Source organism: Dactylosporangium sp. CA-233914 (genome assembly GCF_050942935.1).
Lineage (GTDB): Bacteria > Actinomycetota > Actinomycetes > Mycobacteriales > Micromonosporaceae > Dactylosporangium.
In genome coordinates this window covers 7,911,302-7,968,423 of the sequence record NZ_CP192030.1, presented here as the reverse complement: position 1 = coordinate 7,968,423, position 57,122 = coordinate 7,911,302, and the positions used below count along the sequence as shown (strand labels likewise).

The window sequence follows — 57,122 nt, the reverse complement described above, 5'->3', positions numbered from 1 at the left end:
GTCCGACCGCGGTCTGCTGCGCACGGGCCAGGTCGCCGACATCGTGGTCTTCGACCTCGGGCTCAGCGCCGCACCGGCGAGCTTCGAGCGGCCGCGCGAGTTCGCTCACGGTGTCGAGCACGTGTTCGTGTATGGCCAGCCGGTGCTCCGCGACGGCATGATGACCGGACGCACCCCGGGGCGCGCGCTCCGCGGACCTGCGTACGGCCGCAACCCGTCATCGGCCTTCATCGCGCCGTTGCCGTCACCAGCCACCGCATAGTTGCCGAGCGTGAGTGCGTCGACGCCCCGCACGCTGGTGCGACTCGTCGATGTCGCGCGAGCCTGCCGGCGGTGACCCCGCGCCGGAGGCGGCCCGGCGCTGAGGGTCGTGCCTTGGCCAAAGTTGCCCCAACGGGCTCCATCCGATGTGCCGAACATCTTCTTCATGCGCGGGACATTGACCCCGTCCGGCTTCGCGCAATAGAGTCGAACTAATGACCTAGGTCCTGTATTACTCCAACAAGTCTTGAGGTGGCCGTAGTGGCTGATGTGGGTCGACGCGGCCTTCTGGCCGCACGCGCTGCTGACCGTGGCGATCCGGCAGCCGCAAGCTTCACGTCGTCGGCCGCTTCGTGCCGCGGTGGGTCGGTTCACGAGCGTTCGTCATCAGGCGACGTCCCCGAGTCGCTGTTCCGGGCGAGGCCGAATGGGTGCGTCAGGCGGCTTGGCACGTGACGATCAGCGTCTTTGACATGTTCTCCGTCGGAGTAGGGCCGTCGTCGTCGCACACGGTCGGGCCGATGCATGCTGCCCGGAAATTCGTTCAGGGTCTGGCCGATGACGAGTTACTGAGCGAGGTTACGCGGGTACGCGCCGAGCTGTTCGGATCACTCGGCGCGACTGGCCGCGGTCATGGAAGTGACCGCGCGGTGGTGCTGGGTCTCCTCGGCGAGCGCCCGGAGACGGTCGAAACTTCGACGGCCGCTGAGCGGGTGGCTGCGACGCTGGCCGCTGGCAAGGTCGAGCTGCTTGGTCGTCGATGGGTGTCCCTCGCTGAGGACGACATCGTCCTGCACCGACGCCGGGCGCTGGCCTTCCATCCGAACGGCCTGAAGTTCTTCGCCTTTGCCGGCGACGCGGTGCTGCGTGAGCGTACCTACTACTCGGTGGGCGGCGGCTTTGTCGTAGATGAGTCGGCGGCCGGAGCTGACCGCGTCAAGCCTGACGAAACTGCCCTGCCTTTGCCGTTCACGACCGCGGCGGAGTTGCTCAAGCGTTGTCAGCAAGCGGATTTGCCGATCAGCGGCGTCATGTTCACGAACGAGCAGACATGGCGTTGCGCAGACGACGTGCGGGCGCAGTTGTTGCGCATCTGGTCGGTGATGCAAGAGTGCGTACGCAGTGCCTTGACCACTGATGGCACGCTGCCGGGCGGGTTGCAGGTGCGTCGGCGGGCGCCGGAGTTGTATCGGCGGCTGTGTGCCGAGCCCTACGCGACCGATCCGCTGCGGGTAATGGATTGGGTCAACCTGTTCGCGCTGGCCGTGAACGAGGAGAACGCTGCCGGCGGCCGAGTGGTCACCGCGCCGACCAACGGAGCGGCCGGCGTGCTCCCCGCAGTGCTGCATTACTACACGCGGTTCTGCCCGGGCGCGGACGACGAGGGAGTTGTCCGCTTTCTCCTGACGGCTGGAGCGATTGGCGTCCTGTTCAAGGAGAACGCATCCATCTCTGGTGCCGAGGTTGGATGCCAGGGAGAGGTCGGTTCGGCGTGTTCGATGGCGGCTGGAGCGCTCTGCGAGGTATTGGGCGGGACACCCGAGCAGGTCGAGAACGCTGCGGAGATCGGGATGGAGCACAACCTTGGGCTGACCTGTGACCCGGTGGGTGGCTTGGTGCAGGTTCCTTGTATCGAACGCAACGCGATGGCCGCGGTGAAGGCAATCAATGCGGCACGTCTCGCGCTCCGCGGCGACGGCCAGCACATCGTCAGCTTGGACAAGGTAATCAAGACCATGCGGGAGACCGGCGCCGACATGAAGACCAAGTACAAGGAGACGGCGCGTGGCGGGCTCGCGGTGAACGTTGTCGAATGCTGAAGGGAAGTGGCAATGAGCGCAGCAATCGATAGCGGTGCGGCGGCGCAGGACGAGGTCGTCGATCTGCTCACGGAGCTGATCCGGATCAACACGTCGAACCCGACGCATGTGGAGCGGCCGGCGGCCGAGTGGGTGGCGGCCAAGCTGGACGAGGTAGGAATCGAGTCGCGAATCGTCGAGGCGGCGCCCGGCCGCGCCTCGACGATCGCCCGTATCGCGGGACACGACTCCAGTCGGCCGCCTCTTCTCGTGCACGGTCACTTGGACGTGGTCCCGGCGGAGGCAGGGGAGTGGTCCGTCGATCCGTTCGCTGGCGAGGTTCAGGACGGTTACGTGTGGGGCCGCGGTGCGGTGGACATGAAGAACATGGACGCGATGACACTGGCTGTGGTGCGGGAGTGGGCACGGACGGGCCGCCGACCGGCCCGCGACATCGTGCTGGCGTTCGTGTCCGACGAGGAGGGCGGGGGCGCCCTGGGCGCCCGCTACCTGGTGAACCAGCATGCGGATCTCTTCGCGGACTGCAGCGAGGCGATTGGCGAGGTGGGTGGCTTCAGCGTGACCCTCGACCAGGGCGCGCGCATCTACTTGATTCAGACCGCCGAGAAGGGCATCAACTGGCTTCGCCTCACCGCGTCCGGCAGCCCCGGCCACGGCTCGATGGTGCACGACGACAACGCGGTAACCCAGTTGGCCGCGGCCGTCTCCCGGATCGGCGCGCATGAGTTCCCGATCGTGCTGAACGACACGGTGCGTGCCTTGGTGGACTCGATCGCCGAGCGAACCGGCCTCGAGCTCGACCCCGGCCAACCGGAGAAGTGGCTGCACCAACTCGGTACGCTCAGCCGGATGATCGGCGCGACCATCCGCAACACCGCGAACCCGACCATGCTGCGGGCGGGGTACAAAACCAACGTCATCCCAGGCCGTGCCGAGGCCACCATCGACGCGCGGTACCTCCCAGGCCAGGAGCACGCGCTGCTTGCAGAGATCGATGAGCTGATCGGCGAGGGCATCGAGCGGGACTTTCTCGTGCGCGATATCGCGGTGGAGACCTCCTTCGAAGGCGCATTGGTCGACCAGATGGCGGCCGCCCTGCGGGCCGAAGACGAGGGAGCTCACGTGGCGCCCTACCTGTTGAGCGGCGGGACGGACGCCAAGTCGTTCTCCACGTTGGGCATCCGTTGCTTCGGATTCACTCCGCTGTTGCTGCCCGCGGAACTGGACTTCGCGGCGTTGTTCCATGGCATCGACGAACGCGTGCCGGTCTCATCGCTGCAATTCGGCGTCCGCGTCCTGGACAGGTTCCTGGCGAATTGCTGAGCGCTTGAGTGAGTTGACCGCTGTCTCGGTCCTGGCGTCGCACCAGGGGCGTTTCGGACGATGTCTCAGTCCGATGGGGGAGCTCTTCGATGCAAGGCAGGACTCACGATCTCGTCGTCACCTAGGGCGCAAGAGAAGGGCGTAACCGATGTTCTTTGAGAAGGTACTCGTCGCGAATCGGGGTGAGATCGCGATCCGGGCCTTCCGGGCTTCGGTGGAGTTGGGCGCGAGCACGGTCGCGGTATTTCCGTACGAGGATCGGCGATCCGAGCACAGGATGAAGGCAGACGAGGCCTATGAGATCGGTGAGCGTGGGCATCCCGTACGCGCCTACCTGGACCCCCGTGCAATCGTCGAGATCGCAGTTCGCGCCGGTGCTGATGCGGTGTATCCCGGATATGGGTTCCTGTCGGAGAACCCGGCATTGGCGGAGGCTTGCTCCGAAGCGGGTGTGACGTTCGTGGGACCGCCGGCAGAGGTCTTGAGGTTGACGGGGGACAAGTCGAGGGCCGTAGCAGTGGCTCGTGATGCGGGCGTTCCAACGCTTGTATCGGTCGCCCCGTCCACCGACGTCGACGCGCTCCTGGTGGCTGGCTCGCGACTGCCCTTCCCAGTATTCGTGAAGGCTGTGGCCGGCGGCGGCGGTCGTGGCATGCGCCGCGTGGACGCGCCAGCGGGTTTGCGTGAGGCGATCAACGTCTGCATGCGCGAGGCGGAGGGGGCCTTCGGCAACCCGAGCGTCTTCATCGAACAGGCGGTGATCAATCCCAGGCACATCGAGGTGCAGATCCTCGCCGACGCTACCGGCGAGATGGTGCACCTGTTCGAGCGTGATTGCTCAGTCCAGCGGCGACATCAGAAGGTGGTCGAGATCGCCCCTGCGCCGGACCTGGACCCTCGATTGCGGGAGCGGATCTGCGCGGACGCGGTGCGCTTCGCGCGCGCTGTCGGGTACGTCAACGCCGGCACCGTGGAGTTCCTCGTCGACGCCAAGGGCGACCATGTCTTCATCGAGATGAACCCCCGCATCCAGGTCGAACACACCGTGACCGAGGAGGTCACCGACGTGGATCTGGTACAAGCCCAGCTGCGGATTGCGGCTGGACATACGCTTGCCGATCTCGGGTTGGCGCAAGATGCGATCAGGATTCGCGGTACTGCCCTGCAGTGCCGGATCACCACCGAAGATCCGGCGAACGGCTTCCGGCCCGATACCGGGACGATCATTGCCTACCGCGCACCGGGTGGTGCGGGAGTCCGCCTGGACGGAGGAAACACGTTCGTCGGAGCCGAGGTGTCGCCGTACTTCGATTCGATGTTGACGAAGCTGACGTGCCGAGGACCCGACCTTGCGGCCGCGGTCGGCCGGACGCGCCGGGCGTTGGCCGAGTTCCGTGTTCGCGGCGTCGCCACGAACATCCCGTTTCTCCAGGCGCTGGTGAGCGAGTCGGACTTCGTCGAGGGACGGCTCACGACGAACTTCATCGACGACCACCCCCAGCTGCTCTCGGCGCGTTGGAGCGCGGACCGTGGCACGAAGCTGCTGAGCTATCTCGCCGAAGCCACGGTGAATCGCCCCTATGGCCAAGCACCTGCCCTCATCGACCCGGTCGCCAAGCTCCCCGACGTCAACCTTCTTCAAGCACCACCGCCAGGCAGCCGGCAGTTGCTCGAGCGGCTGGGCCCCGATGCGTTCGTGCGCCGGCTGCGCGACCAGACCGCGGTTGCGGTGACCGACACGACCTTCCGCGACGCGCACCAGTCACTGCTGGCGACCCGCGTACGTACTCGTGATCTTCTTGGCGTGGCAGGACATGTCGCACGCCTGACGCCGGAACTCCTTTCACTGGAGGTCTGGGGTGGCGCGACCTACGATGTCGCACTGCGTTTTCTGGCCGAGGACCCGTGGGAACGCCTCGCCGCGTTGCGTGCGGCGGTGCCCAACATCTGCCTGCAGATGCTGTTGCGGGGTCGGAACACGGTCGGCTACACCCCGTATCCCGCCAGTGTGACCGCGGCATTCGTCCGCGAGGCCGCGGTGACCGGCATCGACATCTTCCGCATCTTCGACGCGCTGAACAATGTCGAGCAGATGCGGCCGGCAATTGACGCCGTTCGCGAGACTGGTTCGGCCGTCGCGGAAGTCGCACTGTGCTATACAAGTAACCTCTCGGATCCCGCCGAGAAGTTCTACACCCTCGATTACTACCTCCGTCTCGCCGAGCGCATCGTCGACGCAGGCGCTCATGTGCTGGCAATCAAGGACATGGCCGGGCTGCTGCGCGCACCTGCGGCCCGCACCCTGGTCTCGGCCTTACGAGAACGATTCGACGTTCCGATACATCTGCACACTCACGACACTCCAGGCGGCCAGCTCGCGACCCTGCTGGCCGCCGTCGATGCCGGAGTCGACGCTGTCGACGCCGCATGCGCCGCCATGGCTGGCACGACCAGCCAGCCGGCCCTGTCCGCCCTCGTGGCGGCGACCGATCACACACCACGGGCCACAGGATTGGCACTGTCGGCCGTGTGCGACCTCGAACCGTACTGGGACGCCACCCGGCGTCTCTATGCGCCGTTCGAGTCGGGCGTGCCGGCACCAACAGGGCGTGTCTATCACCACGAGATCCCGGGTGGTCAATTGTCGAACCTCCGGCAGCAGGCCATCGCACTCGGCCTTGGTGAGAAGTTCGAGCAGATCGAGAACATGTACGCCGCTGCGAACCGCATTCTGGGCAATATCGTGAAGGTAACTCCTTCGTCCAAGGTAGTCGGAGATCTCGCGATGCACCTGGTGGCGGTCGGTGCCACGCCCGCCGACTTCGCCGCGGACCCAGCACGGTTCGACATTCCGGCATCGGTCACGAGCTTCCTCTCCGGCGAATTGGGCGATCCACCGGCAGGGTGGCCCGAGCCCTTCCGGACCAAGGCCTTGGCGGGACGAAGCTCGAACGCGCATGGGGTCGAGCTCACCCCCGAACAGGAGCAGGCGTTGGCCACACGGCCCCGTGCCACGCTCAACGAACTGCTCTTCCCCGAACCTAACCGCTACTTTCTCGAGTCGCTGCACAGATACGGCGACCTCTCGGTGCTCCGGACCCACCCGTACCTCTACGGCCTCCAGTCGGGCCAGGAACTGGAAGTCATGCTGGAAGAAGGAAAGACGCTGCTACTGGGCGTGCAGTCGATTGGCGACGCCGACGAGCAAGGAATCCGCACGGTCATGTGCACGATCAACGGGCAGCTGAGACCCGTCAACGTCCGCGATCGCACTGCCCGACCCGCTGCCCCGGCCCGGGAGAAGGCCGATCCTGCCGTACCTGGGCACATTGCGGCGCCGTTCGCCGGCGTGGTCACTCTGGTGGTGGGGCACGGTGACAAGGTACGTGCGGGCGACACCCTCGCGATCATCGAGGCCATGAAGATGGAGGCTCTCATCACCGCGCCCGTCGCCGGCATCGTCGAACGAGTCGCTCTCATCGGTACCCAACAAGCCGAGGGCGGCGACCTCATTCTGGCGTTGCTCGAGCAGTGACCTGACACCGGTTTCCCGGACACCGTGATGTTGAGGCGATGATCCTCTCGGAGAGGAGTTCGTGCGGGACGTTCACATCTCGTCGGTCGCCGCAGGGTCGCGACCCTGCGGCGACCTGGTGCATCGGTGTGTCGACCTCGTCGGTTCAGCCGATAGCTGCGAGTAGGCGCTCCAGCTGCGGTCGCACGCTCGGGTCAAGGTCACGGATCGGCGCGCGGGAGTGGCCGCCATGCCGCCCGCGAATCTCCAGGATCTGTCGGTAGAGAGCCAGATCGTTGACCTCGCCGAGCGGGAGCCGGCTGTAGAGGTAGCGGTAGTTCCGGATGGTCGCCGCGGCAGTGCGCGCCGTCGCGAGGTCGCCCTTCTGAACCGCGTCCCACAGCGTGATCGCTTCTCGCAGCGCCACGTTGAGAACGCCGCTGATCCATCCATGGGCGCCCTCGGCAAGGCCGGCAAGAGGTGCCATGAACCCGCCGTAGAACGTTCGGAAATCCGGGCCCGTCTCGTCGATCGCTTCCGACACCTGATGCACGGTCGGGAAGGTGCTCTTCACGCCGTGGAGAAGTCCGTCGGCGTAGAGCTGGCCAATGTCGCGCGCGTCCACCGGATCGGTGCCGGTGTTACCCGGATTGTTGTAGAGAAACACCGGAATCGGACTGCTTGCGCCGACTGCGCGGAAGTGGGCGAGCACCTCGTCGCGATTCGGGCGCAGGTAGAACGGGAGGATGACCAGGGCGGCCGAGGCGCCCACGTCGGCAGCGGCAGCGGTCAGCGCGATCGTCTGCGCGGTACCGGGTGCGCCGGTTCCCGCGATCACAGGGACCCGACCGGCGACCGCATCGACCGCGAGTTCGACGACGCGGATCCTCTCCTCGTCGGTCATGGTCACGAACTCGCCGCTCGTCCCTCCGACGACGACCCCATGTGCCCCGTCCTCCACGAGGCTACGCACGTGAGCAGCGGTTGCGGACTCGTCAATCGAGCCGTCGGCGTTGAACATGGACAGCGAGGCGGGGAAGACCCCGGACCAGTGCGCAATGGAAGTCATAGCAGGATACCTTCCGGCGTCATCTGACCTATGTCAAGGGTGCTAACCCTGAATGCGCTCACCATGGCTTGCTTGTCCTGTGTGCCAGACCGCGGGCCTGATGGCTGCCAGAAGATTACATAGGACCTAAGACAAGAGCCTTGACACCTGTGTCCCAGGCCACTTAAGGTCTGCGGTCAACCGGTCGCATGCCACGGCGTTTTCGAGGTCCCCGAGGAGTACCATGCAGCTCAGAGCAGCCAGTCTTATAGCCACCGCGGTTATCGCTTGTACCACGCTGGTTGGTTGTGGGCAAGCATCGAACGCTCCTGGCGCGGGTTCCGTCCTGCGCGAGCTGGGCACCGAGCCCACCCAGGGCTTCGACCCCAACAAGGCATTCACCAGCGCCTCGTTGGTGCCGATGGCGATGATGTATGAGACGCTGACTGAGCGGGATGACTCGGGCAAGATTGTCGGCTCGCTCGCCCAGAGCTGGACGGTGTCGCCGGACGGGAAGACGTACACCTTCACACTGCGTCAAGGCGTCGAGTTCAGTGACGGCTCGCCGATCACGCCCGACGACGTGAAGTACTCGATCGAGCGGGCGAAAGCCGGCGATGTGCTCAAGAGTCAGCTCGCCGGTATCTCGTCGATCGAGACCTCGGGTTCCGACCAGGTCATCTTCACGCTCGCGAAGCCGATGAGCACCTTCACGTCGTTGCTCGGTCGGCCGGGGAGCGCGGCGATCCTGTCGAAGAAGGTCGTCGAGGCCGACAAGAACTACTTCACGAAGCCGACGAGCACCAGTGGGCCGTGGACTCTCAGTGAGTACACGCCGAAGAGTCAGATGGTATTCACCGTCAACAAGCACTACTACAACGTGCCGAAGATCGGGAAGGTAGTCATCACGTTCGGTACCGATCCTACGGCTAGCGCGGCGGCCTTGAAGTCCGGTTCCGTTGACATCGCCGTGATCGGCTACAACGATGTCGCGAACGTGAAGCAGGAGGGGCAGATCAACATCATCCAGTCCGACGTCATCGCGCCGCTCTTCTTCGGATGGGACCGGACCAAGGCGCCGTTCGACAACCTCAAGGTGCGCCAAGCAGTCTCCTGGGCGGTCGATCGGACCGGCAAGCAGTCGGCGTGCTGGTACGGCACAGGCGCAGTGACCTACGGAAACATCCTTCGGCCGTGGGATCCGGACTACGTCGAAATCAATGCCTACAAGGCCGCATCTCGCGACGAGGCGCTGCAGAAGGCTGGCGACCTGCTCGACGAGGCTGGTTGGAAGGTACCGAGCTCCGGCGGCACGCGGGTGGCCCAAGGCGTTCCGGGTGTCTCTGACGGGACGAAGCTCTCGTTCAGTGTCGAGTACGAGAGCAACTGGCCGGCGGCCGCTTGCCACGTGCAGCTGCTGCAGCAGAGCCTGAAGCAGGTGGGAATCGACGCCAGGCCGCGGGCCTATGACCCGTCCGCATACTGGGGCGACGTCCCGAAGGGAAAGTTCACGATGTACCACGGGGCCGCGTCGGCGACCGATGGTCTCGATCTGTACGAGAACTGGTTCAAGACCGGTGGGTCGCTGACCGCGCTGACCACCCATCTGAACGATCCGGCGATCGATGCCAAGATCACCGAGGCGGAAGAGGCCGGCCCCGATGAGGCCAAGGCGATCATCCAGAGCCTTGAACGCTGGCAGGCAGAGAACCTGCCCATGCTGATCGACGGCTATCAGTGGCCCCAGGTCGGCGTGTCAAAGCGTGTGCACAACTACAAGGCGGGAGTTGATGTTGATTCGCGTAACCTGGTGGCGGCGTCGCTCGGCTAGAAGGCTGCCAGGCACCGTTCGGATAGAGACCACCGAGATCACCGTCGAACGAGGAAGGAAACGACTGCCGAATGGCTCGGTACGCCATCAAACGACTCCTGTTCAGCGCGCCGCTGCTGTTCGGGCTCAGCCTGCTCGCGTTCGCCTACGTTCGGATCATCCCCGGTGACCCAGTGACCGCTCAACTCGGGGTCAACGCCGACCCTGAGCTGGTGGCTCAGATCAAGCACCAGATGGGGCTGGACCTGCCCTGGTACCAGCAGTACTTCGCCTGGCTCGGGCAAGTCCTCAGGGGCGATCTCGGTCTCTCGTTCCGCTCCCAGCTGCCGGTGTCCGACATCCTGATCGGCCGAATCCCCGCGACAATCGAACTCGCGGCGGGCGGGATGGTCGTGGGGCTGCTGCTGGCCATCCCGCTCGGGCTATGGGCGGGATTCAAGCGAGGCACGCGCGTCGACTCGGTGGTGACGGGCGGGATTCTCGTCGGGTTGGCGACGCCGGCGTTCTGGCTCGGAACCCTGATGATGCTGCTGCTCGCCCTGCGCCTGCACTGGCTGCCGAGTCAGGGCTACATCGAATTCAGTGAGGACCCCGCCCGCAACATGCAACTACTCATCCTCCCCAGCCTCACGCTCGGCGCGGGCATCGCTCCGTACTTGGCGCGGCTCATGCGGGCCAGCGTCGTCGAGGCCGTGACCGAACCGAGCGTCAACTTCGCCCGCGCGCAGGGCCTGCACGAGCGAACCATCGCGACCCGGGTCGTCCTGCGCATCTCGATCCCGTCGATGATCGTGGCGATCGCCCTGACGGTCGGGTTCTTGGTCGCTGGCTCGGTCGTCGTGGAGAGCCTGTACAACTGGCCCGGAATGGGACGTCTCGTGTCCGACGGCGTCAGCGAACGGGACTATCCCATGATCCAGGCGCTGATCCTTCTGTACGGGCTGATCTTCATCGTCGTGAACCTGTTCGCGGAGGTCCTGCAGGGGCTTCTCGACCCGCGGGTGCGCCTGTCATGACCGCCGCGTTCCTCGACACATCCTCGGCCGCCTCGACACAGGCGGGGGAGCGGACTCGCCGGCTCTCACTCAAGCTGCTTGTTGGCGTCACCTTGCTCACGCTGCTTGGTTTGTATGTCGTCTTCGGGCCATTGCTCACCGGCATCGACCCCGATGCCGTCAACCTGGACGCTCGGCTCCAGTCGCCGTCGTCCGAGCACTGGCTGGGAACTGACGACCTGGGCCGCGATCTGTTCACCCGGATGGCCGTCGGCGGCAGACTGACATGCCTCATCGCCTTGGGCACGGTGGCGATAGCCTCGGCTATCGCAGTCCCGCTCGGCATGCTGACCGGCTTCCTCGGGGGCTGGGTAGACCTAGCGGCCACGCGTGTTGTGGATCTGTTCTTCGCGATCCCGACCCTGCTCGTCGCGATCGGGATCGTAGGCGTGTTCGGCCCGTCGTTCTCAACCACGATCCTCGCGCTCGGACTGGCATTCTGGCCGTTCTATACGCGGCTCGTCCGGTCAGCAGTAGTGGGTCTGCGCGACCTCACCTACGTCGACGCCGCCCGCGTGATCGGCGCCGGCCGATGGCGCATCATTCGCAAGGAGATCGTGCCGGCGATGCTGCCGATGTTTCTCGTGCAAACAACCGTGCTACTCGGATTCGCGATCCTGGACGAGGCCGGGCTCGGCTTCCTCGGGCTCGGCGTGCAGCCTCCGACCTCGTCCTGGGGCTCGCTCCTGGCCCAGTCTCGCGCGTTCATTCTGACCTTCCCGTGGATGGGCATCGTCGCCGGTATTCCGATCGTGTTGATCGTCCTCGGAATCAACATGGTCGCCGATGAGCTGCGTGACCGGCTCGATCCACATGGGGAGCTGGGATGACCGGGCCTTCCCCCTTGCTTTCCGTCCGCGACCTCGCCGTTGAGTTCGGACATGGAGCGCGCCGCACGCGACCCGTCGACGGCGTGAGCTTCGAGGTATACGACAAGGAGATCGTCGGAATCGTCGGCGAGTCCGGCTCGGGCAAGAGTCTCACCCTGCTCTCGTTGCTCGGACTGCTTCCCTCGGGCGGGCGGGTGGCGTCAGGTCGAATCGACTTCGACGGCAAGGATCTCAGCACTGCGACTCCAGCGCAGATGCGCGCGATTCGTGGCGGTCAGGTATCGCTCATCCCGTCCGACGCCGGTGCCGCCCTCAACCCAGTCGCCCGGGTCGGTCGTCAGCTGGAGCTGAGTCTGCGCACCCACCAGCCGAAGATCTCGGGCACGGCGAGAGCAGCGGCGGCGCTACGAGCATTGGGCCACGCTCGCCTGGTAAACCCGAAGGAGTCGGCCGCGGCGTACCCGCATGAGTTGAGCGGAGGCATGCAGCAGCGCGTCGGCATCGCGCTCGGTATCCAGAATGAACCGCGGCTGCTGCTGGCAGACGAACCAACGACCGCCTTGGACATGACCATCCAGGCCCAGATCCTGAAGTTGCTCGGGCAGCTACGGAGCACCCTCGGCACCTCAATCGTTTTCGTCACCCACGACGTGAGCACGGTGCGCGAGATTTGTGATCGAGTGCTGGTGATGTACGCCGGGCAGATCGTCGAACAGGGCGACGTCGAGGATGTGCTCGGCGCACCACGTCACCCGTACACGCAGGCATTGTTGCGCAGCATCCCCGCCCTCGGCGGCCAGCCACCGGAGTTCCTCCAGACTCTTTCGGGCATGCCGCCCGACCCGGCCGCGTGGCCGGTCGGCTGTAGGTTCCGCGCGCGCTGTGCTCGATATATCGAGCTGGACCAACCGGAACGCTGCGCAACCGATCGGCCCATGAGCGCCGACGGGCACGAGCTGACGGTCGCCTGCCACTTCCACGGAGACGCCACACCAACAGAGATTTCGACTGCCAAGGACGGATAGCTGGTTTGAACAAGGAACTGTTGCAGATTGAGAACGTGTCGCACACCTTCGGGTCGCGACGCGGTCTGTTGCGCAGCGCGTCATCAACGCTGGCGCTCGACGACGTGTGCATCTCGATCTCGCCTGGTGAGTCACTGGCGCTGGTCGGCGAGAGCGGCTCAGGCAAAACCACGCTGGGACGGGTCGTCGCGGGACTGGTGCGACCGACCTCTGGGCAGGTCCGGCTCGACGGGGTACCGCTAGCGGGTCGCAATCGCCGGGACATGCTCCGATATCGGCGCGACGTGCAGATGATCTTCCAGAACACCCAGCACGCGTTCAATCCACGCCGCACGGTGCGGAGCATTCTCAGCGATCCTTACGAGATCCACGGACTGCCGACGCCAAGCGGGCGCGATGTGGCGTTGGCCGAGCTGATGGAACAGGTCGGTCTGCGCCCGTCCATGCTCGATCGATACCCGCATCAGTTCAGCGGGGGGCAGCGCCAGCGCATCGGTATCGCGCGCGCACTGAGTCTTCGTCCCCGACTCATCGTCGCGGACGAGCCCGTCTCGGCGCTGGACGTCTCTGTGCAAGCTCAGGTCCTGAATCTCTTCGCGCAGCTGCGTCGCGAGCTCGGGCTGAGCCTGCTGTTCATCAGTCACGACCTACGCGCGGTGTACTTCCTCTGCGAACGCATCGCCGTCATCTACCGCGGCCGGCTCGTGGAGGTGGCGCCCCGTGAACGCCTGCTGACGCAACCGCGTCACCCGTACACGCGCTGCCTGATCAGCGCTGTGCCGTCGCTGTCGGCGAAGGACAAAGGATTGGACGAGTTGCCGTTTGTGGCTCCGGCGGACACCGAAGTCAACGATTCGCGAGAACCGGTCACGACCGGTGCCGTCGGTTGCCACTACGCCGACCGATGCGACCTGTACGAGACGCTCGGCCGACCGGAGAAGTGCCGTACGGTACGGCCCTCTCTCGTATGGGCGGCAGACTCCTCGGCAGCTGCCTGCCACTTCGCGCCGAATCCGTCATTCGAGGACGGTGGGGAGCACAAGCCCACAGCCGCTTCGGTGAGCAAACGATGAAGGTGGGATTCGTCGGTCTGGGTCTGATGGGCGAGCCGATGGCGCGTCGGCTGCTCTCTGCCGGGCACGAAGTGCGGGTGACGTCGCGGCGTCGTGACTCCGCCGCGGCCCTGGAAGCCGGCGGCGCAGAATGGGCCGCGACGCCACGTGACTGTGCCGTTGGCCGAGATCTCGTCATGGTGATGCTGCCCGACGTCGCGACGGTCGAGCTCGCGGTGCTCGGACCGGAGGGAGTGCTCGCGGGCGGCCCTGCCATCGTCGCTGACATGTCGACCACCGCGCCGGAGCTGAGCGAACGGATAGCCGCGCGCGCAGCCGCGGCCGGCCTGAGCGCCCTCGACGCTCCGGTGTCGGGCGGCCCTGCAGGCGCTGAGGGGGGCACGCTGAGCATCATGGTGGGCGGCGATCCGGGGACGTTCGCCGCGAGTGTGCCCGTGTTGAGAGTGCTCGGCACGCCACGGCTGCTGGGCCCGGCTGGTTCGGGGCAGCGCACCAAGTTGGTGAATCAACTGCTCGTCGCCGCCACTGTCAGCGGCGTGGCCGAGGCCTGGTCATTGGCCACCAGTCTGGGACTGGACCTCGCCGCGGTGCACGACGTGATCTCCGGGGGGATCGCCGGAGGACCGCTGCTGGACTTCATGTGGCCGCGGTTGATGCGTGGCGACGTCGCTCCAGGCTTCAAGATCGACCAGATGATCAAAGACTTGCGGCTTGCTCTCACCGAGGCGGAGGAGGGTGGTCTGGATCTCGCCACCGCCCGCGGCGCTCATCAGCGTTTCCAGGACCTGTCCACCACGGGACATGGGGAGTTGGGCACGCAGGCGATTGTGCGTCACGGTTCGCTGCATCCAAATACATCTGACAGGAGCGCACGACAATGACGACGGAGTCGGCCGCGACGGCCGCCTTGACGTTGACCGGCCGCTACTACCGGCTGTACCCGAATTTCGAGACGCCGCTGGGGTATGCGACTGAGACGCTTGAGTTGCCGCTCGATAGGACGGCTCTGCTGCTGGTCGACGTGTACGGGGCCGGGTACGACGATGAGGATGACGGGTCGCTGACTGGGGTCTACAAGCCGGACCCGGTCATCCGTACGATGATTCGTGAGCGGATTCGGCCGGCCAAGGATGCGGCGCGCCGTATCGGTATTCCCACGGTCTATACGACGAATCACCTGTCGCCAGGCCTTGATGAGGGCAACGAGTGGCGCAACATGTCCATGCGGACGTGCGATGTGGATGCGTTGCAGGCGTGGCGGGAGCCGACGCCTATTCTCGAGCACTCGAAGGTCATCGCGCCGGACGATCAGGACGTCGTCGTTCGCAAGCAGATGTACAGCGGGTTCTTCGAGACGAATCTCGACTCGGTGCTGCGCAATCGCGGGGTCCGTAACCTCGTCGTCGTCGGCTTCGATAGTCGTATCTGTCTGGGGAACACCGTCACGGAGGCGTTGTACCGCAACTACCGGGTGATCGTGCTGCGTGACTGCGTGCGGACCTTCGAGTTCCCCGAGACGCGCGAGGGCGAGTGGGCCAACTTCATCGCCATCCGGCACATCGAGACCAATATCGGGTACACGAGTACCGCGGAGGAGTTCATCCAGGCATGCGATCGGATCGGCAGCCAGTGAAGGTCATCGACGCCCACGTTCATCTCGGGCCGCCCAAGTACGCGGCGGCTGATGCGTTCGCCGCGGCCCGGCGTGCTGAGGGCATTGCCGGTGCGGTGCTCGTCCAGCACTTGGGCAATACCGACAACAGTTACCTGGCGGCGCAGCTGGCGAGTGATCCGTCACGGCTGGCCGCCATCGCCATCGTCGATCGCGTCGACCAGGTCGCGGGGGTCTTCGCCGCCGGTTTCGCCGGGTTGCGGCTCGCCCCGTCCGGGCTTGCTGGAGCGGATGGGGTGGCCGTCTTCGACGCGGTGGACGAACACGGTGGCATCGTCAGCGTGACCGGGCCGTTCGACGACGTGGTCTCGGACCCGTTCCGAGCGACTGTCCGCGCCCATGCGCAGACACACTTCCGCATCGAACACGTCGGCGGGTTCCAATATGGGGCCGCCGACGCGGACCGCAGGCAGTTCCGTGCGCTCCTGCGCCTCGCCGACGAGCCCAACGTCTCGCTGATGTGGTCCGGGTTCTTCGTCAACGCCGGCAGCGACTTCCCGCACCAGAACACCCACGCGTACCTGGCGGAGACGCTGGCCGCGTTCGGTTCCAGTCGCATCATGTGGAGCGGGAGCTGGAACCGGGCGGACCTGGCGGCCGGCGACTACCGTCGCGAAGCCGAGGTGGTCGGCCTCGTCACCGATGATGACGCCGCACGTGCTGACATCCTGGCGCACACCGCGTGCCGGATCTTCGGCCTTGCCCCCGTCGCCGACCAAGGAGCGCTGCATGTCTGATGTCGGGGATGTGCGGATCGCCATCGTCGGCCCGGGCGCGATCGGTGACGTCCACGCCGCGTCGTTGCGGCGTCTGGGCATCACGCCGCGGGCGGTGGTCGGAACGGTCGCGGATGAGTTGGCCGGGTTCGCTGCCAAGCATTCGGTGGCGACCACCTACCGTGCACTCGACGAGCTGCTCGCGGACGACACCATCGACGGCGCGATCGTCGCCACCCCGAGTCATCTGCACAGCGATCAGACTCGTCAGCTGCTCGATGCCGGCAAGCATGTCCTGTGCGAGATTCCGCTCGGCCTGACCTTCGACGACGCGCAGTCGGTCGCGGCTTGTGCTCGCGCGGCGGGCCGGACCGCGATGGGCGGCTACACGCTGCGATACTGGGAACCGCACCGGCGGTTGCAGTCGATGCTGGATGACCACGACATCAGGCCCACCCAGATCGTGGTGCGTTCGCTGATGCTGCGCCAGACGAACGTCGGGTGGACAGGTCGCCAGCGGGACTGGACCGACAACGTGCTCTGGCACCACGGCGGCCATTCCATCGACGCCGCACTCTGGCATCTCGGCGCCTCGGACACCGTCGAGGTACGCGGCGCGGTCGGGCCGACCTGGCCTGGCAGCGGCGCTGCGATGGACGTGGCCGCAGTGCTCTCGACCGAGGATCACCGGTTCGCCAGCATCACGCTCTCATATCACTCGCGTATCCCGGCGAGCGACTTCCTCGTCATTACTCCCGATCACTCGTTCCTCGTCACCGAGGGACGCCTGCTCATGGACGGCGACGTGGTGTACGACGCTGGCACCGCAGCCGACGCGCAGACCGCAGCCATCATCGCCCAGGACCGCGCGTTCGCTGAGGCGATCGTCCATGGCACGACGCCGGACACGTCGGTCGACGTCCTGCTACCAGCGCTCAACGTCCAGCAGACCCTCGCCGACCTATCAGACCCAGGACCCCGTTGATGCCCACCCTGACCCTCAACAACGGTGTCAGCATGCCGGCGCTCGGACTCGGCGTCTTCCAGAGCCCGCCCGCGCAGACCACAGCCGCGGTCGAGCACGCCCTGCGAATCGGCTACCGGCACATCGACACCGCGGCAACATACGGCAACGAACGGCAGGTAGGCGAGGGTATCCGCCGGTCCGGGCTCGACCGGGCGGAGGTGTTCGTCGAGACGAAGGTGTGGGTAACCGAATACGGCTACGACCTGACTCGGTACGCGTTCGACAAGGCCGTGACCAGGCTTGGGGTTGAGGTGCTGGATCTGCTCATCCTGCACAAGCCCGTACCCGAACGGTTCGACACCACGATCGCTGCGTACAAGGCTTTGGAGCAGTTGCTCGCGGACGGGAAGGTCCGTGCGATCGGGGTCAGCAACTTCACCGCCAAACACCTGCATGATCTGTTCGCCCAGACCGAGGTGGTGCCAGCGGTCAACCAGGTCGAGTTGCACCCCTACTTCGCCCAACCTGAGCTTCAGGCAGTCAACGCCAAGCACCGCATCGTCACCCAGGCGTGGTCACCCATCGGAGGCATCACCTTCTATCCGGGCTGGAGCGGGGACCGGAGGAACGTGCTCGAGGACCCGACCCTCGCGTCCATCGCCGCCAAACATGGCAAGAGTCCTGCGCAGGTCGTGTTGCGCTGGCATCTACAGCAGGGGCGCTCGGCCATTCCGAAGTCGACCAACCCCGACCGTATCGCCGAGAACTTCAACATCTTGGACTTCACGCTCACTGACGACGAACTGGCGAGCATCGACGGGCTGAACACCGGCCGACGTATCGGTCCGGATCCGGACGTGCCGATGCCGTCAGGCTACGAGCGAAGCCTCCTCGAAGAGTGAGCGCCGGCCACCATCACAGCCTGGCTACCTCGGCCGGGAGTCGCTTGATGGTCGTGCGGCAATGAGCTGACCGTGGTGTATTACGCCACAGAAGAAGCCTTTGAATACCGCCGCAGTATGCCGTGGCGGCGGGTCTGTTCGACACTGTCGACGGTCACGAGTCCGATCGGGTGACCAGGGCGCTGGTCGACCGCTGACCAGCCCGACGGTGACGGGGCGGCTGCGAGCCGGCGGTCCGCTGCTGGCCGCCGAGCAGTTCTCTGCCCGCTGGATATGCGCAGCCGCCTCGGCACCCGCCGCTTCGTCGACGCTGACCTGCGAGCGGTCGCGCGGGCCGGATGTCCACGAGCCCGGTCCTGGATAGCAGCTGGGTCTTGCGCTGGGCTCACCTATGTCCTAGGTTCTACGCGGACACCAGAGTAGGAGAAGTATGAAGATCTCCCGCATCCGGCACTGGCCGGTGGACTTCGGGTTCTATAACGCCATCTATGTCGAGATAGAGACTGCGGATGGCGCGGTGGGCCAGGCAGAGGTGGCGATGCGCCGGCGAACGCGGAGCGTGTCGGCGCTGATCGAGGAGATGTCTGAAAACCTCATCGGAGCCGACGCCACCCGGATCGAGCAGATTCAGGAACGCCTGTACCGCGACGCCTTCCTGGGTGGCACCCTCCTGACTATCGCGATCAGTGCGATTGACCAGGCCCTGTGGGATCTGAACGCCCGAGCCCTGGGTGTCCCGGTGCATCGCCTGCTTGGTGGCGCGTTTCGCGACGAGGTTCTGCTGTACACCCATGCCGCGGCCAGTGGTTCGCCAGAGGGTTTGGCGGAACAGGTCCGGCAGCGCGTCGCCAGCGGCTTCCAGGGCGTCAAGACCACGCTGCCGGCCTTCTACGAGAAGGTCACCAGCGTCCGGCATGACCGAGCCCCGACGGTCGCCGTGCACCAGACCGAAACCGAAATCTTGAGCCCGCGGATCTTCTCCTACATCGCGGAGTACTTCGCGGCCGCGCGGGAGGCGGCCGGGGATGACGTACATCTGATGCTTGACTGCCACGGCCGGCTCAACGTGGCGAACGCGATCAGACTGGTCGATGCGCTGGCCCCCTACAACCTCACGTTCATCGAGGAGCCGGTCCCCTATGAGCGTCCTGACTGGTTGAAGGCGGTGTCGAGCAGGTCCAGCACCCCGATCGCCGCCGGGGAGCGGTGGGGCAACCACTTCGGGAGTGCGCCATTCCTCGAATCCCATTCGGTTGCGGTCGCGCAGCCCGATGTCGGAATATGCGGTGGCCTCACAGCCGCCCGCAGAATCGCAAACATGGCGGAAGCACATGCGATTTCCATCGCGTTCCACAACCCGTTCGGCCCGCTGCAGAGCGCGGCCACGTGGCAACTCGCGTTGACGTTGCCGAACTTCATGATCAGCGAGTCGATGGTCACCCCTGAACAGCGCCCGTACTGGAGCCGCTATGTAACGGACGCGCCAGTCGTGACCGATGGAGTGTGGCGCCCGACGGGTGCTCCGGGCCTCGGGCCCAGGCTCGACGTCGACGAACTCGAGCGGTCCGAGCCCCGATTCGTGCTTGACCTTGGGGGCACGCGATGAGCGACCGCGTCTACGACACGCTGATCGAAGATGGCCTGGTCGTCGATGGTACGGGGAACCCCGCCTATCGCGCACACGTCGGCATCCGTGCCGGCCGGATCCAGATCGTTCGCGGTGATTCCGCAGACTGCGTCGCCGACAGCCGGATCGATGCTCGCGGCAAGGTCGTCGCTCCTGGATTTATTGATATCCACAGCCACTCCGACGTCGTCCTGCTCGACAACCCACTACTTGAGGCGAAGGTCCGGCAGGGGGTTACCACCGAGATTGTCGGCGTCGACGGACTGTCCTACGCGCCGTTTCTGCGCCCCTCGGATCTGGCGGCGTTTGCCGAGCAGAACGGCGGCATCGCCGGCCTACCCAGTTCGCCGCTGACCTGGCGGAGCATCGGCGAGCAGCTTGAGGCCTACGACGGCGCGACCGCCGTCAACGTCGGCTGTTTCGTGGGAAATGCCGCGCTGCGCGTCAACGCGCTCGGCTGGGGGGATGACCCCGCTGACGGCGCTGCCCTGGCCAACATGAGGGCAATGCTGCGGGAGGCGATGTACGACGGCGCTTTCGGCCTTTCCACCGGCCTGGACTACCCTCCGGGCAGCCACGCCACGACAGAAGAGATAGTCGCTCTGGCGGCGCAGTCCGCGGCACTCGGCGGCATTTACCACACCCACGTCCGGTACGGGTTGGGCGACACGTACCTCGACCCCTTCCGGGAAGCCCTGGAGATCGCCGAGCGGGCGGGTTCGGCGCTTCAGGTCACCCACTTCTCCCGTTCGTCGCGCGCCACCCATCCCGGCGGGGCACAACGGATGCTCGACCTGCTGGCCGACGCTCGCGAGGACGGGATCGACGTCACGTTCGACACCTACACGTACGAATGGGGCGGTACCCGGCTGTCGCGTTTGCTTCCGATGTGGACGCAGGTGGGCGGCCCGGCCGCATTGCGGGGTCGGCTGACGGATCCGACGGTGCGAGCGCGGATCGAGCGGGAGATCACCGAGGGCGCCGCCGCTCGCCAGTACGTGGCCAGCGCGCCGTTCTCAGACCTCCGCGTCGGCAATCTGTCGGCCGAACCCCACGTACAATTCGAGGGGCGCTTTCTCAGCGAGATCGTTGTCTCGATCGACAAGCCGCTCGGCCAAGTCGTCTGCGAACTGGTGCTGCAGAATCCGGCGGCGACGTTCACCCGGCCGAGTCCACACGCCATGACCCTATGGAAGTTCGTCTGCCATCCGCTGGGCATGATCGCCAGTGACTCGGTCTTCATCGGCAGCGGGCCGAGTCCGCGAGCGTACGGCTGTTTCAGCCGGGTGTTGGCCGAGTTTGTCCGCGAGGAGCAGCTGCTGTCGCTGCCGGAGGCCGTGCGCAAGATGACCTCGATGCCGGCTCAACGACTTGGCTTGCCGGACCGTGGGCTTCTTATCGACGGCCAGGTCGCCGATGTCGTGGTCTTCGACCTGGCCGACATGGCCGCGCCGGCGAGTTTTGAGCGGCCGACCGAATTGGCGGTCGGAATGGAGCACGTGCTCGTCGGCGGTGTATCGGTCTTGCGCAATGGCGTCATGACCGGTGCCACGCCAGGCCGTGGCTTGCGCAGCGGGGCGTACGCCCTCAGCACCCCATTTGTGGCACCCGTACCGGCGCAGGCCGCGTCGCCCGGCCGCTGAGGGTGCAAGGTCGGTGAAGGCTCTAGGTGGCAGTGTGGGCCAGAGGTTAAGGACCTATGTCCTGGGTCAATTACGTGGTAACAGTGTGTTCGCGTCGCTGAGAGCGCCCGGCTTTGCCGCCTTTCTGGCCAGCCAGACCTCATCGAGCCTCGGCTTGTGGGTCCTGCGGATCGCACAGGACTGGCTGGTGGTCGACCTGACTCACAGCCCGATGGCGGTCGGCATCGTCGCCGCACTGCAGTTCGCGCCGCTGATTGCCCTGGCCCCGCTGTCCGGCGTGATCGCCGACCGGTACTCCAACCGGAGCATACTGCTGGTCACCCAGAGTGTGCTGTGCGTACTGCCCGCGGTGATCGCTGTGCTGGTCGCCGTCCATCGGATTGAGATGGTGGAGCTATACGCGTTCGCGCTCCTGCTCGGCATCGTGAGCACGCTGGACGGGCCGGCCCGTCAGACCTTCACCAACAGCATTGTGGGGACCGGTCGGCTCGGCAACGCCGTGGGTCTCGTATCGGCGGCGTTCTCCCTGGCCGGACTCGCCGGTCCGCTGCTGGCCGCATGGCTGCTGGGCCAGATCAGCGGGGCGTGGTGCTTCGCGGTCACCTCGGTCGGGTACCTGCCGAACCTGTACGTGGTGTTACGCAGCTCTCGGGTTCCACCGAGCGCGAGCCGGCCTCCAACGCACATCTTCAGGCAACTGGTCGACGGCATCCGCTACATAACCACCCAGCGCCGCCTGGCGGTACCTATGACCCTGGTTGGCGTAATCGGCATGCTGGTCGCCGTCCTGCCGGTCGTACTGATCGGGTTCACCACTGAGGTCTTCCGTGGCGACGCGGCCGGCTACGCCGAGTTGACCGCCACCGTGTCACTCGGTTCCTTCGTCGGGTCGTCGCTGTCCGCCCGGCGCGCCGAATCCACCGTGCGGCAGCTGTTCTGGCGCGCGCTCACCATCGGCTCCCTGTACATGCTCGCGTCCGCGTCGCCGACTCGAGCCGTGCTCATCGTGGCGCTGTTCGCGGCCGGGGTCATGACGCTACGCTTTTTGGTGGCGGCGCTCACCATGCTGCAGGTCAATGCCGACGCCGTCATGCGCGGACGCGTTCACAGCGTCTACTTGTTAGCCCAGGTCGCCGTCAGCCCAGTGTGCGCACCCGTGGTCGGCCGCATCATCCAGCAGTTTGGGGCCCGCGTCGGACTGTTCTCCTGCGGGCTGGCCGCAACCCTAGCGATCTTGCTGGTGGCTTTACGGAACCGCCCCGTGGACCCTGCCACTGTGTAGCTGTCCGCCGCCCCGCCTCCCGTACCTGGCCTCGGCGGTTGCACTGCGTTGCGCCCTGCACGTGGTGAACTCGATCTTCTACCAGAACCGGACCCCCGGTGTGGGTCCCGGTCACGACATCGGAGCAGACCTCCTCGTCTGGTCGCCGACGACGTAGAGGAAGCCGTCGGCCGCGGTAAGCACGATCTCGACGAGCCCGTCGCCGTTCACGTCGGCGACGGCCAGCTCACCGATCTCCGAGCCGATGTCCAGGCTCCACCGCAGCACCAGTCCGTCCTCGGAGTCCCAGCCGAGCACGTCGAGACGGCCCTCGTCGGTGCCGTACACGATGTTGGTCTGTCCGTCGCCGGTGATATCAGCGGTGACCACGCTGGTGCCCGGCCGGCGTCGTACTCGTCCAGCAAGGCGTCGTCCGCGCCGGCCCACAGCCGCACCGCGCCGTCAGCGTGCAGCGTGACGACCTCGATCGCGCCGTCACCGTTGATGTCGGCGTTGCCCGCCATCCGCCCCAGCATGTCGGAGGGCGCTGTGGAGTGGGCCCACATCATGACGCCCCGGGATTCTGCTCGTCGAACTCGATGGCGGTGAACCCGATGTGGCCGCCCGTCATCAGTAGCTCCAGGTCCCGCCGCCGGTCAGGTCGATGAAGGTGGGGTTGTGGTAGAGCCGACTGATACCCGGAGGGTCGTTCGGGTTGCTGTGGCCGAAGATCTGCTCCGGCGCGGACAGGTCGCCGCCGGTGATCTGATAGATGATGTCCATCGCCTGGAAATACACCTCGTCGGCGCCGTCGCCGTCGAGGTCGGCGACCGCCGAATTGCCGACCCAGGGCCCGAATCCGATGTCGGGGTTCAGTGGGCTATCGTCGCGGCTGGACAGGGTAGATCCGTCGGTACCGGAGATGACGCGGCTCACCATGGTGTTGTAGCCACCCTCGAACCCGGCGAGGAAGACGTCGTCGGTCCCTGTTCCCCGCAGGTCGCCGGCCACCCACGCGTACGCACCGTTGCCGGCGCTGACCTCGGGAAGGTCGGACAGCATCGCGTCCCAGATGGGCTGCCCCGAGCCGTCGAGGTAGCGCAGACGCGAGTGTCCGTCGTAGCTGTCGGCGATCGCGATGCCGTAGGTGCCGTCGTGCTGCAGGTCGGCGATCGGCTTCGCGCTCCCAGACTCGCTTGGCGCCGCCGCGCGCGAAGTCGATCGCAGCGGTGGAGCCGTCCGCGAACTCGACGAAGGCCGCCAAGCCACCGTCGGAGAGGTCTTCAGAGGTCAGGACCTCGTTGCTTCCGTCGATCCCGGTGGGACTGACCGACTGGTCCATCTCGGTCAGCGGCACGGGCTGCACACGCCAGCGGGCGTCGTCCGCAGACCACACCTCGACGTAGCCGCCCTGGCGTGCGTTGAACGTCTGCACCCGGATGGTGGAGTACGAAGGCGGGGCTCTCGTCGGGGAGTCCGAGACCAACAGGTCCGGGACGCCGTTTCCGGTCACGTCCTGGACGCCCAACAGTTAGGCGCCGTCGAGCACCGCCGCGGGGTCGGCGAGGCCAGCGACACTGGTCCGTGCCGAAGAACTCCGCCATCCGGGGAAGCACGAGCAGCAGCGCGACGATGACGGTATCGACCATCGCGTTTGCGTAATCAGAATGGAGATCCACCAGTTGATCCCGCCGTTCCAACCGTCATCTTGATATCGGGGGAGGTCTTCCTAGGGGAGGCTGCACGATGAACCACTTTCGACCGAATAGGGCGGGTGAGCTGTACGCAGTTCAGCGGGGGCGCAACGCCGCCGATCCGTCTGCTCATACGTGCGTGCCGGGATACGGAAGTTGGGCTTTTGAAGCGCCAGCCACAGCATCACCAGGCGAGAATCGTTTGGCGTTCTATACGCGTCCCGGTGAAGGAGATGACTCCGAGTCCCACACTGATACGCCGTCCCGAAGGCGGGACCGTTCATGCATCCCGGTGGGGCGACCAGGCGACGCGAATCATTCTTCGACAAGCCGACGAGAGCAATGGCCTTCATCGCGCCGGGCGCGACCTCTACTCGACCGTCACTCATCACGACGCAAGAAGGACCGTGGATCGCATCCCCAGCGGTTTGCGTCACGAAGACATCAACAACTGGCCCGAACCTTCACCAGGAAGACCTTCTCAGCATTTTTCCTGCGTCTTGGCCTGAGTTTTACGCTGTCCGCGGCCAAAGAGATACGTTGTCTCACTAGTGCATGAAATGCGCTAAAGCCGAGGAAGGGAACACCCGCGGTGAACACGTCAGATCACGGATGGGCCGGCCACGTGCCGCCCCCGACGCTAGAGGAATACTCCGAAAAATATGCGGCGTTCTTCAAGATGCACCGGGAGAACGGCATCATCGAGCTTCGGCTCCACACGGACGACGGGCCGTATGTCCACAACTGGGCGGCCCACAACGCGTGGAACAGGGTATGGCAGGACGTGGGCAACGACCCGGAGAACCACGTCCTCATCCTCACCGGCACGGGCGAGACCTGGTTCCAGGGAGACCCGAAGCAAACCTGGCCGAGGGCGCTGGTCGAGGAGGATCCGGACTACATCTTTCAGCAGACGATCGACGCGTGGAAGCTAATTGAGAATTTCGTCAACAACCTCGACATTCCCACGATCGCCGCAGTCAATGGACCCGGTATCCACACGGAGTTCGCGCTCCTGTGCGACATCACCCTGGCCGCCGAGGACGCGGACTTCATGGATCCCCATTTCATGGCAGGCACGGCACCCGGCGATGGTCTGTCGCTGGCCCTGCAACACCTGATGGGAACGAAGAGGGCGGCCTACAACATCTACACGGGTCGCTCGATCCCGGCACCGAAGGCGCTCGAATACGGTCTCATCAGTGATGTCGTCCCGCGGGAAGAGCTGCTGGCGAAGGCATGGGAGATCGCCAAGGACATCATGAAGCGACCGCGGTTCGCGCGGTGGGCGACCCACAACATTCTCTCCCGCCCCTGGCGCAAGCTGGTCGCCGAGGACTTCGGGTTCCACTTCTCCCAGCAGTCGCTCGCAACGGTCGGCGCGAAGCGGCTCGTCCCCGACCCCGAGCTGATTGCGGACGCTCGGGCGCGCAAGGTCTGGTGACGGGTTGACCGAAGGACCGGTGTCGGTCGTCGCGACGAACGGCGGGCATACCTCCTACCGGCTGGACGGCGCCGGCCCTCCGGTCGTGCTCGTCCACGGGCTGCAAGTCGGCCAGGAGTTGTTCGACCGGCTCCGCCGACACCTCAACAGCTCGTTCACTGTGATCACGTACGACCAGCGAGACAGAGGCAAGAGCTTGTTCGCCGCTGGTCCGTACACGATCGACGACCTCGCCGATGACCTCGCAGAGCTCATCACCGCGCTCGGGTACCAGAGCGCGCACGTGTTGGGAACCTCCTACGGCGGAATGGTGGCGCAGTCCTTCGCGCTGCGTCACCCGGATCGTCTGGACCGCCTCGTTCTCGGTGCTACGGGACAATCCCCTCCCGACCCGGATCGCCTTCCGGAAAGCGGATGGGCGCTCCTCGTTGCCTTGGAGGCCGGCGATACTACACGGGCAGAGACGCTTCTCCGGCAGATGGCACCCGCCGTTGATCGTCACGACAGACGCCCCAATGTCGGGGAGGATGGGGGCGCTCAGGGTCGCGCGCTCAGCCGGCGTTTCGCTGCCACGCGGGGTTTCGACACGCGTGGGCGCCTCGGGTCGGTCGCCGCTCGCACACTGGTCGTGCATGGTCGCGAGGATCCAGCAGTCCGTAGCGAGGACGTCCTGGCGATGACTGAGGAGATCCCGCGCGCCAGCATGCTTCTGATTGAGGGCGCTGGCCATGCCTGGGAGAACGAACGCGCGGAGTTCGCGGCCGCTATCCTGGCGGGATTCCTGGCGGATCCCTAATGAAAACGATTGCTGCCTGTCCGAGGCGTTCAGCCATCTCGGGCAGGCAGCATCACCGGTTGTGCGGTCAGCGAACCCGATCGCCGTTGAGCCACACCTGGCGTATGCGCCCGCGTAGATCGCGGAGATCTGTCAGATCGCCGTCGACGACGACGAGGTCTGCCAGCTTGCCCGGCTGGAGTACGCCGAGCTCGTCGTATCCGAGCAGCTGCGCTGCGCTGGAGGTGGTCGCGTGCCACGCGTCGAGCGCGGACATCGAGGACAGGTCGGTCATCAGCGCCAACTCGTTGAGATTGCTGGCGGCGGGGCTCCAGTAGGGCGGGGTGTCGGTTCCCATCGCGATCTTCACCCCTGCGTCGACGGCGAGTGCGAAGCTCGCCTTGTGCGCTTCAAACGCCTCGCGAGCGAGAGCGGCGTTCTCTGCGGGGATCGGAACGCCGCTGTCGGACGCATCGATGATGGCACGCGTCGCCGAGAGCGTCGGAACCAGCCACGCATCCTTCTGCAGCATGAGGTCCACCGCTTCATCGTCGAGATAGTAGCCGTGCTCGATGGAGCGGACACCATTGCGCAAGGCGGCTTTGATTCCTTCCGTTCCTTGCGCGTGAGCGAATACGTACGTTCCCGCTGCGGCGGCCTCTGCGACGATCACTGCGAGCTCGTCGTCTCGGAAGTGCGTGTGCCGCGGATTGTCTCCGGGTGACATGACTCCGCCAGTGGTGGCGATCTTGATCACGTCGGCGCCGGCGCGCAGGACCTCGCGCACGCCGCGTCGGACTCCGTCGGCGCCGTCGACGATCGAGGCCGGGCGTCCTGGATGTTCCATCATCATCGGCACGGAACGTTGGCCGCCGGAGGGGAGATGGAGGTCGCTGTGCCCTCCTGTCTGCGTCAGCATCACGATCGCAAGCTGCAGCCGGGGCCCCTCGATGAGTTTCTGCTCGATCGCCTGCTTGACGCCGAGGTCTGCTCCCGCAGCGTCCCGGGCGGAGGTGATGCCCTGATCCAGCAAGAGTGAGAGGTTTCGCTGGGCTTCGAAGTACTGCAGGGAGAATGCCTGCTGCTCGGTGCGAGCGATGTTCAGATCGCGAACCGTCACATGCACATGGCAGTCGAACAGGCCGGGAACCACAGACATCCCGGCGCAGTCCACGATCTCGTCGCCGTCCAGGTCCGAGCCGATGTCCACGACACGCCCGTCGTGGATGACGAGGTCGGCAGCACCGATGCTGGCGCCGTCGAATACCGTTGCGTTCTTGAATACGGTGCGAGCCGGCATGGGCAGTCTCCTTCTCCTCGGGCGACCCCCGCTGGGTCGCTGCGGCAACTGCGTGACGTGATTGATGTCGAAGTTCGACGGGCGCCGCTCAGCACTCGACGACATTGACGGCGAGACCGCCAAGCGCCGTCTCCTTGTACTTGTCGCTCATGTCCGCGCCGGTCTCTCGCATGGTCGCGATGACCTGGTCCAGGGACACATGGTGGCTGCCGTCACCCCACAGCGCCATCTTCGCTGCATTGATCGCCTTCGCCGCGGCGATCGCATTTCGTTCGATGCACGGCACTTGGACGAGTCCGCCGATCGGGTCACAGGTGAGGCCGAGATTGTGCTCCATCGCGATCTCGGCGGCGTTCTCGACCTGACGCGGCGTACCGCCGAGGATCTCAGCGAGACCTGCCGCGGCCATCGACGACGCCGATCCCACCTCGCCCTGGCAGCCCACTTCGGCGCCGGAGATCGATGCGTTCGCCTTGTAGAGGCTGCCGATCGCCGCCGCGGTGAGCAGGAACCGCTCGATGATGTCGTCTTCCCCGCCGATCTCGACCGAACGGCTCGCCGGTGTGTAGTGCAGCGCGTAGTACAGCACTGCGGGGATGATGCCTGCCGCACCGTTGGTCGGCGCCGTGACGATTCGTCCCCCGCTCGCGTTCTCCTCGTTTACGGCGAGCGCCACGAGGTTCACGCGCTGCTGCCAGTACTCGTCTCGATGGTCGGGGTCTTCAACAGCGAGTCGGGCAGCCCAGTCACCCGCGCGTCGGCGCACGCCCAGTCCTCCCGGGAGTACGCCGACGCGTGCGATCGCCGAATGGACGCATGCCTCCATGACCTGCCACAGCTTGCGCAACCCCTGCCGGATATCCGCATGTGATCGCAGGGTCCGCTCGTTGGCGAGCATCACCTGGCTGATGGTCAGTCCGCTGTCGTCGCAGATGGTGAGCAAGTCGGCTGCGGTTCGGAATGGCAGCGGCGCGGGCGGTGACGTGGCACCGGCGGGTTGGGCGTCGTCACCGTCCCGGACGATGAAGCCGCCGCCGATGGAGTAGTACGCCTCTGCGGCGAGGACCGTCTCGGCGGGACCGAAGGCCGTGAAGGAGATCGCGTTGGTGTGTCGTTGGCGCACGGTCAGCGGCCGAAGCACGAAATCCTCGATGCGGCAGGGGATTCGATGTGAGCCTGCGAGGAGGACCGTGCCGGTCGAGGTGATCGCGGCTAGTCGTTCGTCGGCTTCGGCGGGGGTCACCGCGTCCGGGCGGACTCCCTCGAGGCCGAGAAGGACGGCGGTGAAGGTGCCGTGCCCGCGACCCGTCGCGGCGAGGGATCCGAAGATGTCCACCCGGACGCTCTCCACACGGTCGATGACCTGCTGGTCGGTGAGGTGAGCGGCGAAGGTGGCGGCAGCTTTCATCGGTCCAACAGTGTGCGAGCTCGAAGGGCCGATCCCGACAGTGAAGAGGTCGAACACGCCGACTGTCGCCTCCGAAGTGGTCATGGCGGATCACCGTAGCCGCTGTGCGGCCGGAGGGGGGTCGGCTGCAGATTTTTAGTCGTTCCGAGGGGTCGCGTGCGGGAAAAGCGTCGGAAGGTGAGTGAAAACGCCGGTTGCGTTGCCCTGCTGGTCCAGGTGCCGGCCTTCCTTCTTGAGCGTTTGCAGCACCACGGACCGGTCTGCGATCGTCACGCCGGGCAGCCTCTCCTCGATGGCCACCTCGAGTCGCTGCACGTCGGCCAGCGTCTTCATCCAGACCGAGAGGACGAGGTTGTATGGCCCGACGGTGGAGACGCCAAGCCGGATCTCTTTGAGACGTGCGAGCGCGGATCCGACCCGCTCCACGATCGTGGCGGGGACACGCAGGAAGTACCAGGCGTGCACCGGCCATCCGGAGTGCGCCTTGGCCATGTCGAGTCTGGTGACGAGTCGGCCTCGGCTGGTGAGCGCCGCCATGGTCTCGCGCACCCGCCGTTGGCTCACCTCGAGGGTTCTCGACATCGCAGCAACGGTCGCCCGCCCGTCCTGCCCCAGTATCTGCAGGAGCTCGTGCTCCAACTGCGGGTCAATGCGCAGCCGCTCGCGCCTGTCGTCCGCCACAGCGCGTTCTATCGATGCCACTTCATCGGCCGTGAGGGAACGAAGTCGCCACTGACCGGCATCGGTGAAGGGCGACGACAGCAGATGCGTCTTCGTCGATCGCACACCTTCGAGTCCGCGCATTCGATTCATGATGTACGAGGTGAGGGCATTCAGACTCTCCGCGGTGACCAGCACCAGCATCTCGCGGCCCCCCGCGGTGAGATCGACGGTGAACGCCTCCCGGTCGGCCGCCAACGCCTGGCCGATATCGAGCGTCGCACCCGGGTGCGTCTGCACTTCGAGGATGGCCGACGGTCCCCTCAGCTCCGGGCCGGGTTGTCCCGAGACCCAGGCGAGACCGTCTCGTGAGAGGCGTTCCCAGCGGCGTGCGGCTGTCACCGAATCCACCCCGACGACCGGTGCGATCGCCGCCCATCTCGCGCGTGGGTTGATCTGGAGCGCATGAATCAGTCGTCGATCTACCTCATCAAGTCCGTGAACCTGCGAACCTGCCCCGCCAGTGCTCATGACCCTTCAGGATAGCCCCCTCTTCGGACCCGTCACAGGATGCGCTCGGCCGAGCCATCCGTCGCACGCGCAGACAGGCGCAGACACCATCGACGACCTGCATGAGACGAGCAACGGACTTTGAGCTGCTTCGAAGGAGACGCCATAGCCACCGGCTGCGAAATGCGCCGGGAGGAAGTCGCGCTACACCGTCGAATGCACCGCGAGGTGGTACCGCGGTACTCCTCAGGACGGTACCGCGGAGAGGGTTCGGTCGTGACCACGGGCAGACGTCACACCGCGGAGGGATTCCTAACGTTGATGGGGTGATCATCTCTGAAGAACTCACCAAGCGCTACGGCGAGAAGACTGTCGTCGACGACCTATCGTTCAAAGTTCGGCCTGGCGTCGTGACCGGGTTCCTCGGACCGAACGGAGCCGGTAAGTCCACGACGATGCGGCTGATGGTCGGGCTGGACCGCCCCACCCGTGGCAGCATCACGATCGACGGGCGGCAGTACCGACATCTCCCCGATCCCTTGAGGCATCTCGGAGTGATGCTCGACGCGCGGTCGGCCAATCCTGGTCGAAGCGCACTCAACCATCTGCTCGCCGTCGGCGAGACGCACCGGATCGGTCGAACCCGGGCGCTCGAGGTGCGCGTCCTGACCACCCAGGCGCAAGAGCGACGCGAGGCATCACGTCGTGGAACGCTCGGTTCATCGCCGGACCATCCGGTCAATCAGTGGATCGACTTCAGAAGGCGACCTCATGTACCTCTCCGGTCGCCGTCCCGGCGAGTAGGCGCGGACCGCCGACGTCGGCGACGGCGAGGGTCTCGACGGCTGCGCCGAGCTCCAGCCGCCATGGGCGGCGTTCACCGGTGGCGGCCGCGACGGCGAGAAGCGTGCCGCTTGCGGTTCCGGTCACGAAACTCCAGCCTTCGCCGGGTGCGAGCACGACGGTGACCAGCGGTGCCGGGAAGGCGAGTGCCCCGAGCTCTACACTCCATAGCGGTCGTCCATCGGAACGTGTCAAGGGATTGAGGCCAACGGGAGTTATGCGGCTTGTGGTGCGGGCTCGGTTTGCTGGTCGGGCTGGTTGATCCAGACCTGTTCGGGCAGGTCGAGGATCTTGGGGAGGGATCGGGCTGCGCTGAATCGTTCCGGGTGCGCGGCGCGGGCCCCGGCCAGAGTGTCCAGGCGGCCGGCGCGTACTTGGTGGTGGTGGCCGTGGTGGACGTCGGCGGGGGTGTGCAGGCCGATCCCGGAGTGCCGGTGGGCGTGGTTGTACCAGGTGACGAAGTCGTTCATGAACGTCCGTGCGTGAGTGAGGGACGCGAACCGGTCCGGGAAGACCGGCGCGTACTTGAGCGTCTTGAACCAGGCTTCGCTGTACGGGTTGTCGTTGGAGGTCTTCGGCCGCGAGTGTGAGCGGGTCACGTTCAGGTCTTCGAGCAGGTCGGCGACGGATTTCGAGGTCATCGAGGTGCCCCGGTCGGCGTGCACCACGTGCGGCACGCCGTGGGCGTCGAACACCTCGCGCATCATGCTCTCAGCGAGGGGCCCGGACTCGCGGGCGTGCACCCGGACGCCGACGATGTACCGGGAGTAGATGTCGATCATCACGTAGGCGTCGTAGTAGACCCCCTTGGCCGGGCCTGCCAGCTTCGTGATGTCCCAGGTGTAGACCTGCAGCGGTGCGTCGGCGACCAGCTCGGGGCGCTGACGGGCCGGGTGCCGGGCCTGCCGGCGCCGTTCCCGGACCTGCTCATGCTCGCGCAGCAGCCGATACATGGTGGCGATCGAGCCGACGTACACGCCCTGGTCCAGCAGCGCTGCATAGATCTGCGCCGGGGCGGCGTCGACGAACTCGGGGCTGTTGAGCAGACGCAGGACCTGCTCGCGTTCGGTGCCGGTGAGCGCGTTCGCCGGCACCCGCCGCGCCGGGCGTGCCGGCGTCGGCCGGCGCCGGTCCCGCTCGGCGCTGGCCCGGGCGATCCCGGTCAGCCGCTTCGCGTCCCGCGTCGTGATTTTTGCGCCGGTCAGCTCGTGGTAGGCGGCCATCAGCGCCTGCCGAGCCCGAACACGTCCGGATCGTCCGGCTCGCTCCCGGAGATGTCCTCCAAGAGCTCTCGCGCTTTTCCCATGATCGTCAACGCCGTCTCGGTCCGCGCCAGCTTCGCCTGCGCCTGTTGCAGCTCACGGCGTAACCGGGCGATCTCGGCCTGCTCGGCGCTGGGCCGCCCGACCGTCTCCCCGGCCGGCTTGCCCTGCAACAGCCCGGCGTCACGAGCCCGACGCCACTCCGACATCAACGACGAGTACAAGCCCTCCCGCCGCAGGAACGCCCCGCCCTCACCGGCCGCGACGGCCCGCTCATACGCGGCCAGCAGTTCCAGTTTCTGCCCCGGCGTGAACGACCGGCGTGCCCGCGGACCGCCCGAACGCGGACCCTTCTTGCGACTCATGACCCCATCCTGGGCCGTCACGACGTCAACAGCAGTATTCAACGACTCTCGATCCTGAACTCGCCCCGTCCGGCGGACTTGCAATGAACCGCTGGCCTCAACTCACCCTGACAGACAGGGAGGCGGCGCCGTGACGTTCCGTGGCGAGCGGATCGCGGCATGACCGGAGACGTGATCAAGCAGTCAAGAGGGCAGTACGCGTTATCCGGTTGGCGGTCGAGGACAAGAGCCCGAAACTGATGACCATGCTGGACTGGTTCTGTCCGGGCTGCGACGTACGTTGCTCGACGAGCCTCGCAGACCGTGTCGACACGTTGTGCGGTCTCTGCGCCGCTGCCGCGGCCTGGAAGCAGCTGCCGGCCGACGCACAGGAGATGATCGACGGCGCCATCTGCCGCGGCAACATACCGGGCCTCCTGGCGATGCGGGCAGCCGATCCGTCCATCAAGCTTCCCCACGCGATGGACGTACTCGAGTTCCGGTACCGCGCCGGTGTTCGTCGCGACGCCTCGTGCTGACTGCTTTCGTCGAGCCCACGATCGTCGACACGAGCGGGAAGCCGTCGGCCCTGCGCCCGCAGCGCGTTCGGCAACGAGCGCCTCGCGGAGATGCGCGCACTTTGGCGTCGTTCGCGGGGCTGTCTTGGGCACTGTGATACGGGTATTTTCGCGGATCATGAGCACCGATGGTGATGCTGTGCTCGCCCGGCTGCTGCACAGCCTGGTGAGGGATCTGCTTGGTTGGCTGTGTGAATATCCAGACGATCGGGTCGACCCGAATGCGGTGGTCTCGATCCGGCGGAGCATCGACTGGGTGATCGAGCGGCTTCCAGCCGAGCAGCGCCGCCGGCTCGCAACAGGTGACCCGGACCCGGCGTCGTTGGAGACCGTCACCGGGCTCCTCGTCGACCTCGTGTGGTGGCTTGACACCTGCGATGACGACGACGTCGATCCGGATGTGGCGGTCAAGCTCCTGGAGAGCGGTCTCACGGATGTTGATGCGCTGTCGGACGGGCAACGCCAGCGGCTGCTGGAGGTGCTCGACCAGTTGGCCGCATCGGAACAGCACGACGGCCGGCGATACCAGTTGCGTTGCTTTCCGTTCGAGATGGGACTTGTCGATGACGAACCCGACGACGAGGAGCCGCCGGTCCGCGAGTGGGTCCGGCCCGAAGCCCGGGCCGCAGGGTCGGCTCCGGCTGGATGAGATGGACAAGGCCGCACACCGAGAGACGGATGTCGCCGCCGCCTATGGCTCGACCAGGCACATTCGAGGCATCCGCACATCGGCTATGAGCGCGCACCTGATCAAGGTCGTCAGTCGCCACCGGCGGCGATTGCATCGCGCTGTTCCGGATGCACTGCGTACCGGTAGTACTGGTATAGCGAATGCTTCGGACCCTGCTCGAAGCGCTTCGCCACCTTGGTGTGCGGCCACCCCATGACACCGTCGCCGGTTTCGACGACCGCCTCGCGCAGGTCGGCGTCGTAGCCCCACCGACCTCTGGTCGCCCGGACTATGAGCTCACCCAAGTACGCGCCCATCGACATGATCATCGAGTGTTTGACCTTGGCCGACGGTCGGCTACGAAGGAACTCTTCGCAGAGCCGGTCGAGGTTGGCGGCGTCCTGCTCGCCCCAGCCGATGCTGATGCCGGTCTCCGCTGCGGTACCTCGAACGAAGGCCTCGGCCAGGGCGGTCATGACCTGCGTGGTCTCCCGCGCCTTCCGAGTCGTGAAGTCTGCGTTCATCCTCGATTCCTCCCCCGTCGGAACACCGAGCGCGGACGCCGCCGACGCTGGGAGTTCAAACGCAACATCACGTCCGCACGGCCACCGACGCGCATGCGATGGTAGTCAATCAACCAAGAGCGTGGCGGCGCACTGCCTTCGGCAGATGTGCGCACCGCCGAGGTCCAAGCGTCCTGCATCAACGTGCACGCAGAGTGACCGGGCGCGTGTGATGTCGCGGCTCAGCGACGGACTCGTCGACTGTCGGTTGGAGAACCGACGTCGACCGGCCGTTTTGCTCGGCTGTCGCGGAGCGCGCCATGGGCGGCTGCCAGCTGTTCTCGTAGCTCGGCGATCTGCCGGGTGAGTTCTTGGTTGCGGTGGTGCGCCGCCTCAAGCCGGCGGACCAGGCTGGCCTCGGTGGTGCGCTGGTGGGTGGGGACGGCGACGTTGGTGGAGCGGTTGTTGATGTCGCGTAGACGTTCGACTGCCGCCCGAACGTCGGGCTGGCTGTAGAGCCATGCCCGGCTGACGTTCGCTGCTGCGGCGACTTTGGCGTAGGTGACGGGTTCGCCGGTGGCTTCGAACTGGCGTAGTGCTGTGCGGGCGCGAGCGAGCGTCTGTTCGTGCCGCTGGCGGGCGGCCGCGATGAGTCGGTCTGCTGGGTCAGCTGACATCGCGGTGCGCTCCGCTCGTAGCGATTGCCTGTTTGATCTGGGCGATGCGTGCGTCGAGTTGATCGAGTACGAGTCGGTTCTGGCCGGCCAGCTTGGTCTGCCCGCGGGCTTCGAGTTGAGCGATGAGGGTCAGGGTGCGGTGGCGGTGCGCTTCGTGTGCAGGCAGGTCTTCGCTGGTGGTGATGCACACCGGGCAGGTCAGGCACTTGTTGGAGTGGTCGCAGGTCTGCTGGCGCGGAAGTCCGCAGTGCCCGTTCGGTCAGCTCCAGGTGAAGGACGCCACGGACATGCGCGCCGCGGCGGCGCTACTCTTCACCAAGATGAGCGAGAAGAGCCACAAGGGCTAGCTGGTTGCGACCAGGGCGACCCGATTTACCGTGCCGGCGGCGGCGGTCGCAAGACTCGAGAGCAGCGGGACCTCCCAGCTGTCGGCGACGGCGCTTGCCAAGCAGTTCCACGACGCGGTCCGCGCGAGCGGCACCACAGTCGCGACTCCCGGCACGGTCGATATCAAGGACGTCAAGGCCAAGGTGAACGCGGCGGTACGTGACGCTCCATCCCCCGCCCCCGCACCGCCGGTAATGCCCCCGAGCGGGCGGGGACGTTCCCGGCGTCCGCTGCTGCCCCCGGTCGGGCCGCGTCTGCGGCCGAACGGCACGGAGTACCTTCCCCGGCTCCTGGGCGGCCATGAGGATGTCGGTCTGCTGCGGGCCGCCCGCACCCGGTATGAGCACGTCGTCCTGACCGGCCCGCCGGGCACCGGGAAGACCGCGCTGATCGAGGCCGCGTTCCCGGACGCTGCTCGCCCAGGCCCTCCTAATCGTGACCGCCCCCTGATCAACTACCAACTGAGCGAACTGTGGCCTTCCGCCGCTAACGACCGAGCAGGTCGACTGCCTCATTGAGTGCCCTGCCCGCACCGGCATTGTCCCCGATCACGAGGAGCGCCATGGCCTGGTCGGTCAGCGCCTGGACCAGTCGGCCGGGGTGCGCGGCCGGGTCGGCGGCCCGGAGCCGGCGTTCGAGGACGACAGCCCGGTCCAGCGTCGGCATCACGTCCTCGTGAAACCGGTCGGGCTCGTCGAACAGCACCGACACGCGTATGGCGCGGCGGCGCAGCAGGTCCCCGAGTGCTACCGAGTCGCCGGCCTGTGCGGCCAGCGCCTGGTCGATGGCGTCGAGGCCGGCGCGGTAGGACTCCCGGACGCTGAAGGACCAGTGATACATGCTCTGGCCGAGCACCGGTTGCAGCAGGCCGCCCGGCGCGGCCGGTTCGGCCCGAGCGCCGGAGCGCGCGAAATGGGCGGCCTGAATGGCCATGTATACGCCGGACGGCGAGCCCACCGCCGGCAGCCCGGCACAGATCGCGGCGGCTTCGCGCAGGAGCTCTCCGGCCTCCCGTGGGTGAGCGGCGGCGGTGAACCAAAGCGCGAAGCCGGCCATCCGGATCGCTAGGGTGGGCCGGATCACCGGCTGCTCTGCGGCCATCTGGCGCATCCGTGCGAGGGCCTCCCGGTCGGCCTCCAGGCTCGCCTCGCTCCGTCCGGCCCGGTCGAGATAGACCGCTAGGCCCAGCAGCGCCCACAGCGCGCCGCTGTCCCCCGCCCCGCGGTCCCGATAGAGCTCGACGACCTCCGTCTGGACGGTCACCGCCTCCGCGAACCGGCCGGCCTCGGCCAGCCCGCGCGCCAGGTCCAGCAGCGCCTTCTTGTCGACGTCCGCCGGCCGGGGCGCCGCCCGCCGGGCCAGCGCCACCGCCTCCTGCCGCGCGGCCAGCGCCAACTCGTCGGCGTGCGCGCGCGAGTACTGCAGGGCCAGCCTCGAGATCACCCGGAACGCGCCGTCGACGTGCTCGTCACCCCCGTCGGCGAGCAGGCTCCGCATGACGTCCGCGGCCTCCTCGAGATATGGGAGTCCGCGCTCGGGCCGGTCCAGTCCGGCCCGCCAGGCGTACGCCATCAGGCCGGCGGCCAGCGCCGGCCGGGCACTGTCCGGCCGCCGCTGCGCCTCCAGCCACAGCTCGCCCAGCATCTCGGTGGTGACCCGCTGAATACGCACGCGGCAATACTCCCTACCAGCCGAACGGACCCTGGTCCATCAGGTCTCCGTTTTCATCGTAGAAGTGGACCCGCGGGCGTACCGATGCGGGCGCGTCGCGGATCATCCCGAGTTCCCAGGCCGTTTGTTGCGTCGTCGGTACCTCCGGCAGCGGCGGCTTCATGGCGTACTCCACCGGCCCGGGAACGCCTTTGGCCGGGTCTGGGATGCCCTTCAGGCTGAAGTAGATGACCACCTTGCTGTCCGGCTGGAGGGCCTGCTTGATGCACGTGTAAAAGTCGGCCGCCTCCCGCTGCTGCTCCTCCGCCCACTGCAGATACGACTTCGCGTTGTGGTCGTCCGCGAATTTCTCGATGTCGTACTGGCCCCAGGTGCTTGGTCGCCGGTGTGACCGAGCGCGATGAACGCCGGGCAATTGAGGGGCTTCTCGGCACGCGCCAACAACGGGGTGCCGAGACCGGCCTGGCTGACCGGTTTCCAGCGGGTGTCGGCCGTCTGGGTGAGCGTTGCGCCGGCGAATCCGGTGGCCTTGCTGAGGCAGTCGCTGAGCGCCAGCATCCGCTGTCTGACCTCGTTGGCCTTGCGCAGGTCCTGTTCGGCTATTCGGGCCGCCCGGACCGCCTGGACCAGGACCTTCACCGCGGTGAAGGCGGCCCCGACGAGCTTGGCCAGGCCGAAGAACGCCAGCGACCAGAGCGCGGTCTCGCCGAGGTGCAGCAGGGTGTCGGCCAGCGACTGGTCGCCGTTGATGAACTTGTAGATGTCCAGCCCGACGCCGCCCATGGTCAGCGGGGTGCCGAGCACGGACCCGCAGACGACGGTGACGACGCAGAGCGCGGTCAGGCCGATGGCGGCCGGCAGCATGATCGCCGTGATCGTCTTGATGAGGTCGGTGAGCAGGATCAGACCCTGGTTGCCGAGGAACTCCGGGTCGAGCACGGACCGCAGGCAGTTCTTGTGCTCGTCGCTGCCGTCGGCGTAGACGCTGCAGTAGCCGCCGTTGATATAGGCCCGCTGGCCAGTTCCTCACAGCCGCTTGGCCTCGTCGCCGGCGGCCGCCGCGGCCTCGGCGTTCGCGTGGGCCGCGTCCGCCGAGTCACGGGCCTGTTCGGCCAGCTCGTGCGCCCGGTTGGCCGCCTGGACCGCCTGCCGCTGGGAGGCGATCGCCCAGGCCGCGGACGAGATGGCCAGGCGGGCCGAGTTGGTGGCCCGGGTCGCCGCCGCCTTGGCCGTCGCGACCGAGGCCTGGGCCTTGAGCACCGACTGGTTGGCCTGGTCGGCGTACTGCGCCGCCTGTGTGGCATAGCCGGCCGCGTTCTGTGCGGACTGTGCGGCCTGCGCGAAGTATCCTGCGGCGAGAGCGGCCTCGTTGTTGGCCTGGGCCGCGGCGGCCTCGGCTGGCGCCGCCGGCGGCAATCTCAACCAGGGCTTGAACCCGGCCAGTTCGTCGTAACGCAGCTGGGCCCAGTCCAGCCCGCGCGATGCCAGGTACGCGAAGTAGTCCTTCAGGTCGAACGTGTACGCGCGGACCGTGTTCGGTGATCTGCGCTGATCCGACAGATGAGAGAGGAACGACTCCACCGGCGGAACTGGCAGATGGTCCTCGCCGAGCAAATGTCCACGACTCCCCTGGACCAGCTTGCGACACCACACGTTGAACCCGCACCCAACTCCTCCCGCCGTCACAGACACGGCGAGGCTGCGGTGTCCATGACGAAGGAAGAAGCAGGTCGGGCTGCCCGTCGCAGACACACTGTCCGTCGATCTCGGACTAGAGATAACGCCATCGAGGACGGTGCCGGGCGGCACGGTACGCAGGAGCCAGCGCACGTCTGCTGGCACGGTCAGATATCAGAACGTTTGGGATGCCGCAGTATCCGAGTCGTGCGACTAGGGATGGGCGGTCAGCTCGGTTCGGCGAACCTATCAATCACCGTTGTTGACTGACTAGTCGCTCTCTTATACGGTGGGGGCATGCCAAGACCACGAAGCGCAGATCGCCGCAACGCGATCCTGTCCGCCGCGACCCGTGTCGTCGCGGAACAAGGGCTCGGCGCGGCGACGGCGGTGATCGCCAAGGCGGCAGGCGTCTCCAACGGTTCGCTGTTCGTTTACTTCGACACCAAAGCGACGCTTCTGAACGAGCTTTACGTCGCCTTGAAAACCGAGATGAACGAGGCGGCGATGGCCGGGGTCGCCGAGGACGGCGACCCCCGCGAGCAGCTTCTTTGCCTGTGGAACCAATGGCTGCGTTGGGCAACAGGCAATCCGGATAAGCGCCGGGTGATCGCTCAGCTCGACGTTTCCGACGAGATCAGCGTCGCGAGCCACCAGATCGTGCGGGCCGGGTTCAGCGACATGGCCCAGTTAGTTGATCGTGCCCGAATGGGCGGACCTACTCGGGACGCTTCTCTGGGGTTCGTGTTGGCACTTCTCACTGCGGTCGCGGAGACGACCATCGACGCGATCATCAACGAGCCGGCCAGCTCTGACGCCATCGCCGGGCTCGGCTTCGACGCCATGTGGCGGATGCTCACCTAAAAGGAGTAGGAAATGAACCAGAGCAAGGCATACGTCATCACTGGTCCCACGGCGGGCATCGGCCGCCGCACGGCGCTCGAGCTGGCCGAGTACGGCACTGTCGTGCTGGTCGGGCGAAGCCCTGACAAACTCGCCAGTGTCGAGAAGGAGATCCGCGGCAAGGGCGGCCAGGCGGTCTCGGTCGTCGCCGACCTGTCGGACATCACCAGCGCCCGCCGGGCGGCAGCGGAGATCGCCACGCTCAACCTACCGATTGCGGGCGTGCTGAACAATGCCGGCATCATGCCACCGAAGCCATTCAAAAGTGCGCAGGGCTGGGACGGCACGTACGCGACTAACCACCTCGGCCCGTTCGCGTTCACCGAGGCGCTGATTCCGCACCTGGCCGACGGCACGAACGTCGTCTTCATCGGCTCCGCAGTGGAGGACCCCGAACGCAAGCCCGCCGTGGCGGCCGGCTTCCGCGGCGCCCGTTTCCTCTCTGTCGAGGCGAGTGCCCGGGGTGAGTGGGCGCCCGGCGGCTCCAGCAAGCCCGGCTTCGATGCGTACGCCACCTCGAAGCAGGGCAATATCGCCACCGTCTTCGCCTTCGCTCGCGAAACGCCACGACTGCGTTGCAATGTCATCGAGCCTGGCTTCAACCCGGGCAGCGACCTGGGCCGGGACGCGAGCGCCGCATTGCGGTTCATCGCCAAGCATGTGATGTCCCCTCTCGCGCCGATGATCAAGTACTGGAGCAACCCGAAGACCGCGGCCCGCATGATCTCCGGAGTTCTCACCGCCGACAGCCGCGACACCGGCGTGTACTACGACGAGAAGGGCAAGCCGATGGCCGCGTCCACCCAGGTCAGCGGCCGCGCGTACCAGGACCGGGTGGTAGCCGAGACTCGGGCACTGCTGGCCACCATCCCAATGGAACCGGCGCGGTCATGACGCTCCCGTACGTTGGGTTCATCGCTGGGCGCGCCCACTGCTCGTGACTACCCATCAAGCTGGAGTGGAACAGGCAAGGGGCTACAGCATTGAAGAAACCAGTTCCATCACCGCTCGAGCGGTTCCGTTCTTGCGCAGCCGCCGCACCGCTTGGAGATCACCTGTCCAGGCTCCAACGGTCCTTCCAACAGGCCGCTCTTGATGCAGTGCCGACCGCCAGCGCTGCCGCGGGTGACCGTCAGGTCCCGGCGCTTCCGTATAAGAACCGCTCGGCGTTGCGCTCGATGATGGCCTCGATGTCCTCGTCCGGCAGACGCGGCAACGCGGTACCAGCGACGACGTCATTGACTGCCCTGAGCCCAGCGATCACGTCGTTCACCGTCGCGCTCGGGAAGTCGGAGCCGAGCAGGAGCTTGTCCGTCACGCCGTACTCGTAGGCCGTGATCATCGCTCGCCAGAACTGGTAGGGCCGGTAGTGACAAGCCGAGACGTCCGAGTAGACGTTCGGCGCCTTGCGGATCAGTACGACCACGTCCTGCTCCCACGGGTGCCCGAGATGTGCGATCACAATCCGCAGGCGGGGGAAGGCCATGGCCAGGGGTTCCAGAAGCATCGGTGCGGCCAGGTCGAGCCGCGCGGTCGACGGGAAGGTTGCACCCTGATGCACCATCACTGGCAGGTTGAGCCGTTCGCACAGTGCGAAGACTTCCCAGGTGCTGCTGTCGCGGGGATCCCAGTGTTGATAGGCCGGTCCGACCTTGAGGCCGCGAAGCCCGAGATCGTGCACACAACGCTCGAATTCGGCCACAGCGCCAGGCTCCGCAGGGTTAACCGACGCCCAGCCCTCGATGCGATCAGGGTGGGCGGCCGCGTACTCGGCGATGACGTCGTTGGGGACGAGGAAACCGGTGGGCCGGGCGTGGAGCCCGAACACGACGACGCGATCGGCCTGGGCGGCGGCAGCCAGGTGTTCTTTCGGCGTGGCGTCCTGAACGTGCAGGTCGAGGTGCGCGGCGTACGAGCGGCCGCCGCTGCGAGCGAGTTTGACCCGCTTGGCCGCGAGCGCCTCGGCGGCGGTCCGTTCACTGATGTGGTCCGGGTACCACATCAGGTGCGAGTGGATGTCTACCCGCACCGCAGCGCCTCCACCTGGCCGAGATCGATCTCGACACCGAGGCCGGGTCCCTCGGGGACGTGCAGGTACCCGTCCTTGATCACCGGCGGGTTGCGCACGATGTCGCGGGGGTATCGGAGCGGGCCGACGACGTCCGACTCGTAGCCGAGGTTGGCGACCGCGACGCCCACGTGCGCACACGCCGCCGTGGCCAGGCCGAGTTCGCACTGGCTGCCCAGCAGTGCAACCAGGCCGGCTGCCTCGGCCGCAGCGAAGGCCTTCCACGCCTGCAGCGGGCCGCCCATCTCGGTGACGTAGACGTTCAGCACGTCGGCCGCCCCTCGCCGGACGATCTCGCCGACGTCCCGCAGGTGCCAGCAGGACTCGTCGAGCAGTAGGGGAGTGGCCAGGCGTGACCGCAGCCGGGCCAGCTCGTCGAGGTCCTGAGGGCGCAGCGGTTGTTCGATCAGCTGCAGCCCGTGCTCCTCGAGCGGGGCGAGTGCGGCGTACGCGGCGCCCGCGCTGCGGTATGCCATGTTCGCATCGACCTTGATCGAAACTTCGGCACCGACCGCGCGCCGGACCGCGCTCACCGCTTCGCGGTCGATCGATCCGGGCCGGCCGACCTTCAGCTTGACCGTCCGGAAGCCCGCTTCGACCGCGGTGCGCGCCTGAGCGACCGTGGCCTCGACATCGCCCCACGGGATGGGCCACGCAACCGGCACCCGCTCGCGAGCCCGTCCGCCGAGCAGTCGGTAGACGGGCGTGTCCAGCGCCTTGCCGAGAATGTCGAGCAGGGCCATCTCGACACCGGCGCGCGCCGCGTGCGCCCCGTCGGTCGCCAGATCCAGGCGCTGCTCGACCGCGACGGCGCAGCCGGCGACGTCACGCGGGTCGAGGCCGAGGATCGTCGGCGCGATGCTGAGCTCGACGTCGCGACACAGTGCGCGCCCGAGGCGTCCCCACGACATGGCGATCTCGCCCCAGCCGGTGATCCCGGCGTCGGTTTCGACGCGCACGACACCGAACTCGGAGGAGTCGATGTTGCCCTGGGTCGCGACCATCGGGGTGAGCCGGGGGATGCGAAGGGGCACGGCGGATACTGCGGTGATCTGCACGGCACTACTTCCCGATCGGCGACGACGACCGCCGGGCGATGGAGCTTCGCCCGGCGACGAGGGCGCCGATCTTGTCGGTTCAGCCGATGGCGGCGAGTAGACGTTCCAGCTGCGGTCGGACGCTCGGGTCGAGATCGCGGATCGGCGCGCGGGAGTGGCCGCCGTGCCGTCCCCGAACGGCCAGGATCTGCCGGTAGAGCGCCAGATCGTTCACCTCGCCGGACGGGAACCGACTGTAGAGGTAGCGGTACTGCCGGATGGTCGCCGCCGCGGCGCGCGCAGCGACGAGATCGCCCTTCTGGACGGCCTCCCACAGCGCGATCGCCTCGCGCAGCGCGACGTTGAGGACGCCGCTGATCCACCCGTGGGCGCCCTCGGCCAGGCCGGACAACGGGGCGAAGAACCCGCCGTAGAACGCCCGGAAGTCCGGCCCGGTCTCGTCGATTGCCTCTACCACTTGGTGGACGGTCGGGAAGGTGCTCTTCACCCCGTGCAGCAGTCCGTCGGCGTAGAGCCGGCCGATGTCGCGCGCGTCGACCGGATCGGTACCGCTGTTGCCCGGGTTGTTGTAGAGGAACACCGGGATGGGGCTGGCTGCGCCGACCGCTCGGAAGTGGCCGAGCACCTCCTCGCGATTCGGGCGGAGATAGAACGGCATGATGACCAGCGCGCCTGATGCGCCGGCCCCAGCCGAGGCGGCGGTCAACGCGATGGTCTGCGCGGTACCGGGAGCGCCCGTCCCCGCGATCACCGGGACGCGGCCCCCGACCGCGTCGACGGCGAGTTCGACGACGCGGATCCGCTCGACATCGGTCATCGTCACGAACTCGCCGCTGGTCCCGCCGACGACGATCCCGTGGGCGCCGTCGTCGACGAGACTACGAACATGGGCGGTGGTCGCCGGCTCGTCGAGCGAGCCATCGGCGTTGAACATGGACAGCGCGGCCGGGAACACTCCGGACCAGTGCTCGACGGAAGTCATAGTCGCACTTTGAAGCAACCTCTGACCTATGTCAAGACTGCCGGCACGTCGCTGCGCGGAATGCGGTCGGACTCACTCCCATGGCCCGCTTGAACAGCGCGCCGAACCGCTTGGGGGAGCGGAATCCGACGCGTTCGGCGATCACTGCCACGGGCAGCTCGCTCTCGCGCAGCAACGCCTCGGCGCGTTTGAGCCGAATGCGGGTCAGGTACTTCAGGAATGTCGTGGCGCGTTCGCGTTGGAACAGGTGGGCCAGGTGGTAGGGGCTGACTGGCACCGCCGCAGCGACGATGGCGAGGCTGAGATGTTCACCGTGATGGCGGATGATGTGCCGCTCGGCGGCGGCGAGAATCGGGTCGGCACCGTGGACGCGCACCGTCGGCACCGGCGCGGTCGGCTCTGGTGTCGCTACGGACGTCGACTCCCGCGTCATCCGGCTCCCGTCCCGTCGACCGGTGCCAGGGTCAGCTCTATGCGGTCGGCGTCCGGCTCGACCGTCACCGTCGGGAAGTGCCGCGCGTCGGTCTCGATCACGTCGAGCAGGCCGTAGCCGGGACGTATGTCAGGTCGGTGTCCATCCGGGCTCGTGGCGACGACCGTGCCGCGGCGTACTTGGAGCTGCATGCCGTGTGCAGGGACGAAGACGAACCTGCGTGACCACGGGCCGCGGCGCTGGATCGTGACCGTGCGTTCGCCCACGTCGAGGCGTACGAACATGTCCGGCGACGCGTCGGTGCTTCCGTCACGCGCCCAGAACACGGTGCCGTCCCGGCCGGTCTCGGTGATCGACGTGCACAGGCCGGCCGGCTCAGAGCGGTAGACACCGGTACCAGCCTCGCGCGACGCCTGAACGTCAACGACGCGCGTGGGCGTGAGGTCCTCGAAGGCGAGTTCTGCCCCGACGTGCACAGTGACTCGTCCGGATCGGATCGTGACGAGGATGTCCTCGCCGGTCCACCCGGTACGCAGGTACGTCTCGTCGATCGACGGGAAGTGCCACGGCTCGAGCCTCGGCGGTCCGCCTGGTTCGAGTGGCGCACGGCTCCAAGCGTAGGCGTACCCACCAGGAGCGAAGCGCATCTGTTCCCGCCGCTTTGGCGTCTGGGCCGGCCAGATCTCGGTCCGTCCCGCGGTCGGTTCGAGCGTGGCCAGCCAGAACAGGGACGGATCGCGCCGCTCGGCGGCGGTCGCAAAGAGCACCGCGGACAGCCCGGTGCTCTCGCCGTAGAGCGGCTCGTTCGCCGCGGATCGCTCGCGCCGCGGGCGGTACGCCGCTAAGGCCGTGCGCAGGTCGAGCGCGCAGGCCGCCCCGGTAAGCAAATCGACTCCGGTGACCCGGCGCAACGGATCGAGGAACTGGATCTGGCTCAGCACGGTCGAACTCCAGAATGCGGTGCCCTCGACCTGCGCGCCGTCTGTCCCGAGTGCCCCGGGCAACAGATGGTTGGCGAACTGGGCGCGGGTGCGAAGGACCCACTCGTCCGCAGCCGGCAGATCACCGAGCAGGCACAGCGCGATGACCCCGAACGCCGACCACTCGACCGAGGAGTGATGCGGTGAGTGTCGATCGGGCTCGATGCCCACCGGGCCGGCAATCTCCGGCCGGCTGAACCACTCGTCGGCCAGGCGGCCGGCGCCACGAGTCAACAGGTCCCGAATCTCGTCCCGCTCTGCGGGCGACAGCCGCTCGTGGACCAGGTCGTAACCGACGGCAATGGCTTTCAGTACCCGCGTGGTGGCGTAGACCGTCCCGTAGTCGGGACGAAGGTCGGCCTCCGGGCGCCACCGACGGCACGCCGCGAGCAATCGCCCCACTGCGGCAGAACCGAACCGATCGTCGTCCCCGTAGCTCGCGGCGAAGGCGAGATGTTCGAGCATCGCAGCGTCGGCCATGATCGCCCAGAACCGGTCGTACAGGTTCTCGTAGATCGGGTCTGGATCGATCGGTGCGATCCAGTCAAGCGCCGGCTCCCAGGACGCGAAGCGCGACGCGTCCAGGGCGATGTTGTTCCAGATCGCGGCCCGCACTCCCTGCGTTCGTTCCCGCCGGAGCTCGATAAGCTCGCTATGATCGAAATAGAGGCGCGGATGACTGCTCATCGACGGTCGGACCCGAACCGCCGAACCACGTTATCCGCCAATGCGCTCACGACCGGATCGACCAGCAACGAGCTGATGAATGAGACCGACCCCACCGAGAACACCGCGCCACCGCGAGCCGTTTCGAAGTACGTGATCTCGGCGCCGCCGCCGTCGGCGTTGCGCCCTCGGGCCAGCACCTGGGTACCAGGCGGCGCGTGCACGGACAGCTTGTCAGTCTCGTGTCCGGAAGCGCCGCCAGCGATCCGCACGTTCTGCGACGCGAAGCCGAACAGGTCACCGTTAGTGACGCCCGACCCCGTGAACGCCCAGTGGTCAGCATCGATCACTTCGAACGGCGCGCCCGTCAACAGGCCGCGAGCGTCGTAACCGACGCCGAGCAGTCCGCCCTCGGGTACGCGGCGAGCGGCGAATCGCGACCAGTCTCGAGTCGTCGGCGGCCCAAGCCGGCGCGTGTCGCCGTTGTGGACCTTCATCATGTCCCCGGGTTGCCGCTCGACTTCGCAGTTGAGCCCGTTGCCGCCGAGGTAAACCAGCTGGCCGCCCCGCTCGAACACCCACGACTGGACGGCGTCGAACATCGGCCAAGTCCAGTACTCGGGGTGAGCACCCAAGATCACCGCCCGGTAGGCGTCGAGGTCGAGGTCTCCGCTGTCGAGCTGACTTTCCGCGTAAAGGTCGTAGTCGTGGCCGGCCCGTTCCAGCCAGCACAGCAGGCGCCAGTCCGTAGCGGCCAGGTGAGAACCCGCGCGAGTGGTGGTCGGTCCGTCGGCCACTTCCGCCGGTGGCACCGCATTGTCCGGTTCCGGTCGACGGAAAGACAGCGGGGGATAGTCCTCACATTCCCAGTCTCCGGCGTCCGGGTTGCGATACCGAGCCAAATCCTGCCGGCGATTGACAAGGGGCTGCGCCGGTACCCCGCCAGGAAGCAGGTAGTTGCTGCGGCCACCGAAGTTATTGTAGGCGTTCCAAGTGAGGTCGGAGACGAGGACCGCGAGCGGCGCGCGCGGACGTCGCGGCGAGACCACCCATGGGAAGTTCGTCGAACCGCCGCCGACGCAATCGACCTGCACGAAGTACAGCCCGCTGCGTTCCGGCGCGGTGATCGGCTGGCCGGGAAACCCACGGGGGAGCCAGTCGACGCCGCTGCCACTCACATCACCGTCGGGCAACAGGGCGGCGGTCGCACCCGCTTCATGCTCGCCGAATCCGAGATCGGCGACGAACTCACGCTCGCCGCCGTAGCGCCACAGCGACAGGCGATACGGCTCCGGGGACGATACGCACAACGTCGCTACGTCACCAGCGGCCGCATACTTCGGCCAGACGAAGCCGTAGGGCGTGCTTGAGAGCAGCCGAAACTGCGTGACGCTGCCATCGGCGACGATCTCGGTGCGTTTGGGGCCGTACCCCCGCGCGGCGAGGATGACCTGGTACTGCCCGGGCGGCAGGTCGGCCTCGATCCGTCCCGAGGCGCTGGACCGGACACTTGCCACTACACGTCCGGTCACCAGATCGCTTACCTCGACCGCCGCGTCGGCGATTGCTACGTAGTACTCGTCGCTGACGTAGCCCAACAGCATAGACAACTCCTAGGACCTAGGTGTGATGTGTGGGAGTATCAGGCTTGGATACGGCCCGACGCCAGAGGGGTTAGCGAATTGGCACGGTTGACGCAACAGATCCTCCGTCTCGGTCTCGCCGGCCGAGCGGTGTGCCTGCACAGCTCGCTGCGTTCGTTCCGCGAACCGGTGCCTCCCAGTGAGTTGATCGACGCCTTTCTCGACGCCGGATGCACCCTGCTGGTGCCCACCTTCACCGCAGGCTTCGCCGCCCCGCCCCCCGCCGGGCACCAGCCGCTGCCGGGCAACAGCGAAGCCGACGGCTCCATCCCGGATCGGCCACCCCTGCGGGGCTACACGCCGGAGTCGACCGATATCGACTCCGGGATGGGGGCCGTGCCCGCAACGGTGCTGCGCGACCCGGCCTGCCGGCGCGGAAACCATCCGCTTTCGTCATTCACGGCGCTCGGACCGGCCGCTTGGCGGTTCGTGGCCGCCCAATCCCCGCGCGACGTGTTTGCCCCGTTGCGGCAAGTGGCCGCGAACCACGGCGTGGTTTTGCTCATCGGGGTTGATCTGTCCGCCGCGACCCTCATCCATCTGGCCGAAGAGGACGCGGGCCTACGCCTGCTCACCCGCTGGGCGCGAGACGCCCGGGGCGGCCTGGTCGAGGTCCGCCACGGCGGTTGCTCGCGCGGCTTCGAGCGACTGGCTCCGGCATTGGCAGAGATTGAGCGGCGTGCCGACGTTCTCGGTAGTCGATGGCGGGCGCTACCGGCGGCGCCGATGCTCGAGGCGGCGACTCGGGTCTTGGCCGTCAATCCGGCGGCCGCTCGGTGCGCCGATATCGATTGCCTGCGCTGTCGCGATCAAGCGCGTACATAGGACCTAAGACAAGAGCCTTGACTGCATAGGGCGCCTGACCTAGAGTCCCGTCAACCGTCGCGCACCGCGACGCCTCCGGAACCTCGAGGAGCGCCATGCAGCGCCGATTAGCCACTGTAATAGCCGTCGCCGTTATTGCCACCGCTAGCCTCGTCGGTTGCGGGACGTCGTCGAGCTCTAGCGATCCGAACACCACCATGCGCCAGCTGGGAGTGGAACCCACCCAGGGCTTCGATCCGAACAAGGCCTTTGCTGACGCCTCGGTGGTGCCGATGGCAATGATGTACGAGACGCTGACCGAACGGGACGACTCGGGCAAGGTCGCCGGCTCGCTCGCGCAGAGCTGGACGGTCTCCCCGGACGGGAAGACCTACACCTTCACGCTGCGCAAGGGCATCAAATTCAGTGATGGCACGCCGATCACTCCGGAAGACGTGAAGTACTCCATCGAGCGGGCGAAGACCGGTGAGCCGCTCAAGGCTCAACTCGCCGTCGTCACGTCGATCGAGGCGTCCGGTGACGACACGGTCATCTTCACTCTTCAGCACCCAATGAGCACCTTCACCTCGCTGCTTGGCCGCCCAGGGAACGCGGCGATCCTGTCGAAGAAGACCGTCGAAGCCAACAAGAACTACTTCACGAAGCCGACGATTACGAGCGGGCCATGGACTCTTAGCGAGTACACGCCGAAGAGCCAGATGGTTTTCACCGTCAACCGGCACTACTACAACGTTCCGAAGATCAGCAAAGTGGTCATCACGTTCGGTACCGACCCCACCGCGAACGTCGCTGCCTTGGAGTCGGGCTCGGTCGACCTGGCCCCGATCGCCTATAGCGATGCCGCCAAGGTGAAGCAGGCGGGGAAGCTCAACGTCATCCAGGCCGACCAACTTGCGCCGCTCTTCTTCGGGTGGGACCGGACCAAGGCTCCGTTCGACAACCTGCAGGTGCGCCAAGCGGTCGCCTGGGCGGTCGACCGGGCCGGCAAGCAGGAGGCGTGTTGGTACGGCACCGGTGCGGTGACCTACGGCAACACGCTTCGTCCCTGGGATCCGGACTACGTCGAGCTCGACACGTACAAGGCGGCTTCTCGCGACGCCGCGATGCAGAAGGCCGAGCAACTGCTCGACGAGGCCGGCTGGAAGGAACCGAGTTCCGGCGGTACCCGCGTCGCTCAAGGTGTTCAGGGCGTGTCTGACGGCACGAAGCTCTCCTTCAGCGTCGTGTACGAAAGCAACTGGCCGGCCGCCGCATGCCACGTGCAATTGTTGCAGCAGAATCTGAAGCAGGTCGGCATCGACGCCACGCCACAGGCGTATGACCCGGCCGCGTACTGGGGGGACGTCGCGAAGAACAAGTTCACGATGTACCACGGTGGAGCGGGCGCAATCGACGCACTTGATCTGTACGACAACTGGTTCAAGACCGGCGGGTCGCTCACCGCGCTGACCACGCACCTCAACGATCCAGCGATCGACGCCAAGATCACCCAGGCCGAGCAGGCGAGCCCCGAGCAAGCCAAGTCGATCATTCAGGAGCTCGAGCGCTGGCAGGCGACCAACCTGCCGTTGCTGGTCGACGGCTACCAGTGGCCGCAGGTCGGTACGACCAAGCGCGTGCACAATTACAGCCCGGGTCTGGATACCGACTCACGAACACTCGTGGAAGCGTCGGTGAGCTAGCAGCTCCTCCCAAGAGCCTGCTCGCATTCGCCTACGTCCGGGTGACCGCGCAGCTCGCACGGAGCTCGTGCCGGCGATGGTGCCGATGTTCGGCATCGTCGCCGGCATTCCGGTCCTGCTGATCGTCCTCGGCATCAACATGCTCGCCGACGTACTGCGTGACCGGCTCGACCCGCATGGGAGGCTCGGATGACCGCCACGTCCCCTCTGTCGATCTTCGCGTTCTACCGACGTAGCGGACCGGTCCGCGCTGACGCTGGCGTGGGCGGGTGCTGCGCTGGTGCCGGCGTGGTCAGGCGGCGTGGTGACTGGTGCTGTCCCGCAGTACCAGCTCGACCGGGAACTGCTGACGGTGGCCGGAAGGGACGGTGCCGTCAGCAGCAGCCGGGTTGCGGCGGCCGCCATGTCTTCTACCGGCGTGCGCATCGTGGTCAACGGTGGGTTCGAGCAGACTGCGGCCACGCTGTCGTCGAACCCGATGACGCAGATGTCCTGCGGAACGCGCCGACCGCTGGTGGTGATCGCCTGGACGGCACCGGCAGCCATCAGATCGCACCCGTTGCCGTACTGGTCGCCGGGGCCGCCCTGATCCCGTCACGCGGCAAGAAGGTCCACCCGGTCACCTCCCAGGCCGGTCAGCGACTCCACCGTCAGGTCGGCACGGCAACCACCGGGGCCCGTCGGCCACCGCGGCGGCCCCTGCGGCAATGCACCTGACCGGGCTGGCCGTGCAGCACCCGGGCCGAACTGCGGCTCGAACGGATGCCACCGTCGACGTGGGCTCCGTCGGTAACCAAGTTCCACAAGCTGCACGATGAGCCGGCAGCCGCGCCCCCAGCGGTTCAGAAATCCGTACCTGGTCAACACGCGTGCGCGTGGCGAGCCGCGGTCGGCACTCCTGCGGGCCGGAGGGCGTCTCGGTCTGTGCGGCCGATCCGCTTCCTGGATCGTGGGCATCTCAGCGCTCGCGTTCGGTTGAGCGCGTCATGACGGCCAGGCCGATGACGGCCAGCAGCGCGAGCGCGGCCGGGATGAGGAAGACCTGCGGGAGTCCGATGATGGCGGCACCGACGCCGCCGGCGGCGCCGCCGAGGGCGGAGCTCAGCGCGGTGGAGCTCATGAAGATCGCGGATGCGGTGGCGACGGCCGTGGGCAGGAGGCGTTGGGCGACGATGATCCCGAGGGTGGCGAACACCCCCCAAACGCCGCCCATGAGGATCTGTCCTGCGAACAGCCCGACGGGGTGGCCGGTGATCGCGAAGCAGATGTTGGCCGCGACGCCGAAGCCGGCTCCGAGGATCATCAGCTGCATCATGCCGCTCCGGCGGGCCACGACCACGGCGACGGGCATCAGCACGATCTCCACCAGCGGCTGAATGCCGATGATCGCGCCACTGAGTCCGGCCTCGAAGTGCAGCTGCCCGTTCATGTAAATCGGCAGATAGGCGTACTTGATCGGCTCGCCCGCGTACACCAGGACGTAAAGCCCCGTGAACGCCAGCAGCGGCAGCATCGCCCGCCAACCCGGGCTGCCGTGGCCGGTGTCCGGCGCGTCACCGAGCCCTGCCTGGACGGCGGGAGCTGTCCGGAGTGCTCCGAGCGGGAGGATCTGGGCGAGGGTGCAGCCTGCGGTCGCGACCAGCATGGTGCGCAGCGACGTCTGGGCGGCCAGGAACGATCCGGCGACCGGGCCAACCACCCAGCCGCCGGTCAGGGCCATCCGCACGACGGCGACCACCCCGTCGTTGTTCGGGCCTGGGTGCGCCTTCAACTCGTCGTGAATCGCGGCGAAGAGCTGCGAGGTCGCGGCCCCGCCGAAACCGCCGATGACCGCGCTGATGACGTAGGGCATCCACAGCTCGGTCGAGTAGGCGATGCCCACCCAGCCCCCGAAGCCGGCGACGGCGCACGCCCGGAACAGCCCGAGCCGGCGGCCGGTGCGGTCCGAGCGTCGGCCGACCAGGAACCCGGCCACCGGCGCCGCTAGGTTCGTCAGGTAGAACAGCCCCGCCGCGGTGAGGGACGCGTGCAGGTCGTTGACCAGGAATGACGCGATCTGCGGGGCGGCCGCCGAGAACCCGAGCGCGGACAGGAACACCGCGAGGGTGGCACCCCGGAACAGCGGCGAGGCGAGCGTCAGCCGCAGCGCCGACGCCTGCACCACGGGTTCGTCGAGCGCGGGAGCGGTCGGCTTGACCTGCTCGGGAAGCGTCATCCGCTGTGCCTCCACATCACGCTGGGCAACGGCTTCGGCCTGGCGGTTGGCCGCAGCAGCCCGCAGCGCCAGATTCTTCCAATGGAAGAATCTTTGGTCAAGCAGGCCCCGTCCCGTCTTCCTCGTCCCCGTCTGCCTGCGGCGACGGCGGCAGGAGCCGTTCGAGCAGCGCGAGGGCCCGGCGCACGTCCACTACGTCCGGGTCGAGCAGCCACTGCAGCTGCAGCCCGTCGGACGCGGCAATGACCAGCGACGCCGCATCGTCAGGATCGATGTCCGCGGCGATCGCGCCAGTGCGTTGTCCTACACGGACCCGGTCGGCGAGATACGCGCGCACCGTCCGGAAGCGATCCCGCACGAAATCCTGCGTCAACGGATGCTGCTGGCCCTGCAGGGCGTCCGTGGTCAGCGTGGCGTACAACTCCACCAGGCCCGGGATCGTGCGATTGCGTTCCGCGCTGCGCTCCATCACCCCGACCGCCGAAACCCCGTCCGGCGGCGGGTCGCTCTGCTCTAGCTGCTCGTGCGCCCGGTAGACCTCGACCAGGAGCTCGTCGCGCGACGAGAAGTAGTACCGCAGTGCCGCATGCGAAACCCCGATCGCTTCACCGATCGCCCGCAACGAGGCACCCACACCCCGCTCCGCGAACAGCTCGATGGCCCGAGACAGGATCTCCGCCCGCCGCTCTGCAGCCTTACGGTACGACCGCTCACGCGCCACAGCGCCGTCCTTCTCCACCCGGGCATCGTACGGAGAGCCCCAGATCCAACCGCCTTTACCGCCTTGGCCACCGGGCGCATGAGCCGCTGGGCGATGACACAGTATCTGTGAGATCAGAAGTGGTGGGACCGGATCGCGCTACTAGGAACTGCCCGCCACGGGATCCGGCGATTTGGCACCCGGGCAATCGTGCGTCACGACTCGCTTCATCCGCACTGATCCGACGGGAGTGCACGACAATGACGGCAACGGCGTCCGCCTTGACGTTGACCGGCCGCTACTACCGGCTGTACCCGAACTTCGACACGCCGCTCGGCGGCCACGATCAAGGCGGTCCGCCGCCCGGACCCATGGCCGAACTCGGCTACCTGGCGCACTTCCGCCCGGTCGACCATTGGGCGTCGACGCCTCGAGCGGGCGCCTGGGCCGCGCCTCGGTTACCGACTCCGCGTGGGCTTGACCAGATCAGGGACCCACTGTAGCGGACTAGGACCTAGGTCGGAATCCTCCCGCTGTTCGGCCACGCCTTTCGACTGCTGCAAGTAGTCGCGGGCGCGGGTGACGATCTCGACCGCATGCTTCTCGGCCAGCTCGCCCTCGCCGTTCGCGATTGCCTCGACCAGGGCTGCGTGCTGGGCGTCGTTCTCAAGGTGGTCGATCCCGCTCGATTGGGTGATCTCGGCGCCCCGGCGCCGCTCCTCGGCCAGGACTCCGGCCATGGCCGTCAGCATGCTGTGGATGAACCGGTTGCCGCATACCCGCGCAATGAGATCGTGCAGGTCGAGGTCGACCGTCACCCGGATCCCCGGGTCGTCGCCCGCTTCCGCGATGGTGCGAATGGCGCGGCGCATCGCGGCGACCTCCGGCGGCGTCGCCCGCTCGGCGGACAGTCGAGCGGCCCGACCCTCGAGCAGTGCCCGCAGGTCCATCAGCTCTTCGATGGCATTGGCGTCGGCATCGAGCAGAAACCGCATGTAGTTGCCCACGGCGATGGGCTGCGGCTCCCGCACGACGGCCCGCTTTCCCTGCCGCGTCGCGATGGTGCCCTCGCTGTTGAGCGCCCGCAGCGCGTCGCGGACCACCCGCTGGCTGACGCCGAAGCGCTCGGCCAGCTCGGCCTCCGCCGGCAGTTCGTCGCCCGCGCGCAGCTTGCCGGCCGAAATCTGATCGCGGATGGACGTCGCGATCCGTGTTCCGAAGGGGATCCGCTTGCTCGCACCGGGACCATCGGGCTTGGCGACGATGTCGCTATCCGAGGGTCCGCCCCCGATCATGGTCTCCGCCACGACCCGCCTCCGTCCAACTCGCCGGACCGCGTTCGACCCAAACGCATGATAACGCCAGTTGCGTCGGCCCCACCTATGTCCTGGGTTCGTGTTGGGTCTGCATGGAGGATACATGAGGACAACGCGCGTGTGTCTGCGGCCGTCGACTTCGGCTTCTACAACGCGATCTACGTTCAAATCGAGACCGAGGACGGAGCGGTTGGCGAGGCCGAGGTGGCGAGTACGTCACGCTCAACACCGGGGCCCCAGATGATTGGCCAGATCGCCAACCTCGACCTAGCGGCTCCAGGAGATCGCCTGAGGGTGAAGCTCCTGGAGCCGCTGGCTACGGCTCGCGTCAGCCGATGACGTAAAGGTTGCCGTCGGCGGCCGTGACGAGCAGTTCGGACGCGCCGTCGTGATTGACGTCGGCGGCAATGACGTCACCCAGCGGGTAGCCGATGTCCAGCGACCAGACAAGCTGGCGAGGCCCCGGTCCGCGTAGGCACACGACCCGGCCGTCGTTGGTCCCGAACACGAACTCGGGTCGCCCGTCACCGTCCGCGTCGACCGTGATGGTGTTAGAGCCGGGCGAACCGACGTCGTATGTCCACTTCACCGTGCCGTTCGCCGCGTTACGGCATTCGAAGACGCCGTCGGCCCGTAGCACGCCGATCTCCAGCACACCGTCGTGGTCGACATCGGCGACTCCGGGCTGAAGCCCGAACTGCGACGACGGCGGAACGTCCACTCGCCAGAGCGTGCTGCCGACTGGTGTCTTCGTGAAGGTGATGACATTCAAGCTGTTGAAGCCGGCCGCCAGCACGAGGTCCATCCGGCCGTCGCGGTTCATGTCGACCCACATAGGGGTGTTGTAGTACGGCAGCGCCGCGTTCGGATCGGTGAACACCGCGCCGGCCATGTCCAGTCCGTTGAACGTATACAGGACGTTGGCAGCCAGGAACGCGACATTGTCGAGGCCGTCGCCGTCAATGTCGAACACCGCGGGCAGGCCGACCCAGGGGCCGAACTTCTTCTCGTAGTAGTCGCCGGTGTCGCGGCTCGCGAGCAGTGAACCGTCCTTGCCGCTCACGATGCGCGAAACCTCGGTGTTGTAACCGGCCTGGTTCGCGCCGACGTAGACGTCGAGCCCGCGACCGCCGCTGAAGTTGCCGAATGTCCACAGGAAGATGCCGTTCGGGCCCGCGAAGCTGGGTGGCGGCAGGTCGGGGAACACGTGGCTCCAGACCTCACGGCCGTGGCCGTCGACAGCACGGAGCCGGCTGTGCTCCCCGGAGGCGTCGGCGAAGACGACCGACATCCGCCCGTCCCCGGTGAGGTCGGCCGCCGTCGCCGACTCACCGTGGCGGTAGACGTACTGCCCCTGGCCGGCGGCCCGCCATCGCTCCCGGAACCGCTTCCCGACCAGATCGAGAACGCGCACCGACCCGAAGCCACTCAGGATCACACTGTTTCGGCCCTTGCCGTCGAGGTCGGCGACGATGGGGTCGCCGACGAGCGCCCCGAGGTTGGTCTGCCCGAGCACCGTCCCGTCGGAGCGCTCCACCTGGAGCACTCCCGAAGCGTTCTGGTACACGACCGACGCCGTGCCGCTGCCGTCGAGGTTGCCGATGCGGTGGATCACCCCGCCGTCGACTTTGCGCGTCCACGTCTTCGTGACCGAGCCGCCCCGGTACGTGTAGCCCTCGAAATTGGTGCCGTTGCCGACCACGAAGCTGCAGAGCGGGTCGGCGCGAAGGATTTCGTTCCGCTCGTTCGCCGAATGCGGGCTGAGCGTCGTCGGGACCGGCGTGTGCGGGTCGAGGACGTACTTCGCGTTTGCTAGCGTCCAGATGGGCGTGCTGGCGAGATTCCCGAGTTCGTAGATCTCCAGGTCGGCGGTCGCCGGTGGCGTCTGGGTCGTGACGACACTGACCAGCAGTTGGTGTTTGCCGTTCCCGCCGAGGTCCTGCACGCCCATCAAATAGCGGTCGGGAAGATCGCGCTTGATGCCGGAAAAGCCGGCCAGAGCGTCCAGAATGAGGACGTGCCAACGGTTGTCGTTGTTCTGGTTGTAGATGCCGACGACCAGCTCGACTCTGCCGTCGCCGTCCACGTCGGCGAAGCAGTTCACGGTCGTTCGCACTTGGCGCAGGGCCTGCGGGTAGTCGACGAACTTGTCCCACAGCAGAGACATTCCGCTGCTGTCGTTCTGCAGGACGGCGATGTGCTCGGTCACGGCGTCGCAAACCTCGACGTACTCCAACTGGCCGTCCCCGTCGAGGTCGACAAGCGCGACCTGGCCGTAGTTGCGACCGTCCACGTCCGGACCGGCAATCCAGTTGACGACCCCGTTCCAGCCGCTGCTGCCGTCGAGCAGGGCCCCTGTCTTTCCGTCGTAGGCGAGCACCTGGCCGTAGCCCGCGGCAATCATCTGGTTGCGGCCAGCGCCGGCCGCGTCGCCGATGATCACCTCGGGCTGGTAGGCCGGGTTGGTATATGCGGGGGAGGTCTGCCACATCTGCCGCGCTTTCGACACGCCCGAGTCGAAGGCGAAGGCTGTCGCCTGCGGCTGCGCGTACGGCCACACGACGATCTGCAGCCCGGAAACGTCCGGGTCGAGCTTGCCAACCTTCAACCAGTCGAACGACACGACGGCGCCGAAGTCATGGCTCCACAGGACCCTGCCGTCGGTCGCCGACAGCGCGGC

General features: G+C 66.8%; 52 protein-coding genes and 2 pseudogenes (2 of these 54 running past the window's edge). 28 read left to right on the top strand and 26 right to left on the bottom strand.

Annotated elements, in window-relative coordinates:
* The 4 genes from ACQPY0_RS35455 to ACQPY0_RS35440 form a co-directional block, all read left to right on the top strand.
* A protein-coding gene (locus ACQPY0_RS35455; protein ID WP_432970647.1) for an N-acyl-D-amino-acid deacylase family protein crosses the window boundary here: on the top strand, positions 1–262 show its final stretch. Its footprint begins 1,400 nt before the window's first position; only the last 262 of its 1,662 coding nucleotides appear in the window; its start codon lies beyond the left edge, outside the window; the stop codon is at positions 260–262.
* Between the two features lie 472 nt (positions 263–734).
* Positions 735–2,081: an L-serine ammonia-lyase gene (locus tag ACQPY0_RS35450; RefSeq protein ID WP_432995508.1), complete on the top strand. Its 1,347-nt coding sequence runs from the start codon at positions 735–737 to the stop codon at positions 2,079–2,081.
* Positions 2,082–2,093: 12 nt separating this feature from the next.
* Entirely contained in the window at positions 2,094–3,404 is a 1,311-nt protein-coding gene (locus tag ACQPY0_RS35445) for a M20/M25/M40 family metallo-hydrolase (RefSeq protein WP_432970644.1), read from the top strand.
* 148 nt (positions 3,405–3,552) lie between these two features.
* Positions 3,553–6,939 carry a pyruvate carboxylase gene (locus ACQPY0_RS35440; RefSeq protein ID WP_432970641.1) on the top strand — a complete coding sequence of 1,129 codons (3,387 nt, stop codon included), beginning with the start codon at positions 3,553–3,555 and terminating at the stop codon, positions 6,937–6,939.
* A gap of 145 nt (positions 6,940–7,084) precedes the next feature.
* On the opposite strand, the gene ACQPY0_RS35435 is transcribed toward ACQPY0_RS35440, so the two are convergent.
* On the bottom strand, positions 7,085–7,987 hold the full coding sequence (locus tag ACQPY0_RS35435; protein ID WP_432970638.1) for a dihydrodipicolinate synthase family protein: 903 nt from the start codon (positions 7,985–7,987) through the stop codon (positions 7,085–7,087).
* A gap of 223 nt (positions 7,988–8,210) precedes the next feature.
* On the opposite strand from ACQPY0_RS35435, the gene ACQPY0_RS35430 reads away from it, so the two are divergent.
* From ACQPY0_RS35430 to ACQPY0_RS35370, 13 genes are all read left to right on the top strand, one after another.
* The gene (locus tag ACQPY0_RS35430; protein ID WP_432970635.1) at positions 8,211–9,797 is read left to right on the top strand and encodes an ABC transporter substrate-binding protein; all 1,587 of its coding nucleotides are present in this window, start codon (positions 8,211–8,213) and stop codon (positions 9,795–9,797) included.
* A 71-nt stretch (positions 9,798–9,868) separates the two neighbouring features.
* Positions 9,869–10,813, top strand: coding sequence for an ABC transporter permease (locus tag ACQPY0_RS35425; protein WP_432970632.1), 945 nt, complete (start codon positions 9,869–9,871; stop codon positions 10,811–10,813).
* Positions 10,810–11,682, top strand: a complete 873-nt coding sequence (locus tag ACQPY0_RS35420; RefSeq protein WP_432970629.1) for an ABC transporter permease — start codon at positions 10,810–10,812, stop codon at positions 11,680–11,682. The genes ACQPY0_RS35425 and ACQPY0_RS35420 overlap by 4 nt, the downstream gene beginning before the upstream one ends.
* Complete coding sequence (locus tag ACQPY0_RS35415) at positions 11,679–12,707, top strand: ABC transporter ATP-binding protein (RefSeq protein WP_432970626.1); 1,029 nt, start codon at positions 11,679–11,681, stop codon at positions 12,705–12,707. Before ACQPY0_RS35420 ends, ACQPY0_RS35415 begins: the two co-directional genes overlap by 4 nt.
* Before the next feature lie 5 nt (positions 12,708–12,712).
* A complete protein-coding gene (locus ACQPY0_RS35410) occupies positions 12,713–13,780 on the top strand; it encodes an oligopeptide/dipeptide ABC transporter ATP-binding protein (protein WP_432970623.1) in 1,068 nt (355 codons plus the stop codon).
* Positions 13,777–14,661, top strand: coding sequence for an NAD(P)-dependent oxidoreductase (locus ACQPY0_RS35405; protein WP_432970620.1), 885 nt, complete (start codon positions 13,777–13,779; stop codon positions 14,659–14,661). The genes ACQPY0_RS35410 and ACQPY0_RS35405 overlap by 4 nt, the downstream gene beginning before the upstream one ends.
* Positions 14,658–15,413 carry an isochorismatase family cysteine hydrolase gene (locus tag ACQPY0_RS35400; RefSeq protein ID WP_432970617.1) on the top strand — a complete coding sequence of 252 codons (756 nt, stop codon included), beginning with the start codon at positions 14,658–14,660 and terminating at the stop codon, positions 15,411–15,413. Before ACQPY0_RS35405 ends, ACQPY0_RS35400 begins: the two co-directional genes overlap by 4 nt.
* A complete protein-coding gene (locus ACQPY0_RS35395) occupies positions 15,389–16,189 on the top strand; it encodes an amidohydrolase family protein (protein WP_432970614.1) in 801 nt (266 codons plus the stop codon). Before ACQPY0_RS35400 ends, ACQPY0_RS35395 begins: the two co-directional genes overlap by 25 nt.
* Positions 16,182–17,153, top strand: a complete 972-nt coding sequence (locus tag ACQPY0_RS35390; RefSeq protein WP_432970611.1) for a Gfo/Idh/MocA family protein — start codon at positions 16,182–16,184, stop codon at positions 17,151–17,153. The genes ACQPY0_RS35395 and ACQPY0_RS35390 overlap by 8 nt, the downstream gene beginning before the upstream one ends.
* Positions 17,153–18,037 (top strand): aldo/keto reductase, encoded by an 885-nt coding sequence (locus ACQPY0_RS35385; RefSeq protein WP_432970608.1) that lies wholly within the window; start codon positions 17,153–17,155, stop codon positions 18,035–18,037. Before ACQPY0_RS35390 ends, ACQPY0_RS35385 begins: the two co-directional genes overlap by 1 nt.
* A gap of 430 nt (positions 18,038–18,467) precedes the next feature.
* Positions 18,468–19,643, top strand: coding sequence for a mandelate racemase/muconate lactonizing enzyme family protein (locus tag ACQPY0_RS35380; protein WP_432970605.1), 1,176 nt, complete (start codon positions 18,468–18,470; stop codon positions 19,641–19,643).
* A complete protein-coding gene (locus tag ACQPY0_RS35375; RefSeq protein WP_432970602.1) occupies positions 19,640–21,307 on the top strand; it encodes an N-acyl-D-amino-acid deacylase family protein in 1,668 nt (555 codons plus the stop codon). Before ACQPY0_RS35380 ends, ACQPY0_RS35375 begins: the two co-directional genes overlap by 4 nt.
* Positions 21,308–21,392: 85 nt before the next feature.
* On the top strand, positions 21,393–22,589 hold the full coding sequence (locus ACQPY0_RS35370) for an MFS transporter (protein ID WP_432970599.1): 1,197 nt from the start codon (positions 21,393–21,395) through the stop codon (positions 22,587–22,589).
* A gap of 111 nt (positions 22,590–22,700) precedes the next feature.
* Here the strand turns inward: ACQPY0_RS35370 and ACQPY0_RS35365 are convergent, their stop codons facing one another.
* Both ACQPY0_RS35365 and ACQPY0_RS35360 read right to left on the bottom strand, forming a co-directional pair.
* Complete coding sequence (locus ACQPY0_RS35365) at positions 22,701–22,958, bottom strand: hypothetical protein (protein ID WP_432970596.1); 258 nt, start codon at positions 22,956–22,958, stop codon at positions 22,701–22,703.
* Between the two features lie 240 nt (positions 22,959–23,198).
* Complete coding sequence (locus tag ACQPY0_RS35360; protein WP_432970593.1) at positions 23,199–23,837, bottom strand: hypothetical protein; 639 nt, start codon at positions 23,835–23,837, stop codon at positions 23,199–23,201.
* 1,017 nt (positions 23,838–24,854) lie between these two features.
* On the opposite strand from ACQPY0_RS35360, the gene ACQPY0_RS35355 reads away from it, so the two are divergent.
* Both ACQPY0_RS35355 and ACQPY0_RS35350 read left to right on the top strand, forming a co-directional pair.
* Positions 24,855–25,706 (top strand): enoyl-CoA hydratase/isomerase family protein, encoded by an 852-nt coding sequence (locus ACQPY0_RS35355; protein ID WP_432970590.1) that lies wholly within the window; start codon positions 24,855–24,857, stop codon positions 25,704–25,706.
* A gap of 19 nt (positions 25,707–25,725) precedes the next feature.
* Positions 25,726–26,502, top strand: a complete 777-nt coding sequence (locus tag ACQPY0_RS35350; RefSeq protein WP_432970587.1) for an alpha/beta fold hydrolase — start codon at positions 25,726–25,728, stop codon at positions 26,500–26,502.
* 67 nt (positions 26,503–26,569) lie between these two features.
* Here the strand turns inward: ACQPY0_RS35350 and ACQPY0_RS35345 are convergent, their stop codons facing one another.
* The 3 genes from ACQPY0_RS35345 to ACQPY0_RS35335 form a co-directional block, all read right to left on the bottom strand.
* Entirely contained in the window at positions 26,570–27,781 is a 1,212-nt protein-coding gene (locus tag ACQPY0_RS35345) for an amidohydrolase family protein (protein WP_432970584.1), read from the bottom strand.
* Between the two features lie 88 nt (positions 27,782–27,869).
* Positions 27,870–29,273: an L-serine ammonia-lyase gene (locus ACQPY0_RS35340; RefSeq protein WP_432970581.1), complete on the bottom strand. Its 1,404-nt coding sequence runs from the start codon at positions 29,271–29,273 to the stop codon at positions 27,870–27,872.
* A gap of 51 nt (positions 29,274–29,324) precedes the next feature.
* A complete protein-coding gene (locus tag ACQPY0_RS35335; RefSeq protein WP_432970578.1) occupies positions 29,325–30,380 on the bottom strand; it encodes an Lrp/AsnC family transcriptional regulator in 1,056 nt (351 codons plus the stop codon).
* A gap of 101 nt (positions 30,381–30,481) precedes the next feature.
* On the opposite strand from ACQPY0_RS35335, the pseudogene ACQPY0_RS35330 reads away from it, so the two are divergent.
* Positions 30,482–30,949, top strand: a pseudogene (locus tag ACQPY0_RS35330) (ATP-binding cassette domain-containing protein); the annotation flags it as partial.
* A 166-nt stretch (positions 30,950–31,115) separates the two neighbouring features.
* Here ACQPY0_RS35330 and ACQPY0_RS35325 read toward each other — a convergent pair.
* Positions 31,116–31,289 carry a hypothetical protein gene (locus ACQPY0_RS35325; RefSeq protein ID WP_432995915.1) on the bottom strand — a complete coding sequence of 58 codons (174 nt, stop codon included), beginning with the start codon at positions 31,287–31,289 and terminating at the stop codon, positions 31,116–31,118.
* Between the two features lie 128 nt (positions 31,290–31,417).
* A protein-coding gene (locus tag ACQPY0_RS35320; RefSeq protein WP_432970575.1) for an IS3 family transposase occupies positions 31,418–32,829 on the bottom strand; the annotation gives its coding sequence in 2 pieces (ribosomal slippage) (positions 31,418–32,496 and positions 32,496–32,829; 1,413 coding nt in all).
* Between the two features lie 209 nt (positions 32,830–33,038).
* Between ACQPY0_RS35320 and ACQPY0_RS35315 the strand changes: the two genes are divergently transcribed.
* Together ACQPY0_RS35315 and ACQPY0_RS35310 are read left to right on the top strand one after the other, a co-directional pair.
* The gene (locus ACQPY0_RS35315; protein ID WP_432970572.1) at positions 33,039–33,347 is read left to right on the top strand and encodes a hypothetical protein; all 309 of its coding nucleotides are present in this window, start codon (positions 33,039–33,041) and stop codon (positions 33,345–33,347) included.
* A 157-nt stretch (positions 33,348–33,504) separates the two neighbouring features.
* Positions 33,505–34,035, top strand: a complete 531-nt coding sequence (locus ACQPY0_RS35310) for a hypothetical protein (protein ID WP_432970569.1) — start codon at positions 33,505–33,507, stop codon at positions 34,033–34,035.
* A 110-nt stretch (positions 34,036–34,145) separates the two neighbouring features.
* Here ACQPY0_RS35310 and ACQPY0_RS35305 read toward each other — a convergent pair whose 3' ends face one another.
* From ACQPY0_RS35305 to ACQPY0_RS35295, 3 genes are all read right to left on the bottom strand, one after another.
* Positions 34,146–34,532 carry a hypothetical protein gene (locus tag ACQPY0_RS35305; RefSeq protein ID WP_432970566.1) on the bottom strand — a complete coding sequence of 129 codons (387 nt, stop codon included), beginning with the start codon at positions 34,530–34,532 and terminating at the stop codon, positions 34,146–34,148.
* A 269-nt stretch (positions 34,533–34,801) separates the two neighbouring features.
* Positions 34,802–35,236, bottom strand: coding sequence for a DUF6262 family protein (locus ACQPY0_RS35300; protein WP_432970563.1), 435 nt, complete (start codon positions 35,234–35,236; stop codon positions 34,802–34,804).
* Positions 35,226–35,426, bottom strand: coding sequence for a hypothetical protein (locus ACQPY0_RS35295; protein WP_432970560.1), 201 nt, complete (start codon positions 35,424–35,426; stop codon positions 35,226–35,228). Before ACQPY0_RS35295 ends, ACQPY0_RS35300 begins: the two co-directional genes overlap by 11 nt.
* A gap of 16 nt (positions 35,427–35,442) precedes the next feature.
* Between ACQPY0_RS35295 and ACQPY0_RS35290 the strand changes: the two genes are divergently transcribed.
* Positions 35,443–35,583: a hypothetical protein gene (locus tag ACQPY0_RS35290; protein ID WP_432970557.1), complete on the top strand. Its 141-nt coding sequence runs from the start codon at positions 35,443–35,445 to the stop codon at positions 35,581–35,583.
* Positions 35,584–36,109: 526 nt separating this feature from the next.
* On the opposite strand, the gene ACQPY0_RS35285 is transcribed toward ACQPY0_RS35290, so the two are convergent.
* The 4 genes from ACQPY0_RS35285 to ACQPY0_RS35270 form a co-directional block, all read right to left on the bottom strand.
* Positions 36,110–37,294 carry a tetratricopeptide repeat protein gene (locus tag ACQPY0_RS35285; protein ID WP_432970554.1) on the bottom strand — a complete coding sequence of 395 codons (1,185 nt, stop codon included), beginning with the start codon at positions 37,292–37,294 and terminating at the stop codon, positions 36,110–36,112.
* 13 nt (positions 37,295–37,307) lie between these two features.
* On the bottom strand, positions 37,308–37,529 hold the full coding sequence (locus tag ACQPY0_RS35280; protein WP_432970551.1) for a hypothetical protein: 222 nt from the start codon (positions 37,527–37,529) through the stop codon (positions 37,308–37,310).
* On the bottom strand, positions 37,508–38,233 hold the full coding sequence (locus tag ACQPY0_RS35275) for a hypothetical protein (RefSeq protein WP_432970548.1): 726 nt from the start codon (positions 38,231–38,233) through the stop codon (positions 37,508–37,510). The genes ACQPY0_RS35280 and ACQPY0_RS35275 overlap by 22 nt, the downstream gene beginning before the upstream one ends.
* Before the next feature lie 87 nt (positions 38,234–38,320).
* The gene (locus tag ACQPY0_RS35270) at positions 38,321–38,875 is read right to left on the bottom strand and encodes a site-specific integrase (RefSeq protein WP_432970545.1); all 555 of its coding nucleotides are present in this window, start codon (positions 38,873–38,875) and stop codon (positions 38,321–38,323) included.
* Positions 38,876–39,268: 393 nt separating this feature from the next.
* Between ACQPY0_RS35270 and ACQPY0_RS35265 the strand changes: the two genes are divergently transcribed.
* Positions 39,269–39,835, top strand: a complete 567-nt coding sequence (locus ACQPY0_RS35265; RefSeq protein WP_432970542.1) for a TetR/AcrR family transcriptional regulator — start codon at positions 39,269–39,271, stop codon at positions 39,833–39,835.
* 12 nt (positions 39,836–39,847) lie between these two features.
* Positions 39,848–40,768 (top strand): SDR family NAD(P)-dependent oxidoreductase, encoded by a 921-nt coding sequence (locus tag ACQPY0_RS35260; protein WP_432970540.1) that lies wholly within the window; start codon positions 39,848–39,850, stop codon positions 40,766–40,768.
* Positions 40,769–41,006: 238 nt separating this feature from the next.
* Here the strand turns inward: ACQPY0_RS35260 and ACQPY0_RS35255 are convergent, their stop codons facing one another.
* From ACQPY0_RS35255 to ACQPY0_RS35230, 6 genes are all read right to left on the bottom strand, one after another.
* Positions 41,007–41,903: an amidohydrolase family protein gene (locus ACQPY0_RS35255; RefSeq protein ID WP_432970538.1), complete on the bottom strand. Its 897-nt coding sequence runs from the start codon at positions 41,901–41,903 to the stop codon at positions 41,007–41,009.
* Positions 41,894–42,976, bottom strand: coding sequence for a mandelate racemase/muconate lactonizing enzyme family protein (locus ACQPY0_RS35250; RefSeq protein ID WP_432970535.1), 1,083 nt, complete (start codon positions 42,974–42,976; stop codon positions 41,894–41,896). The genes ACQPY0_RS35255 and ACQPY0_RS35250 overlap by 10 nt, the downstream gene beginning before the upstream one ends.
* Positions 42,977–43,079: 103 nt before the next feature.
* The gene (locus tag ACQPY0_RS35245) at positions 43,080–43,982 is read right to left on the bottom strand and encodes a dihydrodipicolinate synthase family protein (protein WP_432970532.1); all 903 of its coding nucleotides are present in this window, start codon (positions 43,980–43,982) and stop codon (positions 43,080–43,082) included.
* Between the two features lie 31 nt (positions 43,983–44,013).
* Entirely contained in the window at positions 44,014–44,415 is a 402-nt protein-coding gene (locus ACQPY0_RS35240; protein WP_432970529.1) for a helix-turn-helix transcriptional regulator, read from the bottom strand.
* On the bottom strand, positions 44,412–46,010 hold the full coding sequence (locus ACQPY0_RS35235; protein ID WP_432970526.1) for a hypothetical protein: 1,599 nt from the start codon (positions 46,008–46,010) through the stop codon (positions 44,412–44,414). Before ACQPY0_RS35235 ends, ACQPY0_RS35240 begins: the two co-directional genes overlap by 4 nt.
* 68 nt (positions 46,011–46,078) lie before the next feature.
* Positions 46,079–47,665, bottom strand: a complete 1,587-nt coding sequence (locus tag ACQPY0_RS35230) for a N,N-dimethylformamidase beta subunit family domain-containing protein (protein WP_432970523.1) — start codon at positions 47,663–47,665, stop codon at positions 46,079–46,081.
* Between the two features lie 87 nt (positions 47,666–47,752).
* On the opposite strand from ACQPY0_RS35230, the gene ACQPY0_RS35225 reads away from it, so the two are divergent.
* The 3 genes from ACQPY0_RS35225 to ACQPY0_RS35215 all read left to right on the top strand — a co-directional run bounded on the left by ACQPY0_RS35225 (position 47,753) and on the right by ACQPY0_RS35215 (position 50,404).
* A complete protein-coding gene (locus tag ACQPY0_RS35225) occupies positions 47,753–48,529 on the top strand; it encodes an AAC(3) family N-acetyltransferase (RefSeq protein ID WP_432970520.1) in 777 nt (258 codons plus the stop codon).
* Between the two features lie 95 nt (positions 48,530–48,624).
* Entirely contained in the window at positions 48,625–50,211 is a 1,587-nt protein-coding gene (locus tag ACQPY0_RS35220; RefSeq protein ID WP_432970517.1) for an ABC transporter substrate-binding protein, read from the top strand.
* Between the two features lie 67 nt (positions 50,212–50,278).
* The gene (locus ACQPY0_RS35215) at positions 50,279–50,404 is read left to right on the top strand and encodes a hypothetical protein (RefSeq protein ID WP_432995913.1); all 126 of its coding nucleotides are present in this window, start codon (positions 50,279–50,281) and stop codon (positions 50,402–50,404) included.
* A gap of 239 nt (positions 50,405–50,643) precedes the next feature.
* On the opposite strand, the pseudogene ACQPY0_RS35210 reads toward ACQPY0_RS35215, so the two are convergent.
* The 5 genes and pseudogenes from ACQPY0_RS35210 to ACQPY0_RS35190 form a co-directional block, all read right to left on the bottom strand.
* A pseudogene (locus ACQPY0_RS35210) lies at positions 50,644–50,757 on the bottom strand (substrate-binding domain-containing protein); the annotation flags it as partial.
* Positions 50,758–51,169: 412 nt separating this feature from the next.
* On the bottom strand, positions 51,170–52,426 hold the full coding sequence (locus ACQPY0_RS35205) for an MFS transporter (protein WP_432970514.1): 1,257 nt from the start codon (positions 52,424–52,426) through the stop codon (positions 51,170–51,172).
* A 97-nt stretch (positions 52,427–52,523) separates the two neighbouring features.
* On the bottom strand, positions 52,524–53,165 hold the full coding sequence (locus ACQPY0_RS35200; RefSeq protein ID WP_432970511.1) for a TetR/AcrR family transcriptional regulator: 642 nt from the start codon (positions 53,163–53,165) through the stop codon (positions 52,524–52,526).
* 419 nt (positions 53,166–53,584) lie between these two features.
* Complete coding sequence (locus ACQPY0_RS35195; protein WP_432970508.1) at positions 53,585–54,433, bottom strand: FadR/GntR family transcriptional regulator; 849 nt, start codon at positions 54,431–54,433, stop codon at positions 53,585–53,587.
* A 337-nt stretch (positions 54,434–54,770) separates the two neighbouring features.
* Positions 54,771–57,122, bottom strand: the 3' portion of a protein-coding gene (locus ACQPY0_RS35190; protein WP_432970505.1) for an FG-GAP-like repeat-containing protein. 402 nt of this gene lie beyond the right edge of the window; the window shows 2,352 of its 2,754 coding nt (coding positions 403–2,754); the start codon falls outside the window, past its right edge; the stop codon is at positions 54,771–54,773.

What these genes read in the sequence shown, in the direction of transcription:
- ACQPY0_RS35400 (WP_432970617.1), top strand. Translation starts at nt 14,658, where the DNA reads ATGACGACGGAGTCGGCCGCGACGGCCGCCTTGACGTTGACCGGCCGC.
- ACQPY0_RS35375 (WP_432970602.1), top strand. Translation starts at nt 19,640, where the DNA reads ATGAGCGACCGCGTCTACGACACGCTGATCGAAGATGGCCTGGTCGTC.
- ACQPY0_RS35260 (WP_432970540.1), top strand. Translation starts at nt 39,848, where the DNA reads ATGAACCAGAGCAAGGCATACGTCATCACTGGTCCCACGGCGGGCATC.
- ACQPY0_RS35345 (WP_432970584.1), bottom strand. Translation starts at nt 27,781, where the DNA reads ATGCCGGCTCGCACCGTATTCAAGAACGCAACGGTATTCGACGGCGCC.
- ACQPY0_RS35440 (WP_432970641.1), top strand. Translation starts at nt 3,553, where the DNA reads ATGTTCTTTGAGAAGGTACTCGTCGCGAATCGGGGTGAGATCGCGATC.
- ACQPY0_RS35430 (WP_432970635.1), top strand. Translation starts at nt 8,211, where the DNA reads ATGCAGCTCAGAGCAGCCAGTCTTATAGCCACCGCGGTTATCGCTTGT.
- ACQPY0_RS35305 (WP_432970566.1), bottom strand. Translation starts at nt 34,532, where the DNA reads ATGACCGCCCTGGCCGAGGCCTTCGTTCGAGGTACCGCAGCGGAGACC.
- ACQPY0_RS35435 (WP_432970638.1), bottom strand. Translation starts at nt 7,987, where the DNA reads ATGACTTCCATTGCGCACTGGTCCGGGGTCTTCCCCGCCTCGCTGTCC.
- ACQPY0_RS35385 (WP_432970608.1), top strand. Translation starts at nt 17,153, where the DNA reads ATGCCCACCCTGACCCTCAACAACGGTGTCAGCATGCCGGCGCTCGGA.
- ACQPY0_RS35425 (WP_432970632.1), top strand. Translation starts at nt 9,869, where the DNA reads ATGGCTCGGTACGCCATCAAACGACTCCTGTTCAGCGCGCCGCTGCTG.
- ACQPY0_RS35450 (WP_432995508.1), top strand. Translation starts at nt 735, where the DNA reads ATGTTCTCCGTCGGAGTAGGGCCGTCGTCGTCGCACACGGTCGGGCCG.
- ACQPY0_RS35310 (WP_432970569.1), top strand. Translation starts at nt 33,505, where the DNA reads ATGAGCACCGATGGTGATGCTGTGCTCGCCCGGCTGCTGCACAGCCTG.
- ACQPY0_RS35445 (WP_432970644.1), top strand. Translation starts at nt 2,094, where the DNA reads ATGAGCGCAGCAATCGATAGCGGTGCGGCGGCGCAGGACGAGGTCGTC.
- ACQPY0_RS35395 (WP_432970614.1), top strand. Translation starts at nt 15,389, where the DNA reads ATGCGATCGGATCGGCAGCCAGTGAAGGTCATCGACGCCCACGTTCAT.
- ACQPY0_RS35300 (WP_432970563.1), bottom strand. Translation starts at nt 35,236, where the DNA reads ATGTCAGCTGACCCAGCAGACCGACTCATCGCGGCCGCCCGCCAGCGG.
- ACQPY0_RS35340 (WP_432970581.1), bottom strand. Translation starts at nt 29,273, where the DNA reads ATGACCACTTCGGAGGCGACAGTCGGCGTGTTCGACCTCTTCACTGTC.
- ACQPY0_RS35230 (WP_432970523.1), bottom strand. Translation starts at nt 47,665, where the DNA reads ATGCTGTTGGGCTACGTCAGCGACGAGTACTACGTAGCAATCGCCGAC.
- ACQPY0_RS35415 (WP_432970626.1), top strand. Translation starts at nt 11,679, where the DNA reads ATGACCGGGCCTTCCCCCTTGCTTTCCGTCCGCGACCTCGCCGTTGAG.
- ACQPY0_RS35405 (WP_432970620.1), top strand. Translation starts at nt 13,777, where the DNA reads ATGAAGGTGGGATTCGTCGGTCTGGGTCTGATGGGCGAGCCGATGGCG.
- ACQPY0_RS35205 (WP_432970514.1), bottom strand. Translation starts at nt 52,426, where the DNA reads ATGACGCTTCCCGAGCAGGTCAAGCCGACCGCTCCCGCGCTCGACGAA.
- ACQPY0_RS35220 (WP_432970517.1), top strand. Translation starts at nt 48,625, where the DNA reads ATGCAGCGCCGATTAGCCACTGTAATAGCCGTCGCCGTTATTGCCACC.
- ACQPY0_RS35240 (WP_432970529.1), bottom strand. Translation starts at nt 44,415, where the DNA reads ATGACGCGGGAGTCGACGTCCGTAGCGACACCAGAGCCGACCGCGCCG.
- ACQPY0_RS35390 (WP_432970611.1), top strand. Translation starts at nt 16,182, where the DNA reads ATGTCTGATGTCGGGGATGTGCGGATCGCCATCGTCGGCCCGGGCGCG.
- ACQPY0_RS35420 (WP_432970629.1), top strand. Translation starts at nt 10,810, where the DNA reads ATGACCGCCGCGTTCCTCGACACATCCTCGGCCGCCTCGACACAGGCG.
- ACQPY0_RS35245 (WP_432970532.1), bottom strand. Translation starts at nt 43,982, where the DNA reads ATGACTTCCGTCGAGCACTGGTCCGGAGTGTTCCCGGCCGCGCTGTCC.
- ACQPY0_RS35335 (WP_432970578.1), bottom strand. Translation starts at nt 30,380, where the DNA reads ATGAGCACTGGCGGGGCAGGTTCGCAGGTTCACGGACTTGATGAGGTA.
- ACQPY0_RS35380 (WP_432970605.1), top strand. Translation starts at nt 18,468, where the DNA reads ATGAAGATCTCCCGCATCCGGCACTGGCCGGTGGACTTCGGGTTCTAT.
- ACQPY0_RS35265 (WP_432970542.1), top strand. Translation starts at nt 39,269, where the DNA reads ATGCCAAGACCACGAAGCGCAGATCGCCGCAACGCGATCCTGTCCGCC.